The organism is Kitasatospora sp. NPDC008050 (assembly GCF_042957465.1).
Lineage (GTDB): Bacteria > Actinomycetota > Actinomycetes > Streptomycetales > Streptomycetaceae > Kitasatospora.
In genome coordinates this window covers 339,504-380,890 of record NZ_JBIBIJ010000006.1, presented here as the reverse complement: position 1 = coordinate 380,890, position 41,387 = coordinate 339,504, and the positions used below count along the sequence as shown (strand labels likewise).

The 41,387-nt window shown below is 72.6% G+C and carries 42 protein-coding genes (1 of these 42 only partly in view); 15 read left to right on the top strand and 27 right to left on the bottom strand.

The annotated features are described in order from the left end of the window. Positions 1 to 117: 117 nt before the first annotated feature. From ACFZB9_RS15555 to ACFZB9_RS15535, 5 genes are all read right to left on the bottom strand, one after another. The gene (locus ACFZB9_RS15555; protein WP_391447302.1) at positions 118 to 969 is read right to left on the bottom strand and encodes an alpha/beta fold hydrolase; all 852 of its coding nucleotides are present in this window, start codon (positions 967 to 969) and stop codon (positions 118 to 120) included. A gap of 1 nt (position 970) precedes the next feature. After that, a complete protein-coding gene (locus tag ACFZB9_RS15550; protein WP_391447300.1) occupies positions 971 to 2,044 on the bottom strand; it encodes a hypothetical protein in 1,074 nt (357 codons plus the stop codon). A 156-nt stretch (positions 2,045 to 2,200) separates the two neighbouring features. After that, positions 2,201 to 2,392, bottom strand: coding sequence for a ferredoxin (locus ACFZB9_RS15545; RefSeq protein WP_391447298.1), 192 nt, complete (start codon positions 2,390 to 2,392; stop codon positions 2,201 to 2,203). A 133-nt stretch (positions 2,393 to 2,525) separates the two neighbouring features. After that, positions 2,526 to 4,091: a phytoene desaturase family protein gene (locus ACFZB9_RS15540; RefSeq protein ID WP_391447296.1), complete on the bottom strand. Its 1,566-nt coding sequence runs from the start codon at positions 4,089 to 4,091 to the stop codon at positions 2,526 to 2,528. A 49-nt stretch (positions 4,092 to 4,140) separates the two neighbouring features. Then, positions 4,141 to 4,722, bottom strand: a complete 582-nt coding sequence (locus tag ACFZB9_RS15535; protein ID WP_391447294.1) for a Uma2 family endonuclease — start codon at positions 4,720 to 4,722, stop codon at positions 4,141 to 4,143. Between the two features lie 293 nt (positions 4,723 to 5,015). Here ACFZB9_RS15535 and ACFZB9_RS15530 point away from each other — a divergent pair, with 293 nt between their 5' ends. The 3 genes from ACFZB9_RS15530 to ACFZB9_RS15520 all read left to right on the top strand — a co-directional run bounded on the left by ACFZB9_RS15530 (position 5,016) and on the right by ACFZB9_RS15520 (position 6,471). Then, positions 5,016 to 5,606 carry a hypothetical protein gene (locus ACFZB9_RS15530; protein ID WP_391447292.1) on the top strand — a complete coding sequence of 197 codons (591 nt, stop codon included), beginning with the start codon at positions 5,016 to 5,018 and terminating at the stop codon, positions 5,604 to 5,606. 257 nt (positions 5,607 to 5,863) lie between these two features. Then, positions 5,864 to 6,217 carry a hypothetical protein gene (locus ACFZB9_RS15525; RefSeq protein ID WP_391447419.1) on the top strand — a complete coding sequence of 118 codons (354 nt, stop codon included), beginning with the start codon at positions 5,864 to 5,866 and terminating at the stop codon, positions 6,215 to 6,217. After that, a complete protein-coding gene (locus ACFZB9_RS15520; RefSeq protein WP_391447290.1) occupies positions 6,214 to 6,471 on the top strand; it encodes a hypothetical protein in 258 nt (85 codons plus the stop codon). The genes ACFZB9_RS15525 and ACFZB9_RS15520 overlap by 4 nt, the downstream gene beginning before the upstream one ends. A 57-nt stretch (positions 6,472 to 6,528) precedes the next feature. On the opposite strand, the gene ACFZB9_RS15515 is transcribed toward ACFZB9_RS15520, so the two are convergent. Together ACFZB9_RS15515 and ACFZB9_RS15510 are read right to left on the bottom strand one after the other, a co-directional pair. Continuing rightward, complete coding sequence (locus tag ACFZB9_RS15515) at positions 6,529 to 8,058, bottom strand: helix-turn-helix domain-containing protein (protein ID WP_391447288.1); 1,530 nt, start codon at positions 8,056 to 8,058, stop codon at positions 6,529 to 6,531. A gap of 139 nt (positions 8,059 to 8,197) precedes the next feature. Further along, complete coding sequence (locus tag ACFZB9_RS15510; RefSeq protein WP_391447286.1) at positions 8,198 to 10,906, bottom strand: FHA domain-containing protein; 2,709 nt, start codon at positions 10,904 to 10,906, stop codon at positions 8,198 to 8,200. Positions 10,907 to 11,204: 298 nt separating this feature from the next. On the opposite strand from ACFZB9_RS15510, the gene serB reads away from it, so the two are divergent. Then, on the top strand, positions 11,205 to 12,473 hold the full coding sequence (gene serB, locus ACFZB9_RS15505) for a phosphoserine phosphatase SerB (protein ID WP_391447285.1): 1,269 nt from the start codon (positions 11,205 to 11,207) through the stop codon (positions 12,471 to 12,473). 93 nt (positions 12,474 to 12,566) lie between these two features. Here serB and ACFZB9_RS15500 read toward each other — a convergent pair whose 3' ends face one another. The 3 genes from ACFZB9_RS15500 to ACFZB9_RS15490 all read right to left on the bottom strand — a co-directional run bounded on the left by ACFZB9_RS15500 (position 12,567) and on the right by ACFZB9_RS15490 (position 14,655). Beyond that, positions 12,567 to 13,094, bottom strand: coding sequence for a SixA phosphatase family protein (locus ACFZB9_RS15500; RefSeq protein ID WP_391447284.1), 528 nt, complete (start codon positions 13,092 to 13,094; stop codon positions 12,567 to 12,569). A gap of 71 nt (positions 13,095 to 13,165) precedes the next feature. Continuing rightward, positions 13,166 to 13,288 carry an SGM_5486 family transporter-associated protein gene (locus ACFZB9_RS15495; protein WP_281404038.1) on the bottom strand — a complete coding sequence of 41 codons (123 nt, stop codon included), beginning with the start codon at positions 13,286 to 13,288 and terminating at the stop codon, positions 13,166 to 13,168. Between the two features lie 83 nt (positions 13,289 to 13,371). Next, positions 13,372 to 14,655, bottom strand: coding sequence for an MFS transporter (locus ACFZB9_RS15490; RefSeq protein ID WP_391447281.1), 1,284 nt, complete (start codon positions 14,653 to 14,655; stop codon positions 13,372 to 13,374). Positions 14,656 to 14,760: 105 nt separating this feature from the next. Here ACFZB9_RS15490 and ACFZB9_RS15485 point away from each other — a divergent pair, with 105 nt between their 5' ends. Next, positions 14,761 to 15,444 (top strand): FadR/GntR family transcriptional regulator, encoded by a 684-nt coding sequence (locus ACFZB9_RS15485; protein WP_391447279.1) that lies wholly within the window; start codon positions 14,761 to 14,763, stop codon positions 15,442 to 15,444. A gap of 104 nt (positions 15,445 to 15,548) precedes the next feature. Here the strand turns inward: ACFZB9_RS15485 and fabI are convergent, their stop codons facing one another. Both fabI and fabG read right to left on the bottom strand, forming a co-directional pair. Beyond that, the gene (gene fabI / locus ACFZB9_RS15480; protein WP_391447277.1) at positions 15,549 to 16,322 is read right to left on the bottom strand and encodes an enoyl-ACP reductase FabI; all 774 of its coding nucleotides are present in this window, start codon (positions 16,320 to 16,322) and stop codon (positions 15,549 to 15,551) included. 4 nt (positions 16,323 to 16,326) lie between these two features. Continuing rightward, complete coding sequence (fabG, locus tag ACFZB9_RS15475; protein WP_391447276.1) at positions 16,327 to 17,046, bottom strand: 3-oxoacyl-[acyl-carrier-protein] reductase; 720 nt, start codon at positions 17,044 to 17,046, stop codon at positions 16,327 to 16,329. A gap of 274 nt (positions 17,047 to 17,320) precedes the next feature. Here fabG and ACFZB9_RS15470 point away from each other — a divergent pair, with 274 nt between their 5' ends. The 6 genes from ACFZB9_RS15470 to ACFZB9_RS15445 all read left to right on the top strand — a co-directional run bounded on the left by ACFZB9_RS15470 (position 17,321) and on the right by ACFZB9_RS15445 (position 23,266). Next, positions 17,321 to 18,469 carry an MBL fold metallo-hydrolase gene (locus tag ACFZB9_RS15470; protein WP_391447275.1) on the top strand — a complete coding sequence of 383 codons (1,149 nt, stop codon included), beginning with the start codon at positions 17,321 to 17,323 and terminating at the stop codon, positions 18,467 to 18,469. A gap of 142 nt (positions 18,470 to 18,611) precedes the next feature. Then, positions 18,612 to 20,192 carry a TldD/PmbA family protein gene (locus ACFZB9_RS15465; RefSeq protein WP_391447273.1) on the top strand — a complete coding sequence of 527 codons (1,581 nt, stop codon included), beginning with the start codon at positions 18,612 to 18,614 and terminating at the stop codon, positions 20,190 to 20,192. Continuing rightward, on the top strand, positions 20,192 to 21,619 hold the full coding sequence (locus ACFZB9_RS15460; RefSeq protein ID WP_391447271.1) for a metallopeptidase TldD-related protein: 1,428 nt from the start codon (positions 20,192 to 20,194) through the stop codon (positions 21,617 to 21,619). The genes ACFZB9_RS15465 and ACFZB9_RS15460 overlap by 1 nt, the downstream gene beginning before the upstream one ends. Before the next feature lie 13 nt (positions 21,620 to 21,632). After that, entirely contained in the window at positions 21,633 to 22,196 is a 564-nt protein-coding gene (locus tag ACFZB9_RS15455) for an RNA 2'-phosphotransferase (protein WP_391447269.1), read from the top strand. Between the two features lie 103 nt (positions 22,197 to 22,299). Beyond that, a complete protein-coding gene (locus ACFZB9_RS15450) occupies positions 22,300 to 22,686 on the top strand; it encodes a DUF3099 domain-containing protein (protein ID WP_391447267.1) in 387 nt (128 codons plus the stop codon). A gap of 322 nt (positions 22,687 to 23,008) precedes the next feature. After that, positions 23,009 to 23,266: a hypothetical protein gene (locus ACFZB9_RS15445; RefSeq protein ID WP_391447266.1), complete on the top strand. Its 258-nt coding sequence runs from the start codon at positions 23,009 to 23,011 to the stop codon at positions 23,264 to 23,266. 7 nt (positions 23,267 to 23,273) lie between these two features. On the opposite strand, the gene moaA is transcribed toward ACFZB9_RS15445, so the two are convergent. The 4 genes from moaA to ACFZB9_RS15425 form a co-directional block, all read right to left on the bottom strand. After that, positions 23,274 to 24,263, bottom strand: a complete 990-nt coding sequence (moaA, locus tag ACFZB9_RS15440) for a GTP 3',8-cyclase MoaA (RefSeq protein WP_391447406.1) — start codon at positions 24,261 to 24,263, stop codon at positions 23,274 to 23,276. 105 nt (positions 24,264 to 24,368) lie between these two features. Next, positions 24,369 to 25,994, bottom strand: a complete 1,626-nt coding sequence (locus ACFZB9_RS15435) for a cation acetate symporter (RefSeq protein WP_391447264.1) — start codon at positions 25,992 to 25,994, stop codon at positions 24,369 to 24,371. Continuing rightward, positions 25,991 to 26,386, bottom strand: coding sequence for a DUF485 domain-containing protein (locus tag ACFZB9_RS15430; RefSeq protein WP_391447262.1), 396 nt, complete (start codon positions 26,384 to 26,386; stop codon positions 25,991 to 25,993). The genes ACFZB9_RS15435 and ACFZB9_RS15430 overlap by 4 nt, the downstream gene beginning before the upstream one ends. Before the next feature lie 334 nt (positions 26,387 to 26,720). Continuing rightward, on the bottom strand, positions 26,721 to 27,764 hold the full coding sequence (locus tag ACFZB9_RS15425) for a zinc-dependent alcohol dehydrogenase family protein (RefSeq protein ID WP_391447260.1): 1,044 nt from the start codon (positions 27,762 to 27,764) through the stop codon (positions 26,721 to 26,723). A 145-nt stretch (positions 27,765 to 27,909) separates the two neighbouring features. Here ACFZB9_RS15425 and ACFZB9_RS15420 point away from each other — a divergent pair, with 145 nt between their 5' ends. The 3 genes from ACFZB9_RS15420 (at position 27,910) to ACFZB9_RS15410 (ending at position 30,669) form a co-directional block, all read left to right on the top strand. Further along, the gene (locus tag ACFZB9_RS15420; protein WP_391447258.1) at positions 27,910 to 28,914 is read left to right on the top strand and encodes a DEDDh family exonuclease; all 1,005 of its coding nucleotides are present in this window, start codon (positions 27,910 to 27,912) and stop codon (positions 28,912 to 28,914) included. A 78-nt stretch (positions 28,915 to 28,992) separates the two neighbouring features. Then, positions 28,993 to 29,829, top strand: coding sequence for an SURF1 family protein (locus ACFZB9_RS15415; RefSeq protein ID WP_391447256.1), 837 nt, complete (start codon positions 28,993 to 28,995; stop codon positions 29,827 to 29,829). Between the two features lie 66 nt (positions 29,830 to 29,895). Further along, positions 29,896 to 30,669, top strand: a complete 774-nt coding sequence (locus tag ACFZB9_RS15410; protein ID WP_391447255.1) for an SDR family oxidoreductase — start codon at positions 29,896 to 29,898, stop codon at positions 30,667 to 30,669. Positions 30,670 to 30,685: 16 nt separating this feature from the next. Here the strand turns inward: ACFZB9_RS15410 and ACFZB9_RS15405 are convergent, their stop codons facing one another. From ACFZB9_RS15405 to ACFZB9_RS15365, 9 genes are all read right to left on the bottom strand, one after another. Continuing rightward, positions 30,686 to 31,336: an alkaline shock response membrane anchor protein AmaP gene (locus ACFZB9_RS15405; RefSeq protein WP_391447253.1), complete on the bottom strand. Its 651-nt coding sequence runs from the start codon at positions 31,334 to 31,336 to the stop codon at positions 30,686 to 30,688. 26 nt (positions 31,337 to 31,362) lie between these two features. Next, positions 31,363 to 31,965 (bottom strand): DUF6286 domain-containing protein, encoded by a 603-nt coding sequence (locus tag ACFZB9_RS15400; RefSeq protein ID WP_391447251.1) that lies wholly within the window; start codon positions 31,963 to 31,965, stop codon positions 31,363 to 31,365. Then, complete coding sequence (locus ACFZB9_RS15395; RefSeq protein WP_391447249.1) at positions 31,958 to 32,341, bottom strand: hypothetical protein; 384 nt, start codon at positions 32,339 to 32,341, stop codon at positions 31,958 to 31,960. The genes ACFZB9_RS15400 and ACFZB9_RS15395 overlap by 8 nt, the downstream gene beginning before the upstream one ends. Then, entirely contained in the window at positions 32,341 to 32,532 is a 192-nt protein-coding gene (locus ACFZB9_RS15390) for a hypothetical protein (protein WP_391447417.1), read from the bottom strand. Before ACFZB9_RS15390 ends, ACFZB9_RS15395 begins: the two co-directional genes overlap by 1 nt. 42 nt (positions 32,533 to 32,574) lie before the next feature. Continuing rightward, on the bottom strand, positions 32,575 to 33,048 hold the full coding sequence (locus ACFZB9_RS15385) for an Asp23/Gls24 family envelope stress response protein (protein WP_391447248.1): 474 nt from the start codon (positions 33,046 to 33,048) through the stop codon (positions 32,575 to 32,577). Between the two features lie 190 nt (positions 33,049 to 33,238). Beyond that, entirely contained in the window at positions 33,239 to 34,048 is an 810-nt protein-coding gene (locus tag ACFZB9_RS15380; protein WP_391447246.1) for an enoyl-CoA hydratase/isomerase family protein, read from the bottom strand. 274 nt (positions 34,049 to 34,322) lie between these two features. Further along, positions 34,323 to 34,556: a helix-turn-helix domain-containing protein gene (locus ACFZB9_RS15375; protein WP_035843861.1), complete on the bottom strand. Its 234-nt coding sequence runs from the start codon at positions 34,554 to 34,556 to the stop codon at positions 34,323 to 34,325. Positions 34,557 to 34,983: 427 nt separating this feature from the next. Further along, positions 34,984 to 36,582, bottom strand: coding sequence for an ABC-F family ATP-binding cassette domain-containing protein (locus ACFZB9_RS15370; protein ID WP_391447245.1), 1,599 nt, complete (start codon positions 36,580 to 36,582; stop codon positions 34,984 to 34,986). Positions 36,583 to 36,891: 309 nt separating this feature from the next. Beyond that, positions 36,892 to 37,830 carry a hypothetical protein gene (locus ACFZB9_RS15365; protein ID WP_391447243.1) on the bottom strand — a complete coding sequence of 313 codons (939 nt, stop codon included), beginning with the start codon at positions 37,828 to 37,830 and terminating at the stop codon, positions 36,892 to 36,894. Positions 37,831 to 38,168: 338 nt separating this feature from the next. Here ACFZB9_RS15365 and ACFZB9_RS15360 point away from each other — a divergent pair, with 338 nt between their 5' ends. Further along, positions 38,169 to 39,602: a glycoside hydrolase family 26 protein gene (locus tag ACFZB9_RS15360; RefSeq protein WP_391447242.1), complete on the top strand. Its 1,434-nt coding sequence runs from the start codon at positions 38,169 to 38,171 to the stop codon at positions 39,600 to 39,602. Here ACFZB9_RS15360 and ACFZB9_RS15355 read toward each other — a convergent pair. After that, positions 39,574 to 40,758: a GNAT family N-acetyltransferase gene (locus ACFZB9_RS15355; protein WP_391447240.1), complete on the bottom strand. Its 1,185-nt coding sequence runs from the start codon at positions 40,756 to 40,758 to the stop codon at positions 39,574 to 39,576. The two genes, ACFZB9_RS15360 and ACFZB9_RS15355, sit on opposite strands and share 29 nt — an antisense overlap. Further along, positions 40,755 to 41,387 carry the 3' portion of a Wzz/FepE/Etk N-terminal domain-containing protein gene (locus ACFZB9_RS15350; RefSeq protein ID WP_391447238.1) on the bottom strand. It continues 84 nt past the right edge of the window, so the window shows 633 of its 717 coding nt (coding positions 85-717); its start codon lies beyond the right edge, outside the window; it ends in the stop codon at positions 40,755 to 40,757. The genes ACFZB9_RS15355 and ACFZB9_RS15350 overlap by 4 nt, the downstream gene beginning before the upstream one ends.

Below are 41,387 nucleotides of genomic sequence, written 5' to 3'. Positions count from 1 at the left end.
CCGCCTTCCTCACCCTCGCCACCACCCTCTGACCCGCGAGCCCCCAGCCCCCACGAACACACAACGGCCCGGACGATCCCCCACAGATCGTCCGGGCCGTCGCCCTGCCCTGCCCGGTCAGTCCCGGCCGGACAGGTGCTCCAGTACCCGCGGGATCACCAGGTCGGGGACCTCCTCGGGCAGCCAGTGGCTGGCCCCCACCAACTCCTCGAACCGGTAGGGGCCGTCCACCCAACCGCCCGTGGCCTCGGCCGCCCCACGGCCCAGCGCCATGTCCTCGCTGCCCCACAGGAACAGCGTCGGAACGGCAATCCGCCCGGCCTCGACGGCCAGCGGACCGGCCGGCGCCCGGTACCAGTTGAGCGTGGCAGTGAGCGCACCGGGCTCGGAGAGCCGCCGCACGTTCTCCTCCACCAACTCCGCTGCCACCCGACCACCGTAGGCGGCGCGCAGCCGGGCCGCACCCTCGGCGAGCAGACGCTCCTCCGCCACACCGCCCTCCGTGCGGAACATCCGCACGTAGTCGAGCCGGCGGTCCTGCGCCTCGTCCTCGGCGGCGGCCCGGGCAAGCGCGCTCGGGTGCGGAGTGGCCAGCACGGTCAGCGACTTGAGCCGCTCCGGGTGCTCGGCGGCGAGCACCCAGGCCACCATGCCGCCCCAGTCGTGGGCGACCAGGTGGAACCGCTCGGCGCCCTGCGCGTCGGCGAAGGCCAACGCGTCGGCGACCAACTCACCCACGGCGTAGTCGGCGATCTCACCGGGCCGGGCACCGGGGGCATAGCCCCGCTGGTCGACAGCCACCGCCCGCAGCCCGGCCGCGCCCAGCGCGTGCAGCACCGGCGTCCAGCAGTCCGCGAACTCGGGCCAGCCGTGCAGCAACAGCACGAGCTCACCCTCGACCGGGCCGGCCGCCAGCGCATCATGCGTATGCGGGCCCACCTCAATGGTGACTCGCTCAAGGTCGGTCATCTCACGATCCATCAGCACGCAACTCCCGCTCGATCAGACTGCCAAGGTCCTCCCCGGAACTCACCGTACTCGGCCACCACCCGTCACTCCTGCCCACCTCAGGCCTCGCCTCAGCCCTCGCCTCAGGCCGCACGGCGGGCTGCGCCGGAACCCCCGCAACCCGCGACCGCGCCCTCCGCACCACAGGCTCCCCGGGCACCCCGGGCACCCCGGGCACCCCGGGCACCACATTGGCCTGCGCCCCCACCGTCCCGCCCGGCCGCACCCCAGCCTCCCCCGACACCGCAGGCTCCGTCGGCACCCCGCGCTCGGCCCTGACGACCCCCTGCCCCGCCCCGGCCTCCCCCGCCGACCCACCAACCCACACACCAGCCCGCACACTGGGCTGCATCGGAGTCCCCGGGGAGAGCCGCTGCCCCACCACCATCTCCCCACGTTCCGCTCGGACGGTCCCAGTCGCCATCGCCTCCCCGACTGCCGGGAGCACCGGGCCGGGCCGCCGCCATCCGGGCACCAGCCGGGGCTGCACAGCGTGCTGCACGCCGGACTGCACAGCCGACTGCTCCGCCTCCGAAGCGCCCGTCCGCCACCCCTGATCCGACCCCGACCCCGATCCCTCCATCGGGACCGCCGGGACCGCCGGGACCGCCCCGAACCCCGGCCCCGACCCCGTCGAGGTCCGCACACTCTGCGTCGCGGCCGGCACCGGCGCGGCCCCGGGAGCCTCGCCCCGCTCGGTCTTCCGCGCCACCACCTGCTCCACCCGCACCACGAAGTTGGGGTAGTCCATCGCCTTTCCAGGCCAGTGGCAGTCGTTGCTGGTCAGCACCTGGCTGCGCACCCCACCGTGCTCGGTCATGGGACCGGGGATGGTCCGCAGGTTGTCCTGCCAGTTCCGGCCGTAGTAGTGGTGCTCCAGCGAAAGCCCCCAGCTCTCCATGTCCACGTCCATGCTGGCCCCCGCGTGCCCGGGCAGCACCTTGGCGCCGTACGGGCTCCGGACCACCACGCGCTGGTCGAAGGCGGCGTGCTTGCTGATGACGGTGATCCGCCACGGGCCTTCGAATCTGAGCACGCTGTCCTCCTGAGGTCGCCGCACACACGATGGGCAGCACAACACCCACCGGGAACAACGCCCCGGGCCACCCCTCGGTTCACCACCCGGGACAGCCTGGCGAACGGGCTGGTCACGGCCGCCAACGCCCGGCCACAACCAGCCCGTTCGGGACAGTTACTCGCCGACCTTGATGGCCTGCACCGGGCACCCCCGCACGGCCTCCTTCACCATCGGGTCACCGGCGCCGTCCTCCTTCCCGGGGATGACCTCGCCATAGCCGTCATCACTCAGGGTGAACACTCTGGGTGCGGTCATCTCGCACATCCCGGAGCCAATACAGTGATCGTGATCCACAGAGATCTTCATGCCGCCTCCACAGCTAGGACGTCAGCCCGGTCGTCAACAGCGGTCGAAGCATAGAGACCGACATGACCACCCGTCAGGCAATCGCCCAGACCCGACGATCCCAACCCTGACCCGGCTCAGCCCCCGGCCCGGGTCAGCGACCCAGTACCGCCATGGCCGCGTTGTGGCCGGGGATTCCGCTGACCCCGCCACCGCGGGCGGCGCCCGACCCGCACAGCAGGACGTTGGGGTGGGCGGTCCCGACGCCCCACCGGGCCGCCGCGCCTTCCCCGCCACCGCCCCCGCCCGCGCCCCAGCCCCCGCCCACATAGGGGAAGTCGAGGGCGGTGTGGAAGATGTTGCCGCCGGGCAGCCCCAGCTCCCGTTCCACGTCCAGGGGGCTCCTGGCGTCGAGGCACGGACGGCCCTGGCCGTCGACGGCCAGGCAGTCGGCGAGCGGCTCGGCGAGGTGGGCGTCGAGCTGGTCCAGCGTGGCCCGGAGCAGCTTCTCGCGGGTGGCGTCGTGGTCGGCGGTGAACAGCCGGGCGGGAGCGTGCAGGCCGAAGAGGGTGAGGGTGTGATACCCCTCGCGGGCCAACGCGGGGCCGAGGATGGAGGGGTCCGTCAGGGAGTGGCAGTAGATCTCCGAGGGCGGGGCGGACGGGATCCGGCCCGCGGCCGCCTGCCGGTAGGCGGTCTCCAACTCCTCGTACCCCTCGCTGATGTGGAAGGTCCCCGCGAAGGCCGCGCGCGGTTCGACGGCGCTGTCGCGCAGCCTCGGCAGGCGCCGCAGCAGCATGTTGACCTTGAGCTGGGCTCCCTCGGACGGCGGCGGAGCCTGCTCGCCCAGCAGCCGGGCCAGTTCCTGGGGGGAGGCGTTGACCAGGACGTGCCGAGCCGCGAACGTACCGCGTGTGGAGGTCACTTCGGCCGTCCGGCCATCGGTGGCGAGGTGCGTCACCTCGCACGCGGTGAGGATCTGCGCGCCGGCGGCACGGGCCGCGTCGGCGAGGGCGTCGGTCAAGGCTCCCATCCCGCCCACGGGGACGTCCCAGTCGCCGGTACCGCCGCCGATGACGTGGTAGAGGAAACAGCGGTTCTGGCGCAGCGTGGGGTCATGGGCGTGGGTGAAGGTGCCCACGAGGGCGTCGGTGAGCACCGCGCCGCGCACCAGGTCGTCGTCGAAGGCGGCCTCGATCGCCTCGCCGATGGGGCGCTCGAAGAGGGCTTCCCAGGCGGCCGGGTCGTCGATGCGGGCGCGGAGTTCGGCGCTGGTGGGCAGCGGTTCGGTGAGCGTCGGGAAGACCCGCTCGGCCACCTGCCCGAGCATGCCGTGGAATCGCTGCCAGGAGTCGAACTCCTTGTCCGAACCGGTGAGCCGGGCGAACGACGCGCGGGTGCGCGCGGGGTCGCGCTCCACCAGAAGACCGGTCGGCCGCCCGGCACGCACGGTGGGTGAGTAGGAGGAGACAGCGCGCTTGCGGACGGTGAAGCGCAGCCCGAGGTCCTTCACGATCTTCGACGGCAGCAGACTGACCAGGTAGGAGTAGGCCGAGACCCGGGCGTCGACCCCGGGGAACAGCCGCGTGGAGACCGCCGCACCCCCGGTCCGCCCGAGCCGCTCCAGCACGACCACCCGTCGCCCGGCCCGGGCCAGATACGCCGCCGCGACCAGCCCGTTGTGGCCACCACCGACGATCACCGCGTCATATGTCGCCATACCCCTTGGTAACACGCCGCCATCGCGACCGGCCAGACCGCGGTCACCCTCAGCGCACCCACTCCTTGAGCGGCTCCGTCTCCAACGTGATCCCGACCGGATCGGGCAGCGTCACCGACATGCCGAAGGTGACCATCTCGATCTTTCCGTAACGACCGCCGCCCGGCTCGCTGTGGACCTTCACCTCACACGAATCCCGGTCGATCAGCAGATAGACCGGGATCCCGGTCTCGGCATAGGACCGAGGCTTCTCCTTCCGATCCCGACGGTCGGTGTCGGAGTCGTAGGACGTGATCTCGACAACCATCAGAGCAGCATCCGCGTCGACCCACTCGCCCTGGCCGCCGAAAGAACCGCTGGGAGCGAGCGTGCCGTCCGGGCGCGCGTGCCCCGTCCGATACGTTTCAATCTTCAAGCCCTGGTCGTAGATCCACAGCTCCGGCCGCGCCTGGATGCAGACCCGCATCAACCACTCCAGGATGAGCCCGTGATCGCCATCCGGCACCGGCTTGACCCGCACTTTCCCGTTGATGAGCTCGACACGCATGCCCTCCAGAGTGTGAGTGACGATGCGGGCGAACTCCTCGAACTCCTCAGGTGCCATCTGCGGGCGGTCAGCGATCGCGGTCATGAGCCGTTGCCCTCCTTGGGCCGAGCTGCCTGCTACACCCACGAGCCTAGCCACCCGCCCCCTCGGATGTCCCGGAACATCACGATCTGCGCCCCGATCGAGTTCAACAGCCAGCAGCACTACCGCGGGGCACGGGAGCCGGCGGGCACATCCATCTCGGCGGCACGCCCGCCGCACCGCCTCCGAACGCGGCGTGGTGGACCGAACCCGGCATGACCCCCGGTCCGTCTACCCAGCGGGATGTGACCACGGGTCAGTCCTTCGCCCACTGCCCTTCCTTTCGGAGGATGTAGATGAACGTGTCCATCGTGCGTACCGCGGGCGTCCTGGCCGCGGCCGCCGGCCTGACCCTCGCCCTCAGCGGCGGCGCCTTCGCGGCCCAGTCCGGCGGGATCAGCGGCGGCGGCAGCGCCGGCGGCGCCTCGCAGGGCGGTGGCGGCGGGTCGGTCGGCGGCGCCTCGCAGGGCGGCGGCATCGGCGGCGGCGGCAGCGCCGGCGGTGCCTCCCAGGGCGGTGGCGGCGGGTCGGCGGGCGGTGCCTCGCAGGGCGGTGGTGGCGGCGGCAGCATCGGCGGCGGCGGCAGCGCCGGCGGTGCCTCCCAGGGCCGTTCCGCCCCGGCCTCGGCGTTCGAACTCTGCTCGGGCGGCACCTACTCCTCGTTCGTGGTCTTCCCGCAGTTCCACAACGCGCAGAGCGTCACGTTGAGCCCCGGTCAGTGCGCCTACGTGGCCAGTATGACCAACCAGGGCACGGTGCGGGTCGTGATCTACGGCATCGGCCCGAACGGCAAGTTCAAGATCGACACGGACTCCTACGACGCCTCCTTGCCCGACCACATCCGCACCCTGGGCACCCCGGACGACAACGACTGGACCACGTTCTAGCCGAGCAGGGCCGAAGTCCCGCCCCACCGAAGGGCAGAGGGTGCCCAGGGTCAGCCCGCGACGACCGACCCGAACACCCTCTGCCCGCCCTGCACGGCCCCCGGACCGCCCCCTCAGATGTCCCGGAACGTCTCGATCCGCGCCCCGATCGAGTTCAACCGGTCCGCGAGGTCCTCGTACCCCCGGTGGAGCAAGTCGCTCTTGGCACCCCACCACCCCGTTGCCGTACGGTGGCCGCACAGCCCTTGGAGGACACCGTGACCAGCGCAGCGCACCACTCCGATGAGCCTCGCATCCCGATGCCACCCCTGGAGTACCCGGCGCTCCGGAGGGCGGTGGCGGTGCTCGTTCCGTCCCGCCTGCCCGAGCTGTTCGAGGACATGCAGCAGGCCTTCACCTGGGCCTCCGAGCGCGACAGCCTGGCCCCGGTCCACCTCTTCCACCGCAAGTGGGGTGTCGTCGTCGCGATCGAGCGCATCCCGGCCCGGGCGGAGCATTTCCACCACTGCGAACGGCTGGTGGCCCAGTCCGAAGACCCTGCCGAGCGGCGAGCCGCGGCTGTCGAGATCGCCGCCCTCCTGGCCGAGGCCGACCAGGAGATCTCCACGTGAGCCAGTGGACCTGGGAATTCCTCCCGGATGCCGACGCGGTGGTCGCGGGCCTGCCTCCCGAGGTGGTCAAGGAGGTGGAGGAGATCGCCACCGAGCTGTCCGTCGTCAACTCCATGGTCTACCTGGACGGCCCGGACTTCCAGGATGCCGGTCCCGGCCTGCGCAGTGTCTCCAGGCCGGACCTGATGGTCTTCTACATCACGGACGTCCGAGGCGAAGCGATCTACGTCGTCCGGGTCCACCACTACGGCTGACGCCGAGGGGGCGGGCCTTCCTCGGTCAAGCTGCTCCGCCCCCAGGCCTCCCGCCCCTCAGATGTCCCGGAACGTCTCGATCCGCGCCCCGATCGAGTTCAACCGGTCCGCGAGGTCCTCGTACCCCCGGTTGATCACGTAGACGTTGCGCAGCACCGAGGTGCCCTCGGTCGCCAGCATCGCCAGCAGCACCACGACCGCGGGGCGCAGGGCCGGCGGGCACATCATCTCGGCGGCGCGCCAGCGGGTGGGGCCCTCGACGAGGACCCGGTGCGGGTCCATCAGCTGGACGTTGGCGCCCAGGCGGGTCAGCTCGGTGAGGTAGATGGCGCGGTTGTCGTAGACCCAGTCGTGGATCAGCGTGGAGCCCTGCGCGGTGGCGGCGATCGCCGCGAAGAACGGGACGTTGTCGATGTTGATGCCGGGGAACGGCATCGGGTGGATCTTGTCGATCGGCGCGTGCAGCTTGGACGGGCGGACCGTCAGGTCGACCAGCCTCGTGCGTCCGTTGTCGGCGAAGTACTCGGGGCCCCGGTCGTAGTCCAGGCCCATCTCCTCCAGCACCGCGAGCTCGATCTCCAGGAACTCCACCGGCGCCCGGCAGACCGTCAGCTCGGACTCGGTGACCACTGCGGCGGCCAGCAGGCTCATCGCCTCCACCGGGTCCTCCGAGGGCGCGTAGTCCACGTCGCAGTCGATGACGGCCTGGCCGTGCACGGTGAGCGTGGTGGTGCCGATGCCCTCGATCTTGACGCCCAGGCGCTCCAGGAAGAAGCACAGGTCCTGGACCATGTAGTTGGGGCTGGCGTTGCGGATCACCGAGATGCCGTCGTGCCGGGCGGCGGCCAGCAGCGCGTTCTCGGTCACGGTGTCGCCGCGCTCGGTCAGCACGATCGGGCGCTCGGGGCTGACGGTGCGGTCGACCTCGGCGTGGTAGATGCCGGTGGTGGCGGTGACCTCCAGGCCGAAGCGGCGCAGCGCGGCCATGTGCGGCTCGACGGTGCGGGTGCCGAGGTCGCAGCCGCCGGCGTAGGGGAGCTTGAAGCGGTCCACCCGGTGCATCAGCGGGCCGAGGAACATGATGATCGACCGGGTGCGGCGGGCCGCGTCCTGGTCCATCGCCTCCAGGTCCAGCGCGGCCGGCGGGGTGATCTCCAGGTCGGCGCCGTCGTTGATCCAGCGGGTCTTCACGCCGATGCTGTTCAGCACCTCCAGCAGGCGGTAGACCTCCTCGATCCGGGCGACCCGGCGCAGCGTGGTGCGCCCGGTGGTGAGCAGTGAGGCGCAGAGCAGCGCGACGCACGCGTTCTTGCTCGTCTTGACGTCGATGCTGCCCGACAGCCGGCGCCCGCCGACCACCCGCAGGTGCATCGGGCCGCCGTAGCCGAGCGAGACGATCTCGCTGTCCAGCGCTTCACTGATCCGGGCGATCATCTCAAGGCTGATGTTCTGCCCACCGTTCTCGATCCGGTTGACCGCACTCTGGCTGGTGCCCAGAGCGGTTCCCAGCTCTGCCTGTGTCCAGCCACGGTGCTTGCGAGCGTCACGGATGAGCTTGCCGATGCGCGAGAGGTAGTCATCTGCCATAGCCGAGACGATATCTCACGTATGAGATACGAGCGCGGGCGGTACCCCCCATTCGGGGTACCGCCCGCCTGACCAGCGATGAAGGACTGTCAGCCCTCCCGGAGCCTGAGCCCTTCCGCAGCCTCAGCCCTCCGCAGCCTCAGCCCTTCTGCATGACCTCCGGCTCGTGCCGCCGCAGCAGGCGCAGCACCAGGAAGGCCAGCGCGGCGGAAAGGACCACGAGCATCGCCGAGTCGATCGACCACTGCAGCACCGAGTGCTTCCACAGGCCGTCATGCTCGTTCATGTGCGCCGGGTCGAGGATCATCAGGTGGCCCAGGTCGAGCGTGGTGCCGACCACCGCGACGCCCCAGCGGGCCGGCATCAGCCAGGCGAACTGCGCCAGTCCGGCCTTGTCGAAGAGCTGAAAGAGGCAGCCGGTGAAGACGACCTGGATGATCGCGAACATCACCAGCAGCGGCATGGTCTTCTCGGCGGTCTTCACCAGGGCCGAGATGACCAGGCCGAACATCATCGAGGCGAAGCTCAGCAGGATGATGCCGATGGCCATCTCGACGGCGGGCGCGTTCTTGAAGATCAGGCCCTGGGTGGGCAGTGCCCGGGTGGAGAAGCCCACCGCGGCGATGATCGTGCCCTGCAGGATGCTGAAGATGCCGAGCACGATGATCTTCGACATCAGATACGCGGACCGGGACAGGCCGGTGGCGCGTTCTCGTTCGTAGATCGCCCGTTCCTTGATCAACTCACGGACCGAGTTGGCCGCCCCGGAGAAGCAGGCTCCGATCGCGAGCACCAGCATGATCGTGCCGGCCGCGTTGTTGGACCCGCCCTGCGGGTTGGGCGCCAGACCGTGGGTGGCCGGGACGACCGTGGAGACCACGCCGAGTACCGCGGGCAGCAGCACCGACAGCGCCAGGAAGCCCCGGTCGGAGGCGATCACCGACAGGTAGCGGCGGATCAGCGTCCACAGCTGGGAGCCCCAGCTCTGCGGCTTGGAGAGCTGGACCGGCTGATGGTTGACCGGCACGTGCTGCACGGCGACGGCGTCCACGTCCGCCGAGTACTGCTGGAAGTGCACCGAACCGCGGTAGCGGCCCGCCCAGTCGTGCTCGGGGTAGTTCTCGAAGGCCTGGAAGACGTCCGCCCAGGTCTCGTAGCCGAAGAAGTGCAGCGCCTCGTCCGGCGGCCCGAAGTAGGCCACCGAGCCGCCCGGCGCCATCACCAACAGGCGGTCGCAGAGCGCGAGTTCGGCCACCGAGTGGGTGACGACCAGGATGGTTCGGCCGTCGTCGGCCAGGCCCCGCAGCATCTGCATGACCTCACGGTCCATGCCCGGGTCCAGGCCCGAGGTGGGCTCGTCCAGGAAGATCAGCGAGGGCTTGGTGAGCAGTTCGAGGGCGACCGAGACGCGCTTCTGCTGGCCGCCGGAGAGCGCGGTGATCCGGTTGTCGGCGCGCTTGTCCAGGCGCAGCTCGTAGAGCACCTCGTCGATCCGGCGCTGCCGCTCGGCGGGCTCGGTGTCACCGGGGAAGCGCAGCCGGGCCGCGTACTTCAGGCCGGTGCGGACGGTGAGCTCCTTGTGCAGGATCTCCGACTGCGGCACCAGACCGATGCGCTGGCGCAGCTCGGCGAACTGCTTGTAGAGGTTGCGGCCGTCGTAGAGCACCTCGCCGCGGTCGGCGGGCCGGTAGCCGGTCAGCGCGCGCAGCAGGGTGGACTTGCCGGAGCCGGACGGGCCGATCACCGCGACCAGCGACTTCTCCGGCACGCCGAAGCTGACGTCGTTGAGCAGGATCTTCTTGGCGCCCTTGTGCTCCACCTCCACCGTCAGGTGGTGGGCGGAGAAGGAGACCGGGCCGTTGTCGATGAACTCCTGCAGCTGGTCGCCGACCAGCTGGAAGGAGGAGTGGCCGACCGTCAGGCGGTCCTGCGGTCCGAGCAGCTGGCGCTGCGCGGGCATGCCGTTGACGAAGATCCCGTTGTGCGAACCGAGGTCGACGATCTCGTACCGGCCGTCCGGCAGCTGGCGCAGCTCGGCGTGGTGGCGCGAGACCTGGAGGTCGGAGACGACGACGTCGTTGTCGAGGGCGCGGCCGATCCGGACGATGCGCATGCCCGCGGTGAGGTTGCGGATCATCGTGGGGTTGCGCTCGCCGAGGCCCGTGCCCGGGACGTCGGCGAACTGCGGCTGCGCGCCCCCCTGCTGATAGGCCGGCGGGCCCGACTGCGCGAACGCGGGCGCGGGCGCCTGGTGCTGCTGCTGCGGAACCGCCTGCTGCGGGAAGGCCGGCGGCTGCTGGAACCCCTGCTGCGCCTGCTGCGGGTAGCCCTGCTGCGGCTGCCCGTGCTGCGGGAAGGCCGGCGGCTGCTGGTATCCCTGCTGGTAGGGCTGCTGCGACTGCGCCGGCGGCCCGCCCTGCCACTGCGGCGGCGCGGCCTGCACGCCGGCCTGCACCGGGGCCTGCACCGGGGCCTGCACCGGGGCCTGCCGCGGCGCGCCCTGCATGGGCGCCCCCTGCATGGGCGCACCCTGCTGGGCCGGCACCGGCGCGGCGGCGGGCGCCGAGAAGACCAGGCGCGGCCCGTTCTCGCCGTTGCCCAGGTTCAGCACCGTGCCGGGCACCAACTGCGTGTGCATGGTGCGCCCGCCGGCGACCCAGGTGCCGTTGGTGCTGCCGTGGTCCTCCAACTGCCAGGCGGCGCCGGTGAACGAAATGGTGGCATGCCGCCAGGAGACCCTGGCGTCGTCGAAGGGGAAGTCCGCCTGCGGGTCCCGTCCGATGGTGTAGGCGTGCCCCGGTTCGAGGGTCCGTTGCTGCCCGTTGATCTCTAGTACGAGTTGCGGCACTGTCCGCCTGCCCCGCTCTCTCGGTCCCCCGATGGCTTCCCCGTGAGCGGGGAGGGTGAGGAATAACGCGTCTGACGGGGGGTAATCATTCCAGCTCGGTGCGGAGGGCGAAAAGTCGCCCCCGACGACTGTGACCAGGCGGCAACGTTCCCAGGTTCCCCCGGTGACAGGGCCGCCTCCCCTGGTGACCGTGGGTCCATCGGAAAGACTCTCGGAACGACTCAAGGCGCTCACCAGGCGTCCACGAGACGGACGCGCACCGGCTCTCGAGGCCGGTCCGGGTAGGTTGGTCGATACCATGGACACCACACCCCCGCTGCCCCGGTCCGCCGACGACAAGCGCACGCTGCTGGTCAAGGTGTTCGGCAAGGACCGCCCGGGCCTCACCACTGGACTCTTCGCCACGCTGGCCGACTTCGACGTCAACGTGATCGACCTCGAACAGGTGGTCACCCGGGGCCGGATAACGCTCTGTGCCCTGGTCACCCCGCCCGCCGACAGCCGGCCCGGCGCCGAGGGCGCCCTGCGCGTCACCGTGCACCGCTGGGCCGAGGAACAGCACCTCCAGGCCGAGATCATCTCCGGCACCGGCGACAACCGGCCGCGCGCCGAGGGCCGTTCGCACGTCACCGTGCTCGGCCACCCGCTGACCGCCGCCGCCGTCTCGGCGCTGGCCCACCAGGTGACCGCCGAGGGCGGCAACATCGACCGCATGTTCCGCCTGGCCAAGTACCCGGTGACCGCCGTGGAGCTGGCGGTCTCGGGCGTGGCCACCGAACGGCTGCGCGCGGCGCTCGCCCTGGAGGCGGCCGCCCAGCGGGTGGACGTCGCGGTGGTCGCGGCCGGCCTGGAGCGGCGGGCCAAGCGCCTGGTGGTGATGGACGTGGACTCCACACTGATCCAGGACGAGGTGATCGAGCTGTTCGCCGCCCACGCGGGCTGCGAGGCCGAGGTCGCCGAGGTGACGGCGGCGGCGATGCGCGGCGAGCTGGACTTCGGCGAGTCGCTGCACGCCCGGGTGAAGCTGCTGGCCGGGCTGGACGCGGGCGTGGTGGAGAAGGTCCGCTCGGAGGTCCGGCTCACGCCGGGGGCGCGCACCCTGATCCGCACCCTGCAGCGGCTGGGCTACCAGGTCGGGATCGTCTCCGGCGGGTTCACCCAGGTCACCGACTACCTGGTGGAGCTGCTCGGGCTGGACTTCGCGGCGGCCAACACCCTGGAGGTGGCCGACGGCCGCTTCACCGGGCGGGTCACCGGCGAGATCGTGGACCGGGCCGGCAAGGCGCGCTGGCTGACCAGGTTCGCCGAGCGGGCCCGGGTGCCGCTGGAGCAGACGGTGGCGATCGGCGACGGCGCCAACGACCTGGACATGCTCAACGCCGCCGGGCTCGGGGTCGCCTTCAACGCCAAGCCGGTGGTCCGCGAGGCGGCGGACACGGCGGTCAACGTGCCGTTCCTGGACACCGTGCTCTACCTGCTGGGCATCACCCGCGAGGAGGTGGACGCCGCCGACGAGCTGCACGGCACCCCGCCGGAGTACGAGACAGACGGCAGCACGGCCCACTGAGCGCCAGGAGCCACCCGATCGGGTGGCTCCTGGCTGCCCGGCCCTACGGCGGCGCTCAGTCCTACAGCTCTGCTCTCAGCCCTACGACGCCGCTCAGTCCTGCGGCGGCGCGAAGTACGAGACCAGCCTGGCCACGCCCGGCTCGACGTCCTTCCAGGCCCCCTCGAAGGACAGCACCACGATCCCGGCGGTCGGGAACCCGCCCCGGCGCAGCTGGATCAGCTCGTCGCCCAGGCTCTCGTCGCCGGCCAGCACCTCGGTCAGGTTCTGCACCCCGGGGTTGTGCCCGACCAGCAGCACGTCCGCGTACTCGTCCGGGGTCTCCTGCAGGACCTCGATGATCTCGCCGGCGGTCGCGTCGTAGATCCGGTCCTCGAAGACCGTCTTCCGGGACCGCTTGGGCAGTTCGTGCGCCGCCAGCTTCCAGGTCTCCCGGGTGCGCAGGGAGGTGGAGCAGAGCACGTAGTCGGGGTCGATCCCCGAGTCGGCCAGCCACTGGCCGGCCGCCGGTGCCTGGTGCCGGCCGCGGTCGGCCAGCGGCCGCTCGTGGTCGGTCACCTCCGGCCAGTCGGCCTTGGCGTGTCGGAGCACGATGATCCTGCGGGACGCGTTGACGCTCATTGGAAAAGCTTCGCAGAAAACCCCGCCCGGCTGCGGGCCGGAGGTCCGCCCGTGGGAGCCGGCGGACCCTCTCAGCCCATCGACTGGGCGATCGTCGCGATGATCGAGATCAGCACCACGATGCCGATGATCGCCGCGAAGACCAGCAGCAGCTTCTTGCGGCCGTCGGTGGGGTTGGGTTCGAGAACTGGCATGGCCAGAGTCTCGCACCCGTTCCCGATCACCCGGCACCCGGGGTCGGCCGGCCTCCGGTCCACCGAGCCCCGGCAAAGGCCGCTCAGCCGACCTCGTCCTCGATGTGCCTGGCCCGGGCCGCGCGCAGGCCGATCAGCACCTGCGGCGCCAGCAGCGCGGCCAGGAAGCCGAGCGGCAGGTTCCAGCCGTTGGTGCTCTGGTACAGCGTGCCGACCAGGATCGGCCCCGGGATGGAGATCAGGTAGCCGACCCCCTGCGCGAAAGCGGACAGCTGCGCCACCCCGCCGCTGGTCCGCGCCCGCAGGCCGATCATGGTCAGGGTCAGCGGGAAGGCGCAGTTGGACAGGCCCAGCAGCACCGCCCACAGCCACGCCCCGCCGACCGGCGCGATCGCCAGGCCCAGGTAGGCGACGATCCCGCAGGCCGCCAGCGCCACCACGAAGACCCGCTGGTCGCCGCGCCGGGCGGCCCAGTTGGGCAGCACGAAGGAGACCGGCACCCCGATCGCCATGGTGAGCGCCAGCAGCACGCCCGAGGTGCCGGTGCTCACCCCGGCGTCCTGGAAGATCTGCGAGAGCCAGCCCATCACCGCGTAGGCGCCGGTGGCCTGCAGGCCGAAGAAGCAGGCCAGCGCCCACGCGGTCCGACTGCGGGTGATCGCCAGCCGGTCACCGGCCACCGCGGCCGCCGACTGCCCGCCCGGGCGCCCGTCGCGCCGCAGCAGCAGGACCAGCAGCCAGACCAGCAGCCCGAGCCCGCCCAGCACCGCCCAGACGCCCAGGCCCACCCGCCAGCTGCCGCCGAGCGCGCCGGTCAGCGGCACGGTGACGGCGGCGGCGAGCGCGGTGCCGGCCGACAGCGCCATCGAGTACAGGCCGATCATCGGACCGACCCGGTCGGGGAAGTACCGCTTGATCACCACCGGGATCAGCACGTTCGACACCGCGACCCCGGCCAGCGCGACGGCGGTGAGCAGCAGGAAGACGGCCGTCCCGCCGGCGAAGGAGCGCGCGGCGACGCCGGCCGTGATCGCGCCCAGCCCGGCGGTGACCACCACGATCGGCCCGAACCGGCGGGCCAGCGCCGGGGCCGCGAAACCGAAGGCCGCGAAGCAGAACGAGGGCACCGCGGTCAGCAGTCCGGCCACCGTGGCGCTCATCTGCAGGTCGTCCCGGACCCGGTGGAGCAGCGGCCCGAGGCTGGTGACGACCGGGCGCAGGTTGACGGCGGCCAGCGCCACCGCGACGGCCAGCAGCACGCCGAGCAGGCGGGCGCGGGGGTGCTCGGCGGGGGTCGCCGGGGCGGCGGTGGCGGCGTCGACGACCGGTACGGTCGGGTCGGTTGTGGCGTCTGCTGCGGAGGACATAGGCGTCATCATAGAATGATGGGATGAATTAGCCACCCCGATCGGGTCCACGATACGGACCCGAGGAGGGAAGATGGTCACCATCCGAGCCATCCAAGGAGCACCATGACGCTGTCCTCGCCCCGGCGCACCCCGCTGGCCGACCAGGTCATCGCCCAGCTGCGGGCCCAGATCACCTCGGGCGAGTGGCCGGTCGGCTCCCGCATCCCGACCGAGACGGCGCTGGTCGAGCAGCTGGGCGTGGCCCGCAACACCGTGCGCGAGGCGGTCCGCGCGCTGGCCCACAACGGGCTGCTGGACATCCGCCAGGGCTCGGGCACGTACGTGCTGGCCACCAGCGAGCTGGCCGGGGTGATGCACCGCCGGTTCGCCGACGCCGAGCCGGCCCAGGTCGCCGAGCTGCGCTCGCTGCTGGAGGCCTCGGCGGCCGCGCTGGCCGCCGAGCGGCGCACCGAGCGGGACCTGGCGCTGCTGGAGACCACGCTGGCCCGGCGCGAGGAGGCCTGGTTCGGCGGCGACACCGAGGTCTTCGTCCAGGCCGACGCCGCCTTCCACCAGGCCGTGGTGGCGGCTTCCCACAACGACGTACTGGCCGCGCTCTACGCCGACCTCGGCGAGGTGACCCGCGCGCACCTGCGCCAGGACATCGGCCCGGTGCTCTCCCCCGAGCGCTACGTCGGCCACGACGGCATCCTGACCGCGATCCGGGCCGGCGACCCGGCGGCGGCCGCCACCCACTCCTCCACCGTGATCGGCGCCTGCAGCCGGATGGAGCCGGCCGACCACTGACCGCCCCTGCCCGAGCACGGCGAACGCCCCCCTGGTCGCGCCAGGGGGGCGTTCGCCGTTGCAGGCCCGAGAACCGAGAACCGAGGACCGAGAACCCGAGGGCCTCAGGCGCCGATCGCGTGCAGGCCACCGTCCACGTGGACGATCTCGCCCGTGGTCTTCGGGAACCAGTCCGACAGCAGCGCCACCACGCCGCGCCCGGCCGGCTCGGGGTCCGAGACGTCCCAGGGCAGCGGCGAGCGCAGGTTCCAGGTGTCGGCCAGCTGGTCGAAGCCCGGGATCGACTTGGCGGCCATCGACTTGATCGGGCCGGCCGAGACCAGGTTGCAGCGGACGTTCTGCTTGCCGAGGTCACGGGCCAGGTAGCGGGAGGTGGCCTCCAGCGCCGCCTTGGCCGGGCCCATCCAGTCGTACTGCGGCCAGGCGAACTGCGCGTCGAAGGTCAGGCCGACCACCGAGCCGCCCTCGGCCATCAGCGGCAGGCAGGCCATGGTCAGCGACTTCAGCGAGTACGCCGAGACGTGCATCGCGGTGGCCACCGACTCCCACGGCGTGTTCAGGAAGTTGCCGCCGAGCGCGTCCTGCGGCGCGAAGCCGATCGAGTGGACCACACCGTCCAGGCTGCCGAGGTGCTCGCGCACCTGGTCCGCCAGGCCGCCCAGGTGCTCGGCGTTGGTGACGTCCAGCTCCAGCACCTTGACGTTCTCGGGGCGCGGCAGCTTCTTGGCGATCCGCTCGGTCAGGGTGGGCCGGGGGAAGGCGGTCAGGATGATCTCGGCACCCTGCTCCTGGGCCAGCTTCGCGGTGTGGAACGCGATGGAGGACTCCATCAGCACTCCGGTGATCAGGATCCGCTTGCCGTCGAGAATTCCGCTCATGTGCTCAGTGACCCATGCCCAATCCGCCGTCCACGGGAATGACGGCTCCGGTGATGTACGCGGCCTCGTCGGAGGCGAGGAACCGCACGGTGGAGGCGATCTCGGCAGGCGCGGCGTACCGGCCCAGCGGCACTCCCGAGACGATCTCCGCGCGGCGCTCCTCGGTGAGCACCGCGGTCATGTCGGTGTCCACGAAGCCGGGGGCGACCACGTTGACGGTGATGCTGCGCGGGCCGAACTCACGGGCCAGCGAACGGGCGAAGCCGACCAGGCCCGCCTTGGAGGCCGCGTAGTTCGCCTGGCCCGGCGAGCCGGTCAGGCCGACCACCGAGGAGACCAGGACGATACGGCCCTTGCGCGCCCGCAGCATCTTCGCCGAAGCCCGCTTGACCACCCGGAAGGTGCCGGTGAGATTGGTGTCCACGACCGAGGTGAAGTCCTCCTCGGTCATCCGCAGCATCAGGACGTCCTTGGTGATACCGGCGTTCGCCACCAGCACCTCGACCGGGCCGTTGGCCGCCTCCACCTCGGTGAAGGCCGCGTCCACCTGCCCGGCGTCGTTGATGTCGCAGCGCACCGCGAGGACGCCGAACTTGGCCAGCTCCTCGGGAACCTCGCCGGAACGGCTGGTGATGGCGACCTTGTCGCCCGCCTCGGCGAAGGCCTGGGCGATGGCGAGGCCAATGCCCCGGTTACCTCCGGTGACGAGAACCGAGCGGCTCAACGATCCACCTCTCCCTGTCGTGTCCTGTGGCGTGCGGGTGAACGTACGCACTGTGACGCTATCGGTCGCATCAGTACCACGGCGAATCGGGCCTCCACAGGTGATCCGGTCCGGTTCTGTCACGTTCCGACAATTCGCCCGTCCGGCTGAGCCCCGGGTACTGTCGGGAACGCCGAACACCGAGTACCCGTTGCCCTGTCGGTGCGGGCCGGTGCAGTCGTAGCCTGTGCCCCTACCGACTGCCGAGAACTCTCCAGAAAAGGGCGGCATCCCGATGAGCGAGGCAAACCCCCGGACCTTCCGGCACCGGGGCCGGCTGCTCACCCTGGCCACTGTGGCCGCCGGCCTCGGCGCCGCGGCCTGGGCCCTGCGCGAGGTCCCCGCCGCTTTCGGCCGGGCCCCGGACGCCGAGCACGACGACCGCATCCGTCACTCCCCGCAGTTCGCCGACGGCACCTTCCACAACTCCCCGTCCGAGCTGGCCCGCACCCCACTGGGGTTCTCCCCGCTCAACACCACCGCCCTGCGCCGGTTCCTCACCGAGCGCGCCGGGCGCATCCCGAGCCGTCCGATCCCGCTGGTCGGCCGGCTGGAGGCGCCGCAGCCGGCCACGCCCGGGGTGGCGATCACCTGGTACGGCCACGCCTCCGCGCTGGTCGAGATCGAGGGCACCCGGGTGCTGCTCGACCCGATCTGGAGCGAGCGCTGCTCGCCCTCCGGCCTGGTGGGCCCCAAGCGGCTGCACCCGGTGCCGGTCGAGCTGGAGGACCTGCCGGCCGTGGACGTCGTGCTGATCTCGCACGACCACTACGACCACCTGGACATGCCGACCGTCAAGCGCCTGCTGCGCAGCCAGTCGGCGCCGTTCGCGGTGCCGCTGGGCATCGGCGGCCACCTGCGGCGCTGGGGCGTGCCGGAGCACCGGATCATCGAGCTGGACTGGGACGAGAAGTGCACGCTGGGCGAGCTGACCGTCACGCTCACCGCCGCGCACCACTTCTCCGGCCGCTCGCTGACCCGCAACACCACGCTCTGGGGCTCCTGGGTGATCGCGGGGCCCACCCGCAAGGTCTTCTACACCGGTGACTCCGGGTACTTCGAGGGCTACACGGCGATCGGCGCCGAGCACGGCCCCTTCGACGCCGCGCTCGTGCAGATCGGCGCCTACGACCAGTACTGGGCGGACATCCACCTCAGCCCCGAGGACGCCGTGCTGGCCCACCGGGAGCTCAGCGGCGGGCTGCTGATCCCGGTGCACTGGTGCACCTTCAACCTGGGCCTGCACCCGTGGGCCGAGCCGATCGAGCGGCTGCTGGCGGAGGCCAAGGCGCAGGGCGTGCCGGTCACCGTGCCACGTCCGGGTGAGCGGGTGGACGTGGCCGACCCGCCGGAGCTGGACCCCTGGTGGGCCGACCTGGCCTGATGCGTCGGCGAACTGACGTCCCGTCAGGCGTGCGGTGCGATTCCTCCTGGCCGAAACCCCCGGTGACAGGACATGATTCGATGCGGGAGCCCTCATCTTTCCCCAAGGGCCCCGCATCGCCGTGTCACACCCAGGGAGTCCGATGCCGCCGACCACCAGCAGCGCACCGTCCGGCCGGCCGGTCGATCCGCTCTTCCTCGCCCTGCCGCTGCGGCAGTTGGCCGCGGCCGCGCTTGAGCGGGCCGGCCAACTCGGCGCCAGTCATGCCGACTTCCGCCTGGAACGGGTCCGCAACGGCACCCTGCGGCTGCGCGACGCCAAGCCGGCCGGCAGCTCCGACTCGCTGAGCCTCGGCTACGCGGTGCGGGTGGTGCTGGACGGCGCCTGGGGCTTCGCCGCGGGGGTGGACCTCACCGCGCAGGCCGCCGCCGAGGTGGCCGAACAGGCCGTCGCGGTGGCCCGGTTGTCGGCCCGGATCAGCCGGGCGGCCGGGGCCGGCGACCTGGTGGAGCTGGCCGAGGAGCCGGTGCATGCCGACGCCACCTGGGTCTCCGCCTACGAGATCAACCCCTTCGACGTACCGGACGCCGAGAAGACCGGCCTGCTGGCCGACTGGAGCGCCCGCCTGCTGGCCGCCGAGGGCGTCTCGCACGTGGACGCCCACCTGATGACCGTGCAGGAGAACAAGTTCTACGCCGACAGCGCCGGCACCGTCACCACCCAGCAGCGGATCCGCCTGAACCCCACGCTGGAGGCGGTCTCGGTGGACGAGCGAACCGGCGCCTTCGAGTCGATGCGCACCCTGGCCCCGCCGGTGGGGCGCGGCTGGGAGTACCTCACCCGGGCCCCGGGCACCGGGCACGGCCGCCACGGCACCGACTGGGACTGGCAGGGTGAACTGGCCCACCTGCCCGAGCACCTGGCCGAGAAGGTCAAGGCCCCCAGCGTCCGGGCGGGCCGCTACGACCTGGTGATCGACCCCACCAACCTCTGGCTGACCATCCACGAGTCGATCGGCCACGCCACCGAGCTGGACCGCGCGCTCGGCTACGAGGCCGCCTACGCCGGCACCTCCTTCGCCACCTTCGACCAGCTCGGCACGCTGCGCTACGGCTCCGACCTGATGCACGTCACCGGCGACCGGACCGCCGAGCACGGCCTGGCCACCATCGGCTACGACGACGAGGGGGTGGCCACCCAGTCCTGGGACCTGATCACCGACGGCGTCCTGACCGGCTACCAACTCGACCGCCGGATGGCGAAGTTGAAGGGCCTGGGCCGGTCCAACGGATGCGCCTTCGCCGACTCCCCCGCGCACGTCCCGGTGCAGCGGATGGCCAACGTCTCGCTCCAGCCGGCCGCCGACGGGCCGGACACCACCGGGCTGTTCGACGGCGTCGAGAACGGGCTCTACCTGGTCGGCGACCGCTCCTGGTCGATCGACATGCAGCGGTACAACTTCCAGTTCACCGCACAGCGCGCCTACACCATCAAGAACGGCCGGCTCGGCGGCCAGGTCAAGGACTTCGCCTACCAGGCGACCACCACCGACTTCTGGCGCTCGATGCGCGCGGTGGGCGGACCGCAGACCTACCTGCTGGCCGGTGCCTTCAACTGCGGCAAGGCGCAGCCGGGTCAGATCGCCGCGGTCAGCCACGGCTGTCCGGCCGCCCTCTTCGAGCAGGTCAGCATTCTCAACACGCAGCAGGAGGCGGCGCACTGATGGCCACCCAGCACACCCCCCACGAGCTGGTCGAACGCGCCCTGGAGCTGTCCCGGGCCGATGGCTGCGTGGTCCTGGTCGACGAGAAGTCCACCGCCAACCTGCGCTGGGCCGCGGTGGACTCCCGCCCCGGCAGCGCGCTGACCACCAACGGCGTCACCCGCGGCCGCTGGCTGACCGTGGTGGCCACCGTGGACGGCACCGAGGGCACCGCCTCCGGCGTGGTCTCCCGGGAGGCGGTCACCCGCGAGGAGCTGGCGCAGCTGGTCCGGGCCGCCGAGGACGCCGCCCGGGCGGCGGGACCGGCCGAGGACGCCCAGCCGCTGCCGGCCGGCGGGGCCTTCAACGGCACGGCCGCCTCGCGCGACTTCACCGAGCCGCCGGCCGAGACCTCGATCGACGTCTTCGCCGCCTTCGCCCCCGAGCTCGGCGCGGCCTTCGCCCGGGCCAGGTCCGCCGGTGAGGCGCTCTACGGCTTCGCCCACCACGAGCTGACCTCCACCTACCTGGGCAGCTCCACCGGCCTGCGGCTGCGCCACGACCAGCCCACCGGCACCGTGGAGCTGAACGCCAAGGCGCACGGCTCCTCCGCCTGGGCCGGGGCCGCCACGAGGGACTTCACCGACGTGGACGTGGCCGCCCTGCAGTCCTCGCTCACCGAGCGCCTGGCCTGGGGCGAGCGCCGCATCGAGCTGCCGGCCGGCCGCTACGAGACCCTGCTGCCGCCCTCCGCGCTGGCCGACCTGATGATCTCGCTGGCCTGGTCGCTGAACGCCCGCGAGGCCGCCGAGGGCCGCACCGTCTTCAGCCGCCCCGGCGGCGGCACCCGGCTGGGCGAGCGGCTCACCGACCTGCCGCTGACGCTGCGCTCCGACCCGGCCGAACCCGGCCTGCAGAGCGCGCCGTTCGTCATCGCGCACGCCTCCCACGACGACCGCTCGGTCTTCGACAACGGCGTCCCGGTGGGTGCCACCGAGTGGATCACCAAGGGCGAGCTGACCGGCCTGCAGACCACCCGGCACACGGCCGCCGTCACCGGCCTGCCGCTGCGCCCGGCGGGCGACAACCTGGTGCTCGAACTGACCGACCAGAGCGCCGCGCCGACCATGGCCGAGCTGATCGCGGGCACCGAGCGCGGGCTGCTGCTCACCTGCCTCTGGTACATCCGCGAGGTGGACCCGGCCACCCTGCTGCTCACCGGCCTGACCCGGGACGGCGTCTACCTGGTCGAGGACGGCCACGTGGTCGGCGAGGTCAACAACTTCCGCTTCAACGAGTCCCCGGTCGACCTGCTCGGCCGGATCACCGAAGCCGGCCGCACCGAGCACTGCCTGCCCCGCGAGTGGAGCGACTGGTTCAGCCGCGCCGCGATGCCGCCGGTGCGGGTCAAGGACTTCAACATGAGCTCGGTCAGCCAGGCCTCCTAGAAAGGAACCCTCCTTGGACGAAAAACGCACGGTCAAGACCTCCAAGCGGCTCTCCCGAATACTGCGGCACGACCCGGGATCCGTCGGGCTGGCCCTGGAGGAGGGCGGCTGGGTGGCGGTCGACGCGCTGCTCACCGCCCTCGCCCGGCACGGCACCCGGCTCAGCCGCGCCGAGCTGGACCACGTGGTGATGACGAACAACAAGCAGCGCTTCGGCTACGACGGGGACGGGCGGCGGATCCGCGCCAGCCAGGGCCACTCGGTGCCCGTCGACCTCGGCCTGTCCGAGGCCGAGCCGCCCGCGGTGCTCTTCCACGGCACCGCCGAGCGCTCGCTGCCGGCCATCTTCGCCGAGGGCCTGCGCCCGATGAACCGTCAGGACGTCCACCTGTCCACCGACGTGGCGACCGCGCTGAAGGTCGGTGCCCGGCACGGGCGCCCGGTGGTACTGCGGGTGGACGCCGCCGCGCTGGCCGCCGCCGGGCACCGGTTCCGGCGCAGCGACAACGGGGTCTGGCTCACCGACCACGTCCCGCCCACCCACCTCACCGGTCACCCCCCGACCGGCGCCACGTAACACCTCGCTCCCCCGCTCTCCGTCCCGGGTGCGGCCCGGCGTACGGTGGACGAAACCGGGCGGAATCGGTGTCGCGCGGGTGGGAGCTAAGGCGGCGATGCAGATGGGCAGGAGCACGGACGACAAGCGGGTCTTCCGGATCACCGGGGCCCGGACCAGCCTCACCGAGGACGTCCGCGGGCGCCAGCGCCGCTATGTGATCTCGATGTTGGTCCGCACCCTCTGCGTCCTGCTGGCCGTCGCCCTGTGGAACGTCCAGCGCTACGTGGCGATCGGCGCGCTGGTCGGCGGGGTGCTGCTGCCGTACTTCGCGGTGATCATCGCCAACGCCGGCCGTGAGCGCGCCCCTGGCCTGCCGAGCACCTTCGACGTGCCGGCCACCACTCCCCTGATGCTCGGCCCGGGCGGCACCGGCCCGCTGGGCGCCGATGCCGGCACCGGTGCCGGTCCCAGCTCCGGCATCGGCCCCGAGGGCCCCACGGCCGCCTGACCAAGGCCTCGCATGGACCGCATGCTGACTCTCCGTACACAGGCAGGTCAGCGGCACAGCTGATGCTTCATATCAGCTGTGCCCGAATTGCCCAATTTTGCTGCCTTATAGGACCCCTGAACCTCAGGGGAAGCTCAAATAAATCTTACGGGCCCTAGCCAAACACCCTCCTTTCCGTGACATACTGCGTACGCGCTCCGCATCCCCCGTCGGGGCGACGGACCGACGCCGGGCGGCTCCCCCCGTGGCTGCCCGGCGTCGCCATGTCCGCCTCAGGCACGGTGCAATCCTGCTCAGCCGCGCCGGGTGAGAAACTTCGATCATGAGCATCGACTTCTTCGGCACCGCGGCCGGCGGCCCCTCCGGTCCCCCCGTCTGCTCGGCCAAGGGCTGCCAGGCGGCCGCCGCCTGGGTCCTGGTGTGGAACAACCCCAAGCTGCACACCCCCGAGCGCCGCAAGACCTGGCTGGCCTGCGCCGAGCACCGCGAGCACCTGTCCCAGTTCCTGGGAGTGCGCGGCTTCCTGCGCGAGGTGGTGGACCTGGCCGACTGGACCGAGCGGCCCGCCGAAGGCTCCTGACGCTCCGTCAGCCGCCGATGGCCGACATCGGCCGGTCCGGCTGGAGGAACTGCGGGTCGTCTATCCCCGCGCCCGCCTTCTTGCCCCACATCGCCGCCCGCCACAGCGCGCCCAGCTCGGCGTCCGAGGCGCCGTCCCGCAGGGCGGTGCGCAGATCGGTCTCGCCGGTGGCGAAGAGGCAGTTGCGCACCTGGCCGTCGGCGGTCAGCCGGGTGCGGTCGCAGGCCCGGCAGAACGGGCGGGTGACCGAGGCGATCACCCCGACCGTCCCGCGCCCGCCGTCCACCACCCAGCGCTCGGCCGGGGCGGCCCCGCGGGCGGTGGTGGGCTCGGGGGCGAGGGTGAAGCGGGTGGCGAGCAGGTCGAGGATCTCCCCGGCGGTGATCATCCGGGACCGGTCCCAGCCGTGCTGCGCGTCCAGCGGCATCTGCTCGATGAACCGCAGCTGGTAGCCGCGCTCCAGGCACCAGTCGAGCAGCGCGGGCGCCTCGTGGTCGTTGACCCCGCGCATCAGCACCGCGTTGAGCTTGACCGGGGTCAGCCCGACGGCCTCGGCGGCGGCCAGGCCGTCGATCACGTCCTGGTGGCGGTGGCGGCGGGTCAGGGTGTGGAAGGTCTGCGGATCCAGCGTGTCCAGCGAGACGTTGACCCGGTCCAGGCCCGCCTCGCGCAGCGCCCGCGCGGTGCGCGCCAGGCCGATGCCGTTGCTGGTGAGCGAGAGTTCGGGCCGCGGCGCGAGCTCCGCGCAGGCCGCCACGATGCCGACCAGCCCGGGCCGCAGCAGCGGCTCGCCGCCGGTGAACCGCACCTCGCGCACCCCGAGTTCGGTCACGGCCAGCGAGACCAGGCGGACGATCTCCTCGTCGGTCAGCAGCTCGGCCTTGCCGAGCCACTGGAGGCCCTCCTCGGGCATGCAGTAGGTGCAGCGCAGATTGCACCGGTCGGTGAGCGAGACCCGCAGGTCGACGGCCTGCCGTCCGTGACTGTCCAGCAGCACGATGCCCACCTGTCCCTTCTCGTCCGGCGCTCCCCGGCACCGGTGCGGCGCCCGGCCCACCGAAGGCGGACCGGGCGCAAGCATAGACCGGCGGGATCTTGGGCCTCAGTGCGCGCCGATCCCGGTGAGGGAACGAACCTCCAGTTCAGCGTACTTCGCCGGGTCGGCCGGGCGGCGGGAGAGCAGGGTGCCCAGCCAGCCGGCCAGGAACCCGACCGGGATCGAGACCAGCCCGGGGTTCTCCAGCGGGAACCAGTGGAAGTCCAGGTGCGGGAAGAGCGCGGCCGGGCTGCCCGAGACCACCGGCGAGAAGACCACCAGCAGCACGGCACTGACCAGCCCGGCGTAGATCGAGCAGACCGCGCCGCCGGTGGTGAAGCGCCGCCAGAACAGCGAGTAGAGCAGCGTCGGCAGGTTGGCCGAGGCCGCCACCGCGAAGGCCAGCGCGACCAGGGCGGCGGTGTTCAGCTTGTCCGCGTAGATGCTCAGCGCGATCGCCACCGCCCCGATCACCACCGCCGCCAGCTTGGCCGAGCGGACCTCCTGGCCCTCGCTGACCCGGCCCCGGCGGATCACCCCGGCGTAGAGGTCATGGGCGAAGGAGGCGGAGGAGGCCAGGGTGAGCCCGGCGACCACCGCGAGGATGGTGGCGAAGGCCACCGCCGAGATCACCGCGAGCAGCATCGCGCCGCCGGTGGAGCCGGCGCCGCCACCCAGCTGCTGGGCCAGCAGCGGGGCCGCGGTGTTGCCGGCCGCGTTGGAGGCCTTGATCGTCTTCGGCCCCACCAGCGCGGCCGCGCCGAAGCCGAGCACCAGCGTCATCAGGTAGAAGACGCCGATGATCCCGATCGCCCAGAGCACCGAGGTCCGGGCCGTCCGCGCGGTGGGCACGGTGTAGAAGCGCACCAGCACGTGCGGCAGCCCGGCGGTGCCCAGCACCAGGGCCAGCGCCAGGCTGACGAAGTCCAGCCGGCTGGTGCCGCTCGCCCCGTACTTGAGCCCGGGCGCCAGGAACGCCGAGCCCTTGCCGCTGGCCTGCGCGGCGGCGCCCAGCAGGGTGGAGAGGTTGAAGTCGTACCTGGCCAGCACCAGCACGGTCATCAGGCCGGCGCCCAGCACCAGCAGCACCGCCTTGACGATCTGCACCCAGGTGGTGCCCTTCATCCCGCCGACGGTGACGTACAGCACCATCAGCGCGCCGACCGCGACCACCGTCCAGCGCTGGGCGGCCTCGCCGTGGACGCCGAGCAGCAGGGCGACCAGCGAGCCGGCCCCGACCATCTGGGCCAGCAGGTAGAAGACCGAGACCACGATGGTGGAGATGCCCGCCGCGGTGCGCACCGGGCGCTGACGCATCCGGAACGCCAGCACGTCCGCCATCGTGAAGCGGCCGGAGTTGCGCAGCGGCTCGGCGATCAGCAGCAGTGCGACCAGCCAGGCCACCAGGAAGCCGATCGAGTAGAGGAAGCCGTCGTAGCCCGCCAGCGCGATGGCGCCGGCGATGCCGAGGAAGGAGGCGGCGGACATGTAGTCGCCGGAGATCGCGAGCCCGTTCTGCAGGCCGCTGAAGCCGCGCCCGCCGGCGTAGAAGTCGGTCGCGGTCCGGGTCTGCCGCCCGGCCCAGAGCGTGATGCCCAGGGTGGCCAGCACGAACAGGGCGAACAGCGAGACGGTCAGGGTGCGGTGGCCGGCGGCCGTGCCGACCACCGCGATGGTGTTCGGGTGGGTCATTCGACTGCCTCCCGGGACGGGGCGGGCATGGCGGAGGTATGGCGTTCTCGCAGCTCCGCCGCGCGCGGGTCCAACCGGCGGGCGGCGAAGGAGGCGTACCGGGCGGCGATGGCGAAGGTGCTGGCGAACTGCAGCAGTCCGAGCAGCAGGGCCGTGTTGACGTGCCCGAACACGGCGGTGGCCATGAAGTCGTGCGCGTAGCAGGACAGCAGCACGTACAGCAGGTACCAGACCAGGAAGGCCACGGTCACCGGGAAGGCGAAGCCGTGGAAGGTGCTGCGCAGGGCGCGGAACTCCGGGCTCCGCTCGAGCTGCGCCACCGCACCGGCGGTGGGGGCGTGGCCGGCGGCGGGGCCGTCGGGCCGGATTCCGGGCTGCGGGGGATGGTCCACTCCGTCTCTCCTGACGTCTTGGGGGGACAGGCCGCGCGGCCAGGGGGGACGTGAACGACCACGCGGAGCTGCGCCGGTGGGGCGCACGGGACGTGAGGGGAGTCACACGTCTTGTGCGTGCCGATGCATGCTAAGAGCGAGTGGTTCCCTACGAAACGTGAATTGGACACGTTCGGCGCACTCTTCACACCGGCGCCGTAGGAAACTGGCCGAAAGGCGCTGCCGAACGCCGATCTTCGGACATGACTTGAGGGGCTTCACCAATAACTGGTAAAGCCCCTCAAGGAGTTGACGTCTTATCAGATTATCCGGGCGCCTTAGCGCTCGCCTGCCCCTAGAAGGCGATCCGGACCTTGAGCGCCGAGCGGTCGTCCATCGCCTGGTAGCCCTCCGGCACCCCGGCCAGCCCGATCGTGCGGTCGAAGACCAGACCCGGCTCGATGTCCCCGGCCAGCACGTCGGCGAGCAGCTCGGGGATGTACGCCCGGGCCGGCGCCACGCCACCGCCGAGCGACACGTTGCGGCCGAACATCTGGCCGATGTCCACGCCCGCGCTGCCGCCGTGCGGCACGCCGACGTAGCCGACGGCGCCGCCGTCCCGGGCGATCGAGATCGCGGTGCGCATCGACTCCTCGGTGCCCACCGCCTCCAGCACCGCGTGTGCGCCCTGACCGCCGGTCAGCTCGCGCACCTTCTCGATCGCCGCCTCACCGCGGTCCGGCACCACGTCGGTGGCGCCGAACTTGCGCGCGATCTCGGTGCGCACCTCGTGCCGGCCCAGTGCGATGATCCGGCCGGCGCCGAGCCGGTGCGCGGCCAGCACCCCGCACAGGCCCACCGCGCCGTCGCCGACCACCGCCACCGTCGAACCCGGGCGGACCCTGGCGGAGACCGCCGCGTGGTGCCCGGTGGCCATCACGTCGGAGAGCGCGAGCAGGCTGGGCAGCAGCGCCTGGTCGGTGGCCGCGTCCCTGGGCAGCTTGACCAGGGTTCCGTCGGCGAACGGGACGCGCACCGCCTCGCCCTGCCCGCCGTCCGAGCCGACGCTGCCCCAGAAGCCGCCGTGCGGGCAGGAGGTCTGCAGCCCGTCGCGACAGAAGTCACAGGTGCCGTCCGACCAGACGAACGGTGCGACCACGAAGTCCCCGGCCTCGAACAGACCGACCTCCGAGCCCACCTCCTCGACGATGCCGAGGAACTCGTGCCCGATCCGCTGCCCGGGCTCGCGGGCGGCCACCCCGCGGTAGGCCCACAGGTCGCTGCCGCAGATGCAGGCGTTGACCACCCGCACCACGGCATCGGTGGGCCGCTGGATCGTCGGGTCGGGGACCTCCTCGATCCGGATGTCACGGGGGCCGTGGATCACGGTGGCGCGCATGGTGGTGTCCTTCGAACAGAGAAACGGAATTACTTGCTCCGGAAGTACGACCGCCCCCACGGCCACTCTATTCCCGGCCCGCACGGCCGGCGTCCCGGGCGATCACGTCGTCCACCCGCGGCGGCGCCCCTTAAAGTGGTGCACCATGCATCCGCTCCAGCCCACGGCTCGCCCGATCCCGACCCAGCGCACCGGTGCGCCTTCGGCCCTGCCGCAGGAGAGCCCCGAGGGCTACGCGGTGGTCGACGTCGAGACCACGGGCCTGGGCCGGACCGACCGGGTGATCTCCGCGGGCGTCTACCGGCTGGACGCCGAGGGCGAGGTGGTCGACCACTGGTACACCCTGGTCAACCCCGAGCGCGACCCGGGCCCCGTCTGGATCCACGGCCTGACCACCACGATGCTGGCCGACGCGCCGACCTTCCCGCAGATCGCCGAGGAGCTGGCCGAGCGGCTGCGCGGCCGGGTGATGGTCGCCCACAACGCACTCTTCGACTGGAACATGATCTCCCGTGAGTTCTCCCGGGCCGGGCTGCGCGCCCCGGTGGAGCAGCGGCTGTGCACCATGGTCCTCTCCCGCGACCTCGGCCTGCCGCTGGCCAACGGCAAGCTCGCCACCCTGGCGCAGTACTTCGGCGTCCAGCAGCGCAACGCGCACAACGCGCTGGACGACGCCCGGGTGCTCGCCGAGGCCTTCCGCCCCAGCCTGCAGCTGGCCCTCAGCGGCGGGGTCCCCCTGCCGCTGACCACCTGTGTGGCCGTGACCGACCTGGGCGAGGACGGCGCCACGCCGGCCTCCTCCGCCTCCCGCGGCTCCTGGGGCTCCTCCTACCGCCCCAGCCGCAAGCGCCTGCCCTGCCCGTACCCGAACCCGGGGCGCTGGCAGCAGGACGGCCCGCTGATCCAGGGCATGCGGGTGGCGATCACCGGCGACACCGCCACCGACCGCGAGGTGCTGGAGGACCGCGCGGTCGCGGCCGGCCTGCACATCGCGAGTTCGGTCAGCCGGCTCACCAGCCTGCTGGTCACCAACGAGCCGGGCAGCTGGAGCGGCAAGGCCCGCAAGGCCCGCGAGCTGGGCACCCCGGTGCTCGGCGAGGACGCCTTCCTCCAGCTGCTGTCCGACGTCGCCCCCCACCCGGGCGGCTGACCAGGGGGCGTTCGTCACCCTGGGTGTCGCCGCACCCCGGTGCCGGTGGCCGGGGCGGATCAGCGTAGCGTGCCGGGTGTGTACCGATTTCTGCTCTCCTGGCGTTGGGCGCTCACCACACTGGTCGCCCTGCTGCTGATCCCCGCCTGCATCGAGCTGGGGTTCTGGCAGTTGCACCGGCACGAGTCCAGAGTCGCCCGCAACACCTTGATCGGCAACAGCCTCAAGGCCACGCCGGCGGCCTTCGACACGCTCTCCACCGGCCCGGGCCACCAGGTGCCGTCCGCCCTCACCTGGCGCACGGTCACCGCGACGGGCGAGTACGACAGCACGCACGAGTTCGTGGTGCGCCAGCGCTACGACTCCGGCGGCAGCACCCCCGGCTTCTTCGTGATCACCCCGCTCAGGCTCGCCGACGGCACCGGCGAGGTGCTGATCAACCGCGGCTGGGTGGCGCTGGGCAGCGACGCCACCAGCTATCCCTCGGTCCCGCCCGCGCCGTCCGGCCAGGTGACGGTGACCGGGCGGCTGCGCGCCGACGAGACCAGCGCGGCCAGCGGCATCCGCGACCGTGGCGGCCTGCCGGAGCACCAGTACATGCTGATCAACACCGAGCAGCAGACCAGGGCGACCGGCGCCACCATCCTCGGCGGCTACCTGGAGCTGGCGAGCACCTCGCCGGACCCCGGCCGGCAGGCCCAGCTGATCCCCGCCCCCGACCACTCCGACATCGGCCCGCACATGGCCTACACCATTCAGTGGTGGCTCTTCGCCTCGATGGTCCCGGTCGGCCTGTGGGTGCTGATCCGCCGCGAGGCCAAGGACCGCCGCACCGAGGCCGCCACCGCCGCAGCCGCAGCCGCCGCCGCGGCCGCCGGCGCCGACCCGGCCCCGGTCCCGGCCCCCGCCGGCTGACCTCCCGCGCCCGACCCCCGCACCCTCGCCCTCGCCCCGGGCCCGCCCTGCGGCAGGATGAGGGTCATGGATCTCGGACTGCAGGACAAGGTGTACGTGGTCACCGGCGCCAGCCGCGGACTCGGCTTCGCCGCCGCCCGCGCGCTGACCGCCGACGGCGCCCGGGTGCTACTGACGGGCCGTCGGCAGGACTCCCTGGACGCCGCCGTGGCCGCGCTCGGCGGTACCGACACACCCGACAGCCCGGCCGCCGCCCTGGTCGCCGACAACAACGACCCGGCCGCCGCCGAGCAGGTGGTGGCCACTGCGGTGCGCCGCTTCGGCCGCCTGGACGGCATCCTGATCAGCGTCGGCGGCCCGCCCGCGGGCCCCGTGCTCAGCACCGCCGACGAGACCTGGCGCACCTCCTTCGAGACGGTCTTCCTCGGCGCCCTGCGGCTGGCCCGCGCGGCCGCCGCCGCGCTCACCGAGGGCGGTGTGATCGCCTTCGTGCTCTCCAGCTCGGTGCGCGAGCCGATCCCGGGTCTGGGGGTCTCCAACGGCCTGCGCCCGGGTCTGGCGATGGCCGCCAAGTCGCTGGCCGGTGAGCTGGGCCCGCGGGGCATCCGGGTGCTGGGCCTGCTGCCGGCCCGGATCGACACCGACCGGGTCCGCGAGCTGGACGCCCTCGCCCCGGACCCCGCCGCCGCCCGCGCCGCCGCCAGTGCCCGGATCCCGCTGGGCCGCTACGGCACCGCCGAGGAGTTCGGCAACGTCGCCGCCTTCGCGCTCTCCCCTGCCGCCTCCTACCTCAGCGGCCTGATGATCCCGGTCGACGGCGGCGCCATGCACGCCCTGTGACCTCGCGCCCCGCGGCTCACCGCACCCGGGCGGCCCGCCTGGCCCGGCCGCGCGGGGGCCGCGGGTGGCGGGGCACCTCGGTCGGGGCCACCTGGATCCGCAGGTCCTGCGGCAGCTCGCCCTGGTGGGCGAGGGCCGCCGCCGCATGATCGAGCGGTCCGGCCCGGAACTCCCGCACCGCCCGCGTCACCCGGGCCCCCGGCTCCAGCAGCAGCAGCGCGCGCAACCGCAGCCGCTTGCCGCGCCCCACCAGGCGCACCCGGGCCGCCGTCACCTGCGGCACTTCCAGCGCCGCGTGCTGGACCGCCTCCGCCAGCGCCGCGCCGCGCAACCGCAGCCGCAGGCCGGGCACCCCGGGCGTGGGCAGCTCCAGTTCGGCCGGCGCCGGCCGGCGCAGCTGCGCCACCAGCCAGCCCAGCGAGAGCAGCGCCACCGCGGCGAGGCCCGCCACCACCGCCGGCCACCACCAGCCCCGGTCCCGCCAGCGGGTGCGCGAGGCGGTGCTCAGCACCGGCTGTCCCGGCGCGCTCAGCGGCCACCAGCTCGGCGGCCGCACCCCCAGGTGCCGGTACAGGTCCAGGCCGCCGGCCAGCACCAGCAGCGTGCCCAGCACCAGCACCAGGCCGACCAGCCCGAGCAGCAGCCGGTTGACGGTGGCTCGGCTCATCACCACACCTCCTCGGGAATCTCGCGCTAGTGCATCGGCGGCCGGTGCTTCGCCGGCCGGCCGCGCACCCGCAGCCCCGGCTCCCGGAGCAGCCCGATCGCCGCCAACTCGGCCGCGAGCACCTCCCGGGCGGCGGCCAGGTCGGCGCTGCCGCGCACTGTCACCCGCACCCGCCGCCGTCCCACCCGCACCCGAGCCGCCGCCACCATGGGCAGCTCCAGCGCCCGGGTCTCCAGCAGCGCCGCCACCCCGACCCGGTCGATCACCGTCCAGGGAGCCTGACCCAGCACCAGCCAGCGCCGCGCGCCGGAGGCCACCGCCAGCCACAGCAGCCAGCCGCCGAGCAGCAGCACCACGACCGCACCGCCGCGTACCCACCCGGAGTCCAGCGGCCGGGTGGCGAGCTGCCCAGCCAGCCAGCTGCGCCAGCTGCCGGGCCGGTGCCCGGCCCAGGACGAGGCCGCGTCGTAGAGCAGCGCCCCGCTGCCGGCCAGCAGCAGCACCGCGACCAGCGCGGCGGCCCTGGTCCGGGGCGAGCGCGGCGCCCGGTAGCCGGGCCCGCCCGGCCGGCTACCGGGGGCGGGCACCGGTTCCTGCGGTGCCCGCGGCTGCGGCGCGAGCTCAGTCACCGGACCCGCCCACCGGGTGCAGTCGCTCCACCACCACGACCACCTCGCCCGCCGGGATCCCGGTCAGCGCTCCGACCCGGTCGGCGACCGCCGCCCGCACGGCCGCCGCCTGCCGGGCCAGGTCGGTGGGGAACGGCAGGTCGACCCCCACCCGCACCCGCGCCACACCGTCCACCACGGCCACCGACACCCGCGGCTCCTCCCCCACGCGGCCCTGGCCCAGCGCACCGCGCGCCGCGACCAGGGCGATCCGGGTCAGCACCCGGTCGGCGATCCGCAGCCGGCCGCGCCGGGCCGCCGGGGTGGCCTTGCCGGTGTCCCGCCCCCAGCCCCGCTCCATCGCGGAGCCGACCGAGCCGCCCGCCCCCGCCGTCATCAGCGGCGCCGGTCGCGGCTGCGCAGCAGGTCGCCGAGGTCACCGAGATCGAGGTCGCCCTCCAGCACCCGCCCGACCACGAACCCCACCGCGCCGAGCACGGCGACCAGCAGGAAGGCCGCGAAGCCGCCGAAGTAGCCGGCGAAGCCCAGGGCCATGCCGGCGACCAGGCCGATGAAGGCGAGATTCAAGGTGAGCTCCCGAGCGGTGCGGACTTCGGTCGGACGGGCTGCTTACTGGACCCGGGCGCGCCGATCCGAGGAGGGCAGCTCGCCCTCCTCCTCGTCCGGCTCGTCGGGCAAATGGACGTCGTTGACGGCGATGTTCACCTCCACCACCTCCAGGCCGGTCATCCGCTCCACGGCGTTGATGATGTTGCGCCGCACGGTCGCCGCCAGCTCGGGGATCACCACCCCGTACTCGACGACCAGCGCGATGTCGATCGCCGTCTGCTTCTCGCCCACCTCGGCCTTGATGCCGCGCGAGATGCTGGAGCGCCCACCGGGCACCCGGTCGCGCACCGCCCCGAAGGTCCTGGCCAGCCCCGACCCGAGCGCGTGGATCCCCGGGACCTCCCGGGCCGCCATGCCGGCGATCTTCTCCACCACTCCGTCGGCCAGCGCGGTGCGCCCGCGCTCCTCGGCGGGAGTGCCGTGCTGCGCGGTACCGGGCTTGGTCAGGTCGGACGGTTTGGGGGTCTCGGGCATGGGAGTGCCTCCTGAAGGATGTCCCTAGCTATACCGCAATCTGTCCCAACTCTGACATTCCGCCACGAAACCCGCGCCCGGAGCGTGGCTCCGGAGCATGACAGTGGGGCCCGGCTCTCCCCCTCCAAGAGCCGGGCCCCACAGCATTGCGCGCCGGCTCAGCGGCCGGTCGCCGTCACTCGGGTCGCCGTCAGTCGCCGATCCCCGCCAGGTCGCGCAGCCGGCGGGCCTGGGCGGCCCGCTCGGCGGCCCGCTGCTCCTCGTAGGAGCGGTCGCCCGCGCCGAGCAGCAGCGCCTTGGTCTCGATCACGGCGTTGCGCGGCGCCGCCAGCAGCGCGGCGGCCAGCGTCCGCGCCGCACCGGGAAGCTCGGCACCCGGCACCACCTGGTTGGCCAGTCCGATCACGGCCGCCTCGGCGGCGGGCACCCAGCGCCCGGTGGCGCAGATCTCCAGCGCCCTGGCGTAGCCGACCAGGTCGGTCAGCGGCTTGGTGCCGGTCAGGTCGGGGACCAGGCCGAGCGAGGTCTCGCGCATCGCGAACTGCGCGTCCTCGGCGCAGATCCGCAGGTCACAGGCGAGCGCGAGCTGGAACCCGGCGCCCACCGCGTGCCCCTGCACCGCGGCGATGGTGATCACGTCGGGCCGGCGCCACCAGCTGAACGCCTCCTGGAACCCGGCGATCGCGGCGTCCAGCTCCTGGTCCGGGCTCGCGGCCAGGGCCAGGAAGTTCGCCTCACCCGGCAGCCCCTCGGGGGTGAACATGGCCCGGTCCAGACCGGCCGAGAAGGACACGCCCTCACCCTGGAGCAGCACCACCCGCACGGTCGCGGGCAGCTCGCGGCCGATCGCGGCCAGCGCGCGCCACATCGCGGGGGTCTGGGCATTGCGCCGCTGGGGGTGGCAGAGCGTCACCGTCGCGAGTTCGCCGTCGACCTCCAGGCGGACACCGGCCTGCTGCCACGCGTCCGGCGTGGCAGGGGTGGAGACGGGCGCGGTCATGGGCACCTCCGGCGCGGGTCGGGGCAGGCTCCAGCGCACTGCCCACTCATCTACCGGAGAGTAACTTACTGTCCCACGCCTTGGATACCGCCACCCGCGACGGCTCGCGGACATGACGATCGGCGGCCATGGGGGTCCCCCCGGCCAGAGGCTGGGGGAAGGTACCTGTCACGGTCGCCGATGCGTCGGGGTGTGCTGACGAACTGTCGGAACCTGGTGCCCGTATCGATCGACCGACCGGGAGGAAGGGCCGCCTTCCCGGCCTGACGATCCGTCAGGAACCGGCTGCCGCAGCAGCCTTGGCCTTTCCACGCGTGGCGCCACCGCGACCCCGGAGATTGACTCCGGACTCGCTCAGCATCCGGTGCACGAAGCCGTACGAGCGGCCGGTCTCCTCCGCGAGTGCGCGAATACTCGCGCCGGAGTCGTACTTTTTCTTCAGCTCGGCCGCGAGCTTCTCACGCGCGGCACCTGTCACCCGGCTGCCCTTTTTCAGAGTCTCGGCCACCCGTGCCTCCTCGTAGCTGTGCTCGGTCAGATTCCCATGATCACCCATCCCCAGCGTCCTGGCCACCCATTCGACAAGGTCTGTCCTGCGAAAAGGGCGCCGCCCGGGGGTGCCTTCCGCGCGTCGCGGCGCTCACCCTGGGTGTCCACGCCCCCGGCGGAATCCGCGTCGGCGGACGAAAGAGCTGATCAGCAGGGTCGACCCGGCGGTGAAAGCAGCAGGACCGAATTAAACGGAATCCGAGGCCCCGGGATTCCCGATTGGACATCGCTGATGAGAAAGGCTCGGCCGGATGCAGGAGCGTGTGTCTACAAAAGCCGAGCGCCCGCGACCGGTGGACCGGTCACGGGCGAGGTCAGAACGGTGATCCGCGACAACGCGCGGAAGTGAGCGGGAATCCGGCCGATCAGGGCCGGAGTCCCGCCGATCAGGCCAGCGAAACGAGATCGTGGTAGGCCGGGGTCCACAGGTCCTCGACGCCGTCCGGCAGCAGGATGATCCGCTCCGGCTCCAGCGCGTCCACCGCGCCCTCGTCGTGGGTGACCAGCACCACGGCACCGGTGAAGGTGCGCAGCGCGCCGAGGATCTCCTCGCGGCTGGCCGGGTCGAGGTTGTTGGTCGGCTCGTCGAGCAGCAGCACGTTGGCCGAGGAGACCACCAGCGCGGCCAGCGCCAGCCGGGTCTTCTCCCCGCCCGACAGCACGCCGGCCGGCTTGTCCACGTCGTCACCGGAGAAGAGGAAGGAGCCGAGGATCTTGCGGATCTGCACCAGGTCGGTGTCCGGCGCGGAGGAGCGCATGTTCTCCAGCACGGTGCGCTCGGGGTCGAGCGTCTCGTGCTCCTGGGCGTAGTAGCCGATCTTCAGGCCGTGGCCGGGGATCACCTCGCCGGTGTCCGGCTTCTCCACCCCGGCCATCATCCGCAGCAGGGTGGTCTTGCCCGCACCGTTGAGACCCAGCACCACGACCCGCGAGCCGCGGTCGATGGCCAGGTCGACGCCGGTGAAGATCTCCAGCGAGCCGTAGGACTTGGACAGGTCGCGGGCCGTCAGCGGGGTCTTGCCGCACGGGGCCGGGTCGGGGAAGCGCAGCTTGGCGACCTTGTCGGAGGCCCGCACCTCCTCCAGGCCGGAGAGCAGCTTCTCGGCGCGGCGGGCCATGTTCTGCGCGGCGACCGTCTTGGTGGCCTTGGCGCGCATCTTGTCGGCCTGCGCGTTGAGGGTGGCCGCCTTCTTCTCGGCGTTGGCCCGCTCGCGCTTGCGGCGCTTCTCGTCGTCCTCGCGCTGCTGCTGGTACTGCCTCCAGCCCATGTTGTAGACGTCGATGCAGGAGCGGTTGGCGTCCAGGTAGAAGACCTTGTTGACGACCGTCTCGACCAGCTCGACATCGTGCGAGATCACGATGAAGCCGCCCTTGTAGGTCTTCAGGAAGTCGCGCAGCCAGGCGATCGAGTCGGCGTCGAGGTGGTTGGTCGGCTCGTCCAGCAGCAGCACGTCGGAGTCCGAGAAGAGGATCCGGGCCAGCTCGACCCGGCGGCGCTGGCCACCGGAGAGGGTGTGCAGCTCCTGGCCGAGGATCCGGTCCGGCAGACCGAGCGCGGCGGCGATGGTGGCGGCCTCGGCCTCGGCGGCGTACCCGCCCTTGGTGAGGAACTCGGTCTCCAGGCGCGAGTACTTCTTCATCGCGTTGTCGCGGGTGGCGCCCTTGCCGTTCGCCATCCGCTCCTCGTTCTCGCGCATCTTCTTCAGCACGGTGTCGAGGCCGCGAGCCGACAGGATCCGGTCGCGGGCCAGCACGTCCAGGTCGCCGGTGCGCGGGTCCTGCGGCAGGTAGCCGACCTCGCCGGAGCGGGTGACGGTACCGGCGGCCGGCAGGCCCTCGCCGGCCAGCACCTTGGTCAGCGTGGTCTTGCCGGCGCCGTTGCGCCCGACCAGGCCGATCCGGTCACCGGGGGTGACCCGGAAACTGGCGGACTCGATCAGGACACGGGCACCGGCGCGCAGTTCGAGGGCGTTGGCGGCAATCATGGCTGGGAAAACTCCTGAAACTGGGCGGACCGGGGCGCGCGGACGGCAGCGCGGTCGGACACGGGGACGCGGCGGGGGTATGGGCGGTGCTGGGCGGTCCGGCACGGCAACGGTCCGCTGTTACCGACGCGGACCGATTGCCTCACCGACTGCCGCCGCTAATGCCCGAGGAGAACAGCCATGTGGGCCAGTCTACCGGGCGCGTCGGACGTCCCTCGATGAATTTCCGGCGGGCGGCAGCGCGGGCGGGCCGCGGGCCGGCCGGTTGCCGCCGGATCTCCGCCGGGCCGGCGCGGTTCGCGGGACCGGTCAGTGGGCGCCGCTGTCGCCACCCGCCACCGGGCAGCCGGCCTGCGGCTTGACCGCGGCGAACGGCTCCTCGGGGCTGCCGCACGGGATCGCGGAGGCGCCCTGGTTGGTGTCGAAGACCCTGCTGCCGAGCACCGGGCCGTCGTTGATCAGCACCTGGGCACCGTCCAGCTTGGTGAGCTTGACGGTCTGGCTCGCGTTGAGCACGTAGCCGGGCTGGTCCATCCGGAATCCGGTGATCGAGCCGGGCAGCGGGTGTCCGGAACCGGTCGTGCCGGTGCAGGTGCGCGGCACCAGCACGGCGCCGTCGGTGCTGACCGTGCCCAGCACGTTGAAGACGCAGCCGGCCTGCGGGCGGGCGTTGAACCGCAGGTCCCCGTCACTGTCGCGGAAACCCATGGTCAGGCCGGGGCTGAGCACCTGGACCCAGGGCTGGGTCTGCGAGGCGACCTGCACCGCGGCGGCGGCCCGGGTCAGCTCCAGCTGCTTGCGCTGGGCCGCGGTGCGCTGGTCGGCGCCGGGCTCCCCCTCGCCGTGCAGCCACTCCGCCAGGCCGGGCATCGCCCGGTGCCAGCGGACCTCGTGGTCGCTGATCTCCACCGAGGTGACCATGCCGTCGTCCCAGACGACTATCGCGCTCTGGCCGAGCAGGGTCTCGTGCAGCGCGGTGGCGCCGTCGCGGCGGTAGGACCAGAGCAGCGTGCCGCTCGACGGGTCGTAGGCCTCCAGTCCGGGGCCCACCCGGAAGTCCGGGACGACCGGGTCCGCCGACTGGGCGCCCACCGGGCTGGCCTGCGCGTTTCCGGGCGCCGAGACCTGGTCGCCGAACGGAACCGGGCGGTTGGCGTGCGCTGCGGCGCCCACGCCGAGCACCAGCAGCACCGCCATGGCAGGCAGGGCGGAGCGGGGGGTCAGGGTACGAAGCGGCTTCCAGGACACCTCGGGAGGGTACCTGGTGGGCGCTCGACCGTCAGCATGGCGGGGCCACCCCGCGGGCCTGCGGACAGATAACCGGACATTCGGCGGGGGTCGGTGGGCGGGGATTCCACCACCTCCCGCCGGGCCACCGACCCTGGCGGCCGACCGGAAACGGCTGACGATCGATCAAGACGATCCGGAGCACCAGTCGAGGTCGGCCAGGCTCGCGACAACTGTCCACTTTAGGGTGACATTCGGCTTTTCTGATGGCGCGCCAGCTTACTGTCGGTAGGTGGATGCCTACCGCTGGCGTCCGGCAGTCCATGAAGCGGGACTCGATCCGTGGTGGAGGAGAGATCATGCGAATCGGCCGACTGGCCTTGGCCGCCTCCGCCCTGCTGCTGCTCACCACGGCCGGGCTCGGCGTCGGTGGCGGCTCGCTCACCACCGCCGACCGCTGGCCGGGCGGCGACGAGGCGGCCGGCCCGAGCGCCCGGCCGCGCGCCGCGGCGCCCAGGCCGACCACCCGGCGGGCCACTCACGAGGTCCCGTTCGGCGCCTTCGTCGGCTCCTGGGACAACTACATTCCGCAGATCGCCAGGCTCTCCAACTGGCTGAACGGCGCCAACCTCCAGGTCGGCCACACCTATCTGGCCGGAAACAGTTGGGGCGACGTCGAGGGCGACACCAAGGTGCTGGCGCTCTGGTCGCAGTGGCGGCTGAGCGACCAGGGCCGGACGCTGGTGCTCAACGTGCCGATGCTGGTGCCCAACGAGGGCGACCTGCCCGACGACGAGGTCGCCGAGCTGCTGAACCAGGGCGCGCACGGCGCCTTCGACCAGCACTTCCTGCGGCTGGCCCGCAAGCTGGTCGCGCTCGGCGGCGGCGACACCGTGATCGTGCTCGGCTGGGAGATGAACGGCATCACCTACACCAGCCGGTGCGGGCCCGACCCGGCCGCCTGGAAGGCGTACTGGCGGCGGATCATCGGCGTGATGCGCTCGGTGCCCGGGCAGAAGTTCCGCTTCGACTTCACCCCCAACCGCGGCCTGGACGCGATCGCCTGGACCAAGTGCTACCCCGGCGACGACGTGGTGGACGTGATCGGCACCGACAGCTACGACCAGCCGGCCGGCGCGACCTTCGACGACTACGTGCGCGAGCCCTACGGCCTCCAGGACCAGGTCGAGTTCGCGGCCCGGCGCGGCAAGCCGGTCTCCTACCCGGAGTGGGGGCTGTTCCGCAACGGCGACAACCCCGAGTTCGTGCGGCGGATGGTCGACTGGATGCGCACCCACGACACGCTCTACCAGACCGTCACCGACTACTGCCCGCACGGCTTCTGGGAGTGCCGCAACAACCCGAGGTCGAGTGCGGTCTACCGGCAGCTGCTCGGCGGCTCCAAGGGCGCACCGGTGCCGATCGAGCCGCCGTGCCCGCAGCTGGGCCTCGGGGTGCTGCCGCCCCGGCCCGGGCTGCGCCCGCCGCTCTTCTCCCGGGGCTGCTCGGGCCAGGGGCAGCCCGGGAACCCGGACACCTCGGCCGCTCCGTCGCCGAGCACCTCGCCGACCTCGCTGCCGACCGGCGCGGCCACCTCGGCGCCGGCCACCTCCTCGCCGACCGGCGCGACGCCCGCCGCCTCCCCCTCGCCCGCCGCGCCGGCCACGGCCGCCCCGACGCCCTCCCCGGCGCCCTCGCCGTCCACCGGCACCCCGGCCAAGCCCTCGGCGACGCCGTCCGCCCCCACCTCACCCCCGCCGGCGATCAGCGGCTGGCGGTCGTTGGACGGCTGAGCAGTTCGCGCAGGCGGCGGACCGGCCCGCGCAACCTGGGCACGGCCGCCGCGCGGACCCGGGCCAGCGACAGCCGCACGCTCAGCGCGCAGGCGAAGTGGCGCGGCCCGAGCAGCAGCCGGTGGTTGTGCTCGCGGTCGGGGCGCCAGCGCTCCTTGTACGGCTCCTCGCCGCGCATCAGGCTTATCTCCGGGATGCCCGCACGCACCGTCTCCTCCAGCGAGGTGCCGAAGAGCAGGCCCGCGATGTCGATCCGCTCCCGCAGCCGCGGGTGCGCGCCGTAGAGGTAGAGGCCGGTGAAGGACGGGCAGCAGAGCAGCAGGTCCACCGCCATCAGCTCCTCGTCCAGGTAGTAGCGGTAGACCACCGCCTGGCCGGCCAGTGCCAGCGCGGCGGTGGACTCGCGCAGGTGGCCGGCGAACCGCTCGCTGACGTGCTCGGCGGTGACGGTGCGGCTCTGCCACTGCAGCGCGTGCAGCCGCAGCAGGTCGTCCATCGCCGGGCCAACCTCCTCGGCCGGCACCCGGCGGGCCACCACCCCGCTCTCCAGCAGCTTGCGCTGCTTGGCCCGGCTGCGCTGCGCGGTGCGCCCCGGCAGCCGGGCCAGCAGCTGCTCCATCGGGACGGCCGGCAGGTGCTGGCAGACCGAGTCGAGCAGTTGGTGGCGCCGACCGTGCCAGTGCGCGTACACCTGGTGCGCCGCCGAGCCGGGCCGCACCTCGCGCAGCTCCAGCGCCTGCCAGGGCAGGCGCAGCGGCAGGGCGCGGGCCAGCACGGCGGCGGCCTCGGCGGCGCAGGCGTCGTCGAGCAGCACGTCGGTGAAGTCGATCAGCCCGCCACCCAGACCGGTCAGCGTGCCGGTCCTGGTGCGCCGCAGGGCGGCGGCCCCGACCAGCACGCCGTCGCGGCGCACCAGCACCACCCGCAGCGCGCCGGGGCGGCCGTAGTTGTGCCACCAGGAGGCCTGCCAGGCGGCGGACTGGAACGGCGTGGCGGTCCGGCAGCGGGCGGCCAACGCCTCCCACTCGGGGGCGAGCCGGGTCAGCGCCTGCTCGTCCCGGTGTGTCTCGGCGGTCCACCGGAGCGCCTCGGGCGCCACCGGCTCCCCTGGGTCCCGGGGGGCCTGCGCCCCCGGACCAGGGTGCAGGACGGTCATGTGGTGCTCCCTGCTTTCTCGGTCTTCTCGGTCTTCTCCCGGCTCGGGGTGGGCACCGCGGCGACGGGTTCGGCGGCGACCGGCGCGGCGACGACGGGCCCGGCGACCGGCGCGGGCGCCGCCGCGGTGTCACCCGTCCCCCTGCGGCGGGCCATCATTGCCAGCGCCCCGACCAGCACCCCCGCCGCGCCGCCCACCGCGACGTCGAGCTGCCTGCTCGGCGTGGTCGGCTGGTCCGGATCGGCGGCGGCGGCCAGCGGCACCAGCTTGACGTCGGTCTCCTTGCTGCTCGTGTTGGCGAACGCGACCAGCGCCTTGGCCACCGCGTCGGCGGCCTTCACCGCCTGGTCCGGGTGCCGGCCGCTGCCGGCGATCTCGATCACCGGGGCGTCCGGCGAGGTGGTCCCGGTGACCTGGCTGGCCAGCTCGGCCCCGGTGCGGCCGGCATCCGGGGCCGCCATCGCCAGCACCTGCGGCTGGGCCGCCAACCGCCCGTACGCCTGGGCGAAGTTGACCGCGAGGCCGCTCTCACCGCCGCTCCCCGGAACCACCACCACATAGGAGTTGGCCGTGTAGACCGGTGGTGCGAGCACCGCGTAGCCGGCCCCCGCCACCGCACCCAGCGGGAC

Coding starts and splice junctions, on each gene's coding strand:
- ACFZB9_RS15470 (WP_391447275.1), top strand. CDS start 17,321: ATGAGCGAGGCAAACCCCCGGACCTTCCGGCACCGGGGCCGGCTGCTC.
- ACFZB9_RS15385 (WP_391447248.1), bottom strand. CDS start 33,048: ATGCCCGAGACCCCCAAACCGTCCGACCTGACCAAGCCCGGTACCGCG.
- ACFZB9_RS15445 (WP_391447266.1), top strand. CDS start 23,009: ATGAGCATCGACTTCTTCGGCACCGCGGCCGGCGGCCCCTCCGGTCCC.
- ACFZB9_RS15410 (WP_391447255.1), top strand. CDS start 29,896: ATGGATCTCGGACTGCAGGACAAGGTGTACGTGGTCACCGGCGCCAGC.
- ACFZB9_RS15495 (WP_281404038.1), bottom strand. CDS start 13,288: ATGCCAGTTCTCGAACCCAACCCCACCGACGGCCGCAAGAAGCTGCTG.
- ACFZB9_RS15555 (WP_391447302.1), bottom strand. CDS start 969: ATGACCGACCTTGAGCGAGTCACCATTGAGGTGGGCCCGCATACGCAT.
- ACFZB9_RS15460 (WP_391447271.1), top strand. CDS start 20,192: ATGGCCACCCAGCACACCCCCCACGAGCTGGTCGAACGCGCCCTGGAG.
- ACFZB9_RS15530 (WP_391447292.1), top strand. CDS start 5,016: ATGAACGTGTCCATCGTGCGTACCGCGGGCGTCCTGGCCGCGGCCGCC.
- ACFZB9_RS15435 (WP_391447264.1), bottom strand. CDS start 25,994: ATGACCCACCCGAACACCATCGCGGTGGTCGGCACGGCCGCCGGCCAC.
- ACFZB9_RS15380 (WP_391447246.1), bottom strand. CDS start 34,048: ATGACCGCGCCCGTCTCCACCCCTGCCACGCCGGACGCGTGGCAGCAG.
- ACFZB9_RS15545 (WP_391447298.1), bottom strand. CDS start 2,392: ATGAAGATCTCTGTGGATCACGATCACTGTATTGGCTCCGGGATGTGC.
- ACFZB9_RS15355 (WP_391447240.1), bottom strand. CDS start 40,758: ATGACCGTCCTGCACCCTGGTCCGGGGGCGCAGGCCCCCCGGGACCCA.
- fabI (WP_391447277.1), bottom strand. CDS start 16,322: ATGAGCGGAATTCTCGACGGCAAGCGGATCCTGATCACCGGAGTGCTG.
- ACFZB9_RS15405 (WP_391447253.1), bottom strand. CDS start 31,336: ATGAGCCGAGCCACCGTCAACCGGCTGCTGCTCGGGCTGGTCGGCCTG.
- ACFZB9_RS15540 (WP_391447296.1), bottom strand. CDS start 4,091: ATGGCGACATATGACGCGGTGATCGTCGGTGGTGGCCACAACGGGCTG.
- ACFZB9_RS15515 (WP_391447288.1), bottom strand. CDS start 8,058: ATGGCAGATGACTACCTCTCGCGCATCGGCAAGCTCATCCGTGACGCT.
- ACFZB9_RS15465 (WP_391447273.1), top strand. CDS start 18,612: ATGCCGCCGACCACCAGCAGCGCACCGTCCGGCCGGCCGGTCGATCCG.
- ACFZB9_RS15500 (WP_391447284.1), bottom strand. CDS start 13,094: ATGAGCGTCAACGCGTCCCGCAGGATCATCGTGCTCCGACACGCCAAG.
- ACFZB9_RS15395 (WP_391447249.1), bottom strand. CDS start 32,341: ATGACGGCGGGGGCGGGCGGCTCGGTCGGCTCCGCGATGGAGCGGGGC.
- serB (WP_391447285.1), top strand. CDS start 11,205: ATGGACACCACACCCCCGCTGCCCCGGTCCGCCGACGACAAGCGCACG.
- ACFZB9_RS15425 (WP_391447260.1), bottom strand. CDS start 27,764: ATGCGCGCCACCGTGATCCACGGCCCCCGTGACATCCGGATCGAGGAG.
- ACFZB9_RS15490 (WP_391447281.1), bottom strand. CDS start 14,655: ATGTCCTCCGCAGCAGACGCCACAACCGACCCGACCGTACCGGTCGTC.
- ACFZB9_RS15535 (WP_391447294.1), bottom strand. CDS start 4,722: ATGACCGCGATCGCTGACCGCCCGCAGATGGCACCTGAGGAGTTCGAG.
- ACFZB9_RS15450 (WP_391447267.1), top strand. CDS start 22,300: ATGGGCAGGAGCACGGACGACAAGCGGGTCTTCCGGATCACCGGGGCC.
- ACFZB9_RS15420 (WP_391447258.1), top strand. CDS start 27,910: ATGCATCCGCTCCAGCCCACGGCTCGCCCGATCCCGACCCAGCGCACC.
- ACFZB9_RS15485 (WP_391447279.1), top strand. CDS start 14,761: ATGACGCTGTCCTCGCCCCGGCGCACCCCGCTGGCCGACCAGGTCATC.
- ACFZB9_RS15360 (WP_391447242.1), top strand. CDS start 38,169: ATGCGAATCGGCCGACTGGCCTTGGCCGCCTCCGCCCTGCTGCTGCTC.
- ACFZB9_RS15370 (WP_391447245.1), bottom strand. CDS start 36,582: ATGATTGCCGCCAACGCCCTCGAACTGCGCGCCGGTGCCCGTGTCCTG.